Annotated in this window: 53 protein-coding genes and 2 pseudogenes; 35 read left to right on the top strand and 20 right to left on the bottom strand. The window is 62.7% G+C overall.

Annotation, left to right across the window (positions count from 1 at the left end):
- Positions 1-42: 42 nt before the first annotated feature.
- A complete protein-coding gene (locus BLV07_RS27520; RefSeq protein ID WP_091892197.1) occupies positions 43-978 on the top strand; it encodes a DUF5996 family protein in 936 nt (311 codons plus the stop codon).
- 1636 nt (positions 979-2614) lie between these two features.
- Here the strand turns inward: BLV07_RS27520 and BLV07_RS27505 are convergent.
- The 5 genes and pseudogenes from BLV07_RS27505 to BLV07_RS49000 form a co-directional block, all read right to left on the bottom strand.
- Positions 2615-3768: pseudogene (locus tag BLV07_RS27505) on the bottom strand (IS256 family transposase).
- A 220-nt stretch (positions 3769-3988) separates the two neighbouring features.
- Positions 3989-4768 (bottom strand): annotated as a pseudogene (locus BLV07_RS27500) (sulfite exporter TauE/SafE family protein).
- Between the two features lie 286 nt (positions 4769-5054).
- Positions 5055-5912 (bottom strand): GNAT family N-acetyltransferase, encoded by an 858-nt coding sequence (locus BLV07_RS27495; RefSeq protein ID WP_091892193.1) that lies wholly within the window; start codon positions 5910-5912, stop codon positions 5055-5057.
- A 653-nt stretch (positions 5913-6565) separates the two neighbouring features.
- Complete coding sequence (locus BLV07_RS49005; RefSeq protein WP_244551228.1) at positions 6566-6871, bottom strand: ATP-binding protein; 306 nt, start codon at positions 6869-6871, stop codon at positions 6566-6568.
- 224 nt (positions 6872-7095) lie between these two features.
- Entirely contained in the window at positions 7096-8046 is a 951-nt protein-coding gene (locus BLV07_RS49000) for a CHASE3 domain-containing protein (protein WP_244551227.1), read from the bottom strand.
- 152 nt (positions 8047-8198) lie between these two features.
- Here BLV07_RS49000 and BLV07_RS27480 point away from each other — a divergent pair, with 152 nt between their 5' ends.
- Positions 8199-8510, top strand: a complete 312-nt coding sequence (locus BLV07_RS27480) for a ParB/Srx family N-terminal domain-containing protein (protein WP_091892191.1) — start codon at positions 8199-8201, stop codon at positions 8508-8510.
- Positions 8511-8519: 9 nt separating this feature from the next.
- A complete protein-coding gene (locus tag BLV07_RS27475; RefSeq protein WP_091892189.1) occupies positions 8520-8828 on the top strand; it encodes a hypothetical protein in 309 nt (102 codons plus the stop codon).
- A gap of 658 nt (positions 8829-9486) precedes the next feature.
- Here the strand turns inward: BLV07_RS27475 and BLV07_RS27470 are convergent.
- Positions 9487-10026 carry a c-type cytochrome gene (locus tag BLV07_RS27470; protein ID WP_091892187.1) on the bottom strand — a complete coding sequence of 180 codons (540 nt, stop codon included), beginning with the start codon at positions 10024-10026 and terminating at the stop codon, positions 9487-9489.
- Positions 10013-11284, bottom strand: a complete 1272-nt coding sequence (gene soxC / locus BLV07_RS27465; RefSeq protein ID WP_091892185.1) for a sulfite dehydrogenase — start codon at positions 11282-11284, stop codon at positions 10013-10015. The genes BLV07_RS27470 and soxC overlap by 14 nt, the downstream gene beginning before the upstream one ends.
- 808 nt (positions 11285-12092) lie before the next feature.
- On the opposite strand from soxC, the gene BLV07_RS27460 reads away from it, so the two are divergent.
- Together BLV07_RS27460 and BLV07_RS27455 are read left to right on the top strand one after the other, a co-directional pair.
- Positions 12093-12938 (top strand): hypothetical protein, encoded by an 846-nt coding sequence (locus tag BLV07_RS27460; protein ID WP_091892183.1) that lies wholly within the window; start codon positions 12093-12095, stop codon positions 12936-12938.
- Positions 12939-13640: 702 nt separating this feature from the next.
- Entirely contained in the window at positions 13641-14195 is a 555-nt protein-coding gene (locus tag BLV07_RS27455) for a pentapeptide repeat-containing protein (protein ID WP_210187825.1), read from the top strand.
- Between the two features lie 287 nt (positions 14196-14482).
- On the opposite strand, the gene BLV07_RS27450 is transcribed toward BLV07_RS27455, so the two are convergent.
- Together BLV07_RS27450 and BLV07_RS27445 are read right to left on the bottom strand one after the other, a co-directional pair.
- Positions 14483-15937, bottom strand: coding sequence for a DUF8370 family protein (locus BLV07_RS27450; RefSeq protein WP_091892181.1), 1455 nt, complete (start codon positions 15935-15937; stop codon positions 14483-14485).
- Between the two features lie 100 nt (positions 15938-16037).
- A complete protein-coding gene (locus BLV07_RS27445; RefSeq protein ID WP_091892179.1) occupies positions 16038-17648 on the bottom strand; it encodes an AAA family ATPase in 1611 nt (536 codons plus the stop codon).
- 164 nt (positions 17649-17812) lie between these two features.
- Between BLV07_RS27445 and BLV07_RS27440 the strand changes: the two genes are divergently transcribed.
- The 3 genes from BLV07_RS27440 to htpG all read left to right on the top strand — a co-directional run bounded on the left by BLV07_RS27440 (position 17813) and on the right by htpG (position 21213).
- Positions 17813-18025, top strand: coding sequence for a hypothetical protein (locus tag BLV07_RS27440; RefSeq protein ID WP_091892219.1), 213 nt, complete (start codon positions 17813-17815; stop codon positions 18023-18025).
- A 752-nt stretch (positions 18026-18777) separates the two neighbouring features.
- Positions 18778-19209 carry a hypothetical protein gene (locus BLV07_RS27435; RefSeq protein ID WP_091892177.1) on the top strand — a complete coding sequence of 144 codons (432 nt, stop codon included), beginning with the start codon at positions 18778-18780 and terminating at the stop codon, positions 19207-19209.
- A gap of 126 nt (positions 19210-19335) precedes the next feature.
- Positions 19336-21213 carry a molecular chaperone HtpG gene (gene htpG, locus BLV07_RS27430; RefSeq protein ID WP_091892175.1) on the top strand — a complete coding sequence of 626 codons (1878 nt, stop codon included), beginning with the start codon at positions 19336-19338 and terminating at the stop codon, positions 21211-21213.
- 139 nt (positions 21214-21352) lie between these two features.
- Here the strand turns inward: htpG and BLV07_RS27425 are convergent, their stop codons facing one another.
- Entirely contained in the window at positions 21353-24487 is a 3135-nt protein-coding gene (locus tag BLV07_RS27425; RefSeq protein ID WP_091892173.1) for a multidrug efflux RND transporter permease subunit, read from the bottom strand.
- 422 nt (positions 24488-24909) lie between these two features.
- Here BLV07_RS27425 and BLV07_RS27420 point away from each other — a divergent pair, with 422 nt between their 5' ends.
- The 7 genes from BLV07_RS27420 to BLV07_RS27390 all read left to right on the top strand — a co-directional run bounded on the left by BLV07_RS27420 (position 24910) and on the right by BLV07_RS27390 (position 30345).
- Positions 24910-25188 (top strand): DUF3551 domain-containing protein, encoded by a 279-nt coding sequence (locus BLV07_RS27420; protein WP_091892171.1) that lies wholly within the window; start codon positions 24910-24912, stop codon positions 25186-25188.
- 34 nt (positions 25189-25222) lie between these two features.
- Entirely contained in the window at positions 25223-25492 is a 270-nt protein-coding gene (locus BLV07_RS27415; RefSeq protein ID WP_091892169.1) for a DUF3551 domain-containing protein, read from the top strand.
- Between the two features lie 235 nt (positions 25493-25727).
- On the top strand, positions 25728-27542 hold the full coding sequence (locus tag BLV07_RS27410) for a long-chain-acyl-CoA synthetase (protein ID WP_091892167.1): 1815 nt from the start codon (positions 25728-25730) through the stop codon (positions 27540-27542).
- A 146-nt stretch (positions 27543-27688) separates the two neighbouring features.
- Positions 27689-27934: an acyl carrier protein gene (locus BLV07_RS27405; protein ID WP_091892217.1), complete on the top strand. Its 246-nt coding sequence runs from the start codon at positions 27689-27691 to the stop codon at positions 27932-27934.
- A complete protein-coding gene (locus BLV07_RS27400) occupies positions 27921-29303 on the top strand; it encodes a class I adenylate-forming enzyme family protein (RefSeq protein ID WP_176945789.1) in 1383 nt (460 codons plus the stop codon). Before BLV07_RS27405 ends, BLV07_RS27400 begins: the two co-directional genes overlap by 14 nt.
- Complete coding sequence (locus tag BLV07_RS27395) at positions 29296-30018, top strand: SDR family NAD(P)-dependent oxidoreductase (protein ID WP_091892163.1); 723 nt, start codon at positions 29296-29298, stop codon at positions 30016-30018. The genes BLV07_RS27400 and BLV07_RS27395 overlap by 8 nt, the downstream gene beginning before the upstream one ends.
- A 126-nt stretch (positions 30019-30144) precedes the next feature.
- Positions 30145-30345 carry a hypothetical protein gene (locus BLV07_RS27390; RefSeq protein ID WP_091892161.1) on the top strand — a complete coding sequence of 67 codons (201 nt, stop codon included), beginning with the start codon at positions 30145-30147 and terminating at the stop codon, positions 30343-30345.
- Between the two features lie 4 nt (positions 30346-30349).
- Here BLV07_RS27390 and BLV07_RS27385 read toward each other — a convergent pair whose 3' ends face one another.
- Entirely contained in the window at positions 30350-30736 is a 387-nt protein-coding gene (locus BLV07_RS27385; protein ID WP_091892215.1) for a hypothetical protein, read from the bottom strand.
- A 227-nt stretch (positions 30737-30963) separates the two neighbouring features.
- On the opposite strand from BLV07_RS27385, the gene BLV07_RS27375 reads away from it, so the two are divergent.
- A complete protein-coding gene (locus tag BLV07_RS27375; RefSeq protein ID WP_091892159.1) occupies positions 30964-32109 on the top strand; it encodes a DUF3095 domain-containing protein in 1146 nt (381 codons plus the stop codon).
- 7 nt (positions 32110-32116) lie between these two features.
- On the opposite strand, the gene BLV07_RS27370 is transcribed toward BLV07_RS27375, so the two are convergent.
- From BLV07_RS27370 to BLV07_RS27360, 3 genes are all read right to left on the bottom strand, one after another.
- Complete coding sequence (locus BLV07_RS27370; RefSeq protein ID WP_091892157.1) at positions 32117-32551, bottom strand: DUF2147 domain-containing protein; 435 nt, start codon at positions 32549-32551, stop codon at positions 32117-32119.
- A gap of 109 nt (positions 32552-32660) precedes the next feature.
- Positions 32661-34046, bottom strand: coding sequence for an MATE family efflux transporter (locus BLV07_RS27365; protein WP_176945788.1), 1386 nt, complete (start codon positions 34044-34046; stop codon positions 32661-32663).
- A gap of 82 nt (positions 34047-34128) precedes the next feature.
- A complete protein-coding gene (locus tag BLV07_RS27360; protein WP_091892153.1) occupies positions 34129-34656 on the bottom strand; it encodes a GNAT family N-acetyltransferase in 528 nt (175 codons plus the stop codon).
- Between the two features lie 244 nt (positions 34657-34900).
- On the opposite strand from BLV07_RS27360, the gene BLV07_RS27355 reads away from it, so the two are divergent.
- The 11 genes from BLV07_RS27355 to BLV07_RS47770 all read left to right on the top strand — a co-directional run bounded on the left by BLV07_RS27355 (position 34901) and on the right by BLV07_RS47770 (position 42946).
- A complete protein-coding gene (locus BLV07_RS27355; protein ID WP_061846478.1) occupies positions 34901-35497 on the top strand; it encodes a superoxide dismutase in 597 nt (198 codons plus the stop codon).
- A 279-nt stretch (positions 35498-35776) separates the two neighbouring features.
- On the top strand, positions 35777-36388 hold the full coding sequence (locus BLV07_RS27350) for a permease (RefSeq protein WP_091892150.1): 612 nt from the start codon (positions 35777-35779) through the stop codon (positions 36386-36388).
- Positions 36385-36885: a hypothetical protein gene (locus BLV07_RS27345; protein ID WP_091892148.1), complete on the top strand. Its 501-nt coding sequence runs from the start codon at positions 36385-36387 to the stop codon at positions 36883-36885. Before BLV07_RS27350 ends, BLV07_RS27345 begins: the two co-directional genes overlap by 4 nt.
- 43 nt (positions 36886-36928) lie before the next feature.
- Complete coding sequence (locus tag BLV07_RS27340; RefSeq protein WP_091892145.1) at positions 36929-37153, top strand: hypothetical protein; 225 nt, start codon at positions 36929-36931, stop codon at positions 37151-37153.
- 2 nt (positions 37154-37155) lie between these two features.
- A complete protein-coding gene (locus BLV07_RS27335) occupies positions 37156-37911 on the top strand; it encodes a metal ABC transporter ATP-binding protein (RefSeq protein WP_176945787.1) in 756 nt (251 codons plus the stop codon).
- Between the two features lie 6 nt (positions 37912-37917).
- The gene (locus BLV07_RS27330) at positions 37918-38787 is read left to right on the top strand and encodes a metal ABC transporter permease (RefSeq protein WP_091892141.1); all 870 of its coding nucleotides are present in this window, start codon (positions 37918-37920) and stop codon (positions 38785-38787) included.
- A gap of 2 nt (positions 38788-38789) precedes the next feature.
- On the top strand, positions 38790-39653 hold the full coding sequence (locus tag BLV07_RS27325; protein WP_091892139.1) for a metal ABC transporter solute-binding protein, Zn/Mn family: 864 nt from the start codon (positions 38790-38792) through the stop codon (positions 39651-39653).
- 53 nt (positions 39654-39706) lie between these two features.
- Entirely contained in the window at positions 39707-40750 is a 1044-nt protein-coding gene (locus BLV07_RS27320) for a CobW family GTP-binding protein (RefSeq protein WP_091892137.1), read from the top strand.
- A complete protein-coding gene (locus BLV07_RS27315; RefSeq protein WP_176945786.1) occupies positions 40750-41769 on the top strand; it encodes a WD40 repeat domain-containing protein in 1020 nt (339 codons plus the stop codon). Before BLV07_RS27320 ends, BLV07_RS27315 begins: the two co-directional genes overlap by 1 nt.
- Positions 41770-41799: 30 nt before the next feature.
- Entirely contained in the window at positions 41800-42516 is a 717-nt protein-coding gene (locus BLV07_RS27310; protein WP_091892133.1) for an MgtC/SapB family protein, read from the top strand.
- Between the two features lie 100 nt (positions 42517-42616).
- Entirely contained in the window at positions 42617-42946 is a 330-nt protein-coding gene (locus BLV07_RS47770) for a hypothetical protein (RefSeq protein WP_176945792.1), read from the top strand.
- A 208-nt stretch (positions 42947-43154) separates the two neighbouring features.
- Here the strand turns inward: BLV07_RS47770 and BLV07_RS27295 are convergent, their stop codons facing one another.
- The 5 genes from BLV07_RS27295 to BLV07_RS27275 all read right to left on the bottom strand — a co-directional run bounded on the left by BLV07_RS27295 (position 43155) and on the right by BLV07_RS27275 (position 47987).
- The gene (locus BLV07_RS27295) at positions 43155-44597 is read right to left on the bottom strand and encodes a homospermidine synthase (protein ID WP_091892128.1); all 1443 of its coding nucleotides are present in this window, start codon (positions 44595-44597) and stop codon (positions 43155-43157) included.
- Between the two features lie 48 nt (positions 44598-44645).
- Positions 44646-45035: a RidA family protein gene (locus tag BLV07_RS27290; protein ID WP_091892126.1), complete on the bottom strand. Its 390-nt coding sequence runs from the start codon at positions 45033-45035 to the stop codon at positions 44646-44648.
- 149 nt (positions 45036-45184) lie between these two features.
- Positions 45185-45772, bottom strand: coding sequence for a GNAT family N-acetyltransferase (locus tag BLV07_RS27285; protein ID WP_091892124.1), 588 nt, complete (start codon positions 45770-45772; stop codon positions 45185-45187).
- A 130-nt stretch (positions 45773-45902) separates the two neighbouring features.
- The gene (locus BLV07_RS27280) at positions 45903-47045 is read right to left on the bottom strand and encodes a type III PLP-dependent enzyme (protein WP_091892122.1); all 1143 of its coding nucleotides are present in this window, start codon (positions 47043-47045) and stop codon (positions 45903-45905) included.
- A gap of 687 nt (positions 47046-47732) precedes the next feature.
- Positions 47733-47987, bottom strand: a complete 255-nt coding sequence (locus tag BLV07_RS27275; RefSeq protein ID WP_091892120.1) for a hypothetical protein — start codon at positions 47985-47987, stop codon at positions 47733-47735.
- Between the two features lie 137 nt (positions 47988-48124).
- On the opposite strand from BLV07_RS27275, the gene BLV07_RS27270 reads away from it, so the two are divergent.
- The 4 genes from BLV07_RS27270 to BLV07_RS27255 are packed head-to-tail and all read left to right on the top strand — an operon-like array spanning position 48125 to position 52618.
- Positions 48125-50206: a M3 family metallopeptidase gene (locus tag BLV07_RS27270; RefSeq protein ID WP_091892118.1), complete on the top strand. Its 2082-nt coding sequence runs from the start codon at positions 48125-48127 to the stop codon at positions 50204-50206.
- Positions 50206-50853 (top strand): DUF1007 family protein, encoded by a 648-nt coding sequence (locus BLV07_RS27265; protein WP_091892116.1) that lies wholly within the window; start codon positions 50206-50208, stop codon positions 50851-50853. The genes BLV07_RS27270 and BLV07_RS27265 overlap by 1 nt, the downstream gene beginning before the upstream one ends.
- A gap of 23 nt (positions 50854-50876) precedes the next feature.
- A complete protein-coding gene (locus tag BLV07_RS27260; RefSeq protein WP_091892114.1) occupies positions 50877-51509 on the top strand; it encodes a DUF1007 family protein in 633 nt (210 codons plus the stop codon).
- On the top strand, positions 51506-52618 hold the full coding sequence (locus BLV07_RS27255; RefSeq protein WP_176945785.1) for a nickel/cobalt transporter: 1113 nt from the start codon (positions 51506-51508) through the stop codon (positions 52616-52618). The genes BLV07_RS27260 and BLV07_RS27255 overlap by 4 nt, the downstream gene beginning before the upstream one ends.
- A 157-nt stretch (positions 52619-52775) precedes the next feature.
- Here BLV07_RS27255 and BLV07_RS27250 read toward each other — a convergent pair whose 3' ends face one another.
- On the bottom strand, positions 52776-53174 hold the full coding sequence (locus tag BLV07_RS27250) for an MAPEG family protein (RefSeq protein ID WP_091892110.1): 399 nt from the start codon (positions 53172-53174) through the stop codon (positions 52776-52778).
- 79 nt (positions 53175-53253) lie between these two features.
- Between BLV07_RS27250 and hemH the strand changes: the two genes are divergently transcribed.
- The 4 genes from hemH to BLV07_RS27230 all read left to right on the top strand — a co-directional run bounded on the left by hemH (position 53254) and on the right by BLV07_RS27230 (position 57027).
- On the top strand, positions 53254-54291 hold the full coding sequence (gene hemH, locus BLV07_RS27245; RefSeq protein ID WP_091892107.1) for a ferrochelatase: 1038 nt from the start codon (positions 53254-53256) through the stop codon (positions 54289-54291).
- 11 nt (positions 54292-54302) lie between these two features.
- Complete coding sequence (locus tag BLV07_RS27240) at positions 54303-55280, top strand: ABC transporter substrate-binding protein (RefSeq protein ID WP_091892105.1); 978 nt, start codon at positions 54303-54305, stop codon at positions 55278-55280.
- 225 nt (positions 55281-55505) lie between these two features.
- Complete coding sequence (locus BLV07_RS27235; protein ID WP_091892103.1) at positions 55506-56510, top strand: SPFH domain-containing protein; 1005 nt, start codon at positions 55506-55508, stop codon at positions 56508-56510.
- Positions 56511-56583: 73 nt separating this feature from the next.
- Positions 56584-57027, top strand: coding sequence for an NfeD family protein (locus BLV07_RS27230; RefSeq protein WP_091892100.1), 444 nt, complete (start codon positions 56584-56586; stop codon positions 57025-57027).
- Positions 57028-57051: the final 24 nt, after the last annotated feature.

The raw sequence follows: 57051 nt of genomic DNA, 5'->3' as shown, positions 1-57051 counted from the left end.
GTGCTGTGACCGCCCGGATGAAGCTTAGTTGGAGGAAGCACTGTGAACGCAAACTGGCCAGACATCCCGTTCGAGCAGTGGCGCGAGACATGTTCCGCGCTCCATATCTATTCGCAGATCGTGGGTAAGTACCGACTTGCACGAACGCCTTGGCTCAACCATTCCTGGCATGCGACCCTCTACGTCAACGCACGCGGGTTGACGACTTCGCTGGTACCGGACGGGGCTGGCATTGAGATCACCTTTGATCTCCGGAAACATGCCGTCATCGGAGAAGCAGCAGACGGGCGCACGACCGAGCTTCCGTTAGGACCGATGTCTGTAGCTGACTTCTATGCACATTTCCTCGAACTCGTTCGGCGTATTGGGGGCACGCCGGAGCTTCACGACCGACCCAGCGAGGTGCCAGCTCCCATCCCATTTCGCGATGATCGGCAAACGAGGCCCTACGATGCTGCAGCCGTGACAAGGTTCTTCGAGGCGCTCGTGCTCGCCAACAATGTGTTCACCCGATTTCGAACCGGCTTCACCGGAAAGGCTAGTCCCGTTCATCTCTTTTGGGGCAGCTTTGATCTAGCGGTCACGCGCTTCTCTGGACGCCCCGCGCCCCTACATCCGGGTGGCATTCCTTCTTTGCCGGACGAGGTGACCCGCGAGGCATACAGTCATGAAGTCTCGTCGGCAGGTTTTTGGCCGGGCGGCGGCGGCACGGATTTTGCGGCCTTTTACTCCTATGCCTATCCCGCTCCTGCAGGTCTTGCGGACGCGAAAGTGATGCCCGATGGAGCCTACTTCGACCGGAAGCTCGGGGAATTTCTCTTGCCTTACGATGTGGTGAGACAATCAGCTGACCCAGAGGTAGCGCTGATGGCCTTCCTGGAGAGCACATATCTGGCTGCAGCCAACCTCGGGCATTGGGATCGTAGGGCCCTCGATTGTCCCACCGGCGTACCCCGCCGACCGCGGCCATTGAGCTAAGGGGCCCAAGGTCCCACAGCTGATTTTCAACTTGAAGACAGCGAAATCGATGAACTCTGAATTGCCGGCAAACTTGATCGCTCGCGTCGACGAGGTGATTGAATAGCTTGGTCGCCTTACGATGCCGGTTACCAATTTGGTCTGGAAATCGTCGATCGTTGGCAGGACCGAGACTTTCGGCTGGGCACGAGCACCGCAGGGCTGCTGTGGTCGGAGTGCTTCGTCGCGCGCCGCGCGTCGCATAGTTGCGTCCGCAAACCGTCGCGCGACATGTATCGCGCGTCGTGCACCGAGAGACCGAAAAAGGCTGCGAAGCGAGCCGTCCTCAACATTCTCAAAAGCTACACAGGATATTACGACGCGTTTTCCGAGATGATCCAAAATGCGTTGAATGCCTTTGACGAGTCGAAGCGCTTGAACCCGCAGTTTCTACCGAGACTTTGGGTGAAGATTGATCTGCAGAAGAATAGCGATGCAATAGCAGCACTCTGCTGCTGTAACCTCGGCGGCGGCAGCAGCTTTAACAGAAGGAGCTTGAAATCGCGTGGGGCCAGCGTTTCGGCTTAGGGTCCCCTAGCGGCAAATGAGACCCGTTCGATTTGCGGGGATCGTGCAAGATCAGCCATAGCTCGACGATGCTGATCGCTCGTGCGGTCCAGATTGATTCCGGCGATACCAAGACAAATGGCGAGCGCCACTAGAGTGATCCAGGGGGCCCCAGCACCGTCGTTCCTCCCTGTGCGTCCCCTCCAATGTTCTAAAAGTTCCTAAATGGTTCCAGTTCTCCGAGGGAATAAAAGCCGGGAACTGCAAGATGGTCCAGAACCGGAGCTCATCTCCTAGGGTTAACTTTATGAAAGGCCGAAGGCAGGACCCCAATCATTGGCACGAGCACGCTGAGAAATGGCGGGCTTCCGGCCAAGAATATAGTTTCTACGCCATGAAACTTCTGACTGAATACATAGAACACGCATTGCAGTTTGAGCGCTTGGCTGCCCAAGAAGCTGATCCAAAGCTCAAGGCTCAGTTCGCCGAACAAGCGAAAGCCTATCGCGAGTTGGCTGCAGAGCGCGCTGCCCGGTACGGACTCCCGCCCCCTAGTCCGCCCCCAGAAGCCACGCCCGTTTGAAGACCGCCTCAGTTGGCAGTCTTTTTGACTCGTCCCTTACACGGCGCAGGTAGTAATAATGTTCAATTAGGAGCCTCTACAGCCAACTCGCGGGAATTTGCCACTCGCTCTGTTCCCGCGGTTCGTTCGATGGGCCTCGCAGCTAGACGTGGCAACGTATTCTGATGCCCTATCGAAGCCATTTTGGCCTTCGGAGTCATGATGTTCGGAGTGCGGAGAAGCCAGACCGTCTTCCCTACCGAGAGCACCTAAGACGCAGCGTTTGAGCAAGTTTTTTTATAGATTCTCTCCCTCCGGCGACAGAACTGCTTACCTCCCGGTCCGTTCTCAGTGCTTCGCCGTTTTTGGGTGAGAGTTCTGTGCGTCAAGTTCAGCAAAATTGATCATGGGGTCCGGCCGAGCCATCCCCTCGGAGCCGCCGTCGCTCGCTTGCCCAAAAGCGTAGCGCTGGCGAGCGACGGCGGCGGAGAGGGGTGGCGTGCATCCCCTTGGTGGGCCTGAGCATCGTCAGGCCGCCTGGCGTAACGCCTCCTTCTTGTGCTCCTTCAAGAGATCCATGTTGAGATAGTGATGATCCTCGAGCCACGCCTCATGGCGCTCGACGGTCAGCGCCCGCACCAGCCGTAAACAGCTCTCGGCATTGGGGAAGATTCGCACCGCATGGGTGCGCCGCCGGATTTCCTCGTTGAGAGTGCACCAGCGGCAGCCGGAAGTAGGTCAAGGTCTCCTCGATGTTGTCCTCGACCCAGCCGGTGAGCTTGGGGTATTTGCCGCCCCATTTGCCAAGCCAGGCCGCCAGATCGCGCCGCACCTCGCCAAGATCGCGCCGGTCGTACATCCAGCGCAACTCGAGCAGGCAATCGTCGTCGATCTTGCGGGGCACATAGTCGAGCGCGTTGCGCAGGAAGTGCACATAACAGCGCTGCCAGAACACACCGGCCAGCACTTCGGCGATCGCCTTCTTCAGTTCGGGATGATCGTCGGAGACGACGAACTCGACGCCATGCAGGCCGCGGGCCTTCAGGCCTTCCAAAAACTCCTTCCAGCTCGACCGGCTCTCCCGGTTGGCAAGCTCGACCGCGAGCACCTGACGCCGGCCCTCCCAGTCGACCCCGATCGCGATCAGCACCGCCTGGCTCGCGATGATGCCATCGTCCCTGACGCGCTCGTAGCGGGCGTCCAGGATCAGATAAGGGAACGGCTCCTTGAGCTTGCGTTCGCAGAACGCCTTCAGCGACGCATCCAGCCGCTTGTTGATCGCGCTGATCGCAGAGGCCGAGAAGGCATGGCCCACCAGTTCCTCGGTGACCTGCTTGACCTTCCGCGTCGAGACGCCTTGCACGTACATCTCGGCCAAGGCCGCAACCAGCGCCTTCTCCGAGCGCTGGTAGCGCTCGAACAGCTCGGTCGAGAACCGCCCCTGCCGATCCTGCGGCACCTTTAGCTCGATCTTGCCGACCCGGGTGATCAGCGAGCGGGGATAGTAGCCGGAGCGATAGCCAAGCCGTCCTTCGCTGCGCTCCCCTTTCTTTGCACCCAGCGTCTCCGTCATCTCGGCTTCGAGAATGTCCTGCACCGCACCCTGGATCAGCGGCTTCAGGAACTCCTTGTCCGACCTCTTTGACTGCAGCGACATCCGTCCTAATCTTTGTCACGGTCATGGCGGGTCCAAGCTCCTCTACGAGCGGTGATCTTCGCAATCACCGGACTTACCATGACCGCTTCAGCCTCTCAGCTTTTGCAGAACCTCCCGCACACTACCTGGGTGAGTAAGTCAGTAAGACTAGCAGGGTGCTTGATCGTGAGCCTGTCAGGCGTCTCGACTGAAGGACCTTTTCGAGCGGTGGAAGGATGGTAAGCGGCAGGCTGACGAAGGCGGTGTCACTCATGCCGCCAAACCTTAACCGCAGATATCAGCAGGATCGCGGCGAGGCCGGGCAGCAGGATCGCGCTGGGCACAACACCAAGCAGGCCACCAACGAAGGTGTCCACGATTGAACCGCCCGCCATTGCGAGCACGAACGGCCAGTTGTCGCGGATGACTGCGAAGCTCTGATCCCGGGTGTAGCGTGCGAAGCCGACAAGCATCGTCGGTAGGCTGATTGCCAGCGATAGACTTCCCGCCAGCTTAATCTCGGCGCCGAACAGCGGGATCAGGGTGGAATTAGAAACTCTCCGCCAGCCACGCCCAGCAGCGACGCCACGACGCCAATGACGAACCCTGCCGCTACACCCGCGACAATCAAGGACACGCCTATCAGGGGCGGTGCTGTCACGGCTGCGGCATTGTGCGCGAAGATCAGGACGCCAGCGATCAGGACCAGCAGTGCGGCGATGATCTTGTAGAGCGTCTCTGACTTGAGGCGCATTGCCCATGATGCGCCAGCATACGCGCCGACGAGGCTGCCGGTGAGCAAGTTCACAATGACCGGCCAATGCGTGCCGATCTCTGCAAACGGAACGGAGCGTGCGCGGAAGGGCAGCGCTGTTACTATGACGATAAGGCTTGTCGCCTTGTTCACGATCACGGCTTCGAAGCCGCGAAACTTGAATAGGCGGATAAGCAGGGGCAGAAGGAAACTCCGCGCCACCGAGGCCAATAAGGCCGCCCAGCGTGCCAATGGTCGTGCCAGCACCGAAAGCAGCCGATTTACTTCTCATAAGAATATGACGGAACGGGCGCGATGGCGCCAGATGACTTTGCCCGTGATCCGTCGTGGCGGGGAGCTTCACACCTGCTTACGGCAGGGCGTGGGGCTGCGGAACATCTTAGCCCAGAATTTGGGGCACCGGCAAAGATGCGGGCCATCGAAGGTCCGTTGGGGTCAAAAGCGTTGATCAAGAGCGGGTGAGCAATTTCCGGTCCACGTCAGGATCTCGCCGCTAACGTGCTGTTCGGCTAGGGCCACAGAAGCTCGGCCTGATGCGCGGGGCCGAGGCTCCTTGCTCAATAGAGCACCGAGGGCAGATAAAAGCCCTTAGGCTCGTTGTAGAGGCCGGTCGTCATTAGGGTCATCTGGTGCACGAGTCGGAGGCCATTTTGCAGACACCAGCGGAATAGTTCGCTATTTCGGGTCGGCACCAAAAAGCCGCCGCCGGGAAAGCCCGGAGCAGATCCGATCAGGGCCTTCAGACCTTCGTTGCTCTCGGCGACGGCATGGGCGAAGAACCCGACATCCGTCGCGTAGGCGGTGATCTGGCCGAGATGCACGACGACCCGCGCCGTTCCCGCATTAATCGCGTCATCGAGTTCGCCGCCACGATCATGACCGTGAACCCGGCGGCATAACAAGTTGCAGGCCACGAGATCGGTAGCGCCGGCCGGACGCACGTCGTACCCCGGCAAGCTGACGCCCAGCGGCGCCCCGTTCATTTTCGAGATCGTCTCGCGGGTGTCAAAGCCGAGCTTGGCGTACAAACACAAAGAACGATTGTGAAATGTGGATTGCAGCAGCCTCACCCCGGCCGCACGCCGATCGCTCGCGCGGTCGAGCGCAGCCTGCATCAATCGGCGCCCAATCGTCGCGTTCTGTGAGGTCGGATCAACTGTGATCGGCCCGAGTCCGGCAATCGGGCCGCGTTCATCGAGAAAGTTGCTGCCGACAACCTTTCCGTCCTTTTCGGCGACAAGCGAGTAGAACCCCGGGTTGGACAGCAGCATCATCAGGACCTGCGCGGCCACCTCCACCGACGGAAAATCCCACGGGAAGTTGTGCTCGTCGTCAATTGCCCTGAACGCCTCGAAGCAGATTTTTCCGCAAACGGTGGAATCCGACGGCGCGCCGGGTCGCAGCACGATGCTCATTCGTCCCTCCCCTGCGAATTGCTCTGACGCCTTATCCGAGCCAACAGTTCCGGGGATTTCAAACTGCAGCTTATTGCTCTCAGCGTAAATTATCCAGAGCTTCGCTGCTATGCGCCTCCGTCTTCTTCAGAGTACCCAAGAAGGAGTTCCTCCGAATTGTGATCTACTCGCCGATGTCTGGGTCGGGTCATCTTCTTATCTGCTACTTAATGTCCGCTTAGTGCCGAAAGCAGCCTAGCCGGTGAAAGCGATAAGCGTAGGTGCGCTGAGTTAGCCAGAGCCGTTGGCTCAAGGATCGATCGCCTAGTGCGGGCGGCCATGCAGCCGGCTTTACCGCGGGCGCTACTCGCCGCGCTAGCTTTGATCTTGCGCCGGGCCGGCGGCGCCTAATCTTTCAGAGGTACTTTGGGGTCTGCCCGCGACGCGGTACGCGGGACGGCGCCGCGTTTGCGCGTATTATACCGTGGTGATTTTCCGCTTTGCTCCCGCGCGCTAAAGCCGCCCCTGAATGCATCTGAATGCCCCGTTCACGAGCCGCTGCAAAGCACAAGATCGTCTCAATTGGTGGCCTCGACGCGTACAACGAACTGGCCCCAGCGTCCGAGCAGAGGGGCCGCCGGGGCCGCTCCCAGAAGCCCCCTAAAAGGATTGTGTCAGCTCCGAGGAATCGTAAATTCAAATGTAGCACCATGTGGCTCGTTCGGGGTGACGCACAACCGTCCTCCGTGCGCCTCAATAATGGACCGACAGATGGCAAGGCCCATTCCCATGCCGTCGGGCTTGGTCGTGTAAAACGGCTGAAACACGCGCTCGATACTCGCCGCGTCGACGCCCGGCCCCGAATCACGCACCAGAACCAGCACACTTCCGGCGGGATCCGTCTTGGTGCAGATCTGTACATCCCGCGCCCCACGATCGAGGACGGCAATGGCCTCGACTGCGTTCAGGATCAGGTTCATAAGCAATGCGCTCACCGTCGATCTGCGGCAAATCCTTCGCAAGTTGCGTACGTAGCGTGATGCCATGCCTCAGGGCTTCGGCGCGGACCAGGGCGATGACATCGAGGACCGCTTCGTTGAGGTCGAACCGACTCCTGTGGGGCGGCGCTTTCTTGGCCAGAGCACGGATCCCGTGGACGATGTCGCCAGCTCGTTGGCTGTCCGCGACGATGTGGTCGAGAGACTCACGGACCTTGTCTAGTTTGGGCGCCCAACCAGTTCAAGGCGGCGTCGGCGTTAGTGACCACCGCGGAGATCGGCTGATTGACCTCATGGGCGATCGAGGCCGTCAGCTGCCCCATCGTGGCGACCCGATTAGCGTGGGCGAGCTCGGCCTGGGTCTTCTGGCGTTCGATGATGCTCTCCTTGAAAACCTGAACCGCCGCCGCCATCGCGCCGATTTCGTCGTTCCGATCAACCTCAGGGACTTCGATGCTGATGTCGCCTTTGGCGAGCGCTGCCATGGCGCCGGTCATGCGGGTAATCGGCGTTGCGATGCCGCGCGTGAGTAGAACCCCCATCAACACCGCGATGAAGAGCGAGGCGGCGGCGCCGACAACGGTCATCGTGTAGGCCGTCGCGTACGCCTGCCTCTGTGCGGCGTCGCGCCTTGCCAACAAATCTCGCTCAACCCTGTCGATTTCGTCCACCTTGGCACGGAGGCCGTTCATGGCAGTTTTGCCGGCCCCCGAGCCCTCCAGCCCGCGCGCTTCCTCGCGCGTCTCGGGCCTCGCCATCAACGCAATCTCCCGCTCGGCGACCTCTAAGCGCCACTTCTTCGCCAACTCGTTTAATTCATCGAACCGATTCTGCTCGGCGCCATTATTCGAGGTGAGATCCTTTATTTTCCGGATGGCCGCGCTGAAGCTGTCGCCGCCCTTGTGATAGGGCTCCAAAAAATTCTGGTCGCCGCTGATCAAATAGCCGCGCACACCGGTTTCCTGATCCAGCATTGCCTCCTTTAAGTCCTGCAGGGTGTCCAGTACGTCGGTCGTGTGAATACGGCGATCTTTGGCCCATTCGATCGCGCGAAGCCGATCGTACACGATTCCACTGCTGACAATGATGACCGCGACTACGGCAGCAAACGCGGTCATGAGCTTGCGCGAGATCGGCAAATTCGCAAAGGTGTTCACGTCAACCTCGGATCGCCAGTTAAGTAGAGACTGGACCCGGTTGACGGGCGCCGCAACGTCCTTGTAACGCGGTAATGAGTCACAGCAATGTGGCTGCGCAGGGATGAGTCACACCTAGTCCGGGCCGTAAACGGTCCTACAGGCGGCAAATCATGGATGCACTGGCAAGCAAACCGGCAGTGGAAACATGGCCGGTTGATCGTTTACGGCCCTATGAGCGCAATTCGCGCCGGCATTCGGCCGGGCAAATCGAGCAGATCGCTGCGTCAATCCGGCACTGGGGCTGGACGATGCCGATCCTCGCGGCCGATGACGGTATGGTTCTAGCCGGTCACGGGCGCCTAGCCGCCGGCAAGCTGCCGGGATTTACCGAGGTTCCCGTTATCGTGGCGCGCGGATGGACCGATCAGCAAAAGCGCGCCTATGTCATCGCCGATAATCGGCTGACCGATGCCAGCGATTGAGATGACGAGATGTTGCGGCTCGAATTGGCCGACCTCGTGGAGGGCGGTTTCGAGATCGCGCTGACCGGATTAAAAGAGGACGAGCTATCGCGGCTGTCCGTCGGCGTCGGCGAGCTTGAGCACATGCCGGAATTGCCGGACGGTGATCGGTCGCCACTCCGCGACATGACGTTCTTTCTGTACGGCGATCAATTCGGGATCGTCGAGCGCGCGATAGCCAGGGCGACCAAGCCGCGCGATCCGAGCAATCCCAACCGATCGCCGCAAGGCAATGCGCTCGCCGCGGTCTGCGCCGAATATCTAGAGCGCGTATCATAAATCGAGTTTCATTGGTGCGGCTTACGCGATGTCCGCTATGCCCCGACACCGACCGAATATCGCAGCGCAACGAAATGACGCGATGGGCCCAAAATACTCCGTTGGAAAAGATCGACGATTTGAAAGAGATCGCCGAAGCCGAGTTGGAATTTGTCCAACGGTGGCGCACCGCCGGCCCAGGGAAGCGGCAAGAATGAAGTTGACCACAAGGTAGACGTCTTCGCGGGGAATCCGCACGACCGCCCCGGCGCGAACTCCAAGTAAACACCGCAGTTTTGATCGCGGGGGTAGCCGTGCCTCCTGCGAGGAGACACGGCCGCCGGCGTCCACAACATAAGTGGCACCGTGACGGCAGAATCGCGTTTCGGCAGCCGAGCTGCGCCAGAACCGAGCCGTTGACACGAGGCCGCTCCTTGAGCGCGGGCGCTACTCGCCGCGCTAGCAGTGATCTTGCGCGGGGCCGGCGGCGCCTAAGCTTTCAAGTACTTTGGGAACGGGGAGGCCACGCGGGTACGCGGGACCGCCCGCTTCGCGCATATTTCGCGCCAGCGTTCTTGGCCTTTGGTTCCTCGGATATTCAACCCTGAATGTCCGACGTGTTCTCTGTTTCAGCGGAAACTTCGGCCCCGCACAAGCGCACCAAGATCCGGCCGCGAAGCTACTTCGGATTGCGCGGGAACGGGATGAACCCATCCCGGTTCGGCATTCTCACCTTGGGGAGCGACTGCGCGTCGATTGCATCGTTCGATCCAATGATCCCGTTGAGGTTGAGGATGTAGGCTGAGACCGCGTAAACTTCGTCCGCGGTGAGCGATTTCGACTCTTGGAACGGCATGGCGCGGCGGATGTAGTCGAACAGCGTTGTTGCATAGGGCCAGAAACTTCCCACCGTCTTTATTGGTGTTTTGCCCGGCGCCAGTGTGCCCATGCCGCCGGCGAGCGCTCCAGCGAGCGCGACACTGGGGCTGATTCCCTTCTCGCCGTGACAGGCCTGACATTTCGCGACATAGATCGCTTCGCCCTCGATTGCGGTGCCACGACCAGGAGGCAGACCTGCGCCATCCGGTCCGATGCTGATGTCCCACGCTGCGATGTCGGCGGGCGCGATCGGTTGGCCGAACTGCTGGGCCTGGGCCACGGCCGCCGGGGCAATGGTCAGCGTAGTTATGCAGACTGCAATGGCTTTAAGCGTAGACATTGCTGGCCTCCCCCATCTCGTCGATGCGCCAGCTTGCGATGGCGTTGTAGTGGTAGACCCCACGCAAGCCGCGCTCGTCGACAAACTGCGCGCGCGTTGGCTGCACCATGCCCGTGTCATCGGTGGCGCGACTCTGCAGCACGGCGGGACCGCCATTCCATTGCCACGCGGCGTGGAAGCGCACGAGCGCCTTTGGCAGGATCGGCCCCTGCAAAGCTGCTGGCGCCCAGCTCCGTCCGCCGTCAGCCGACACGTCGACCTGCCGGATGCTGCCATTGCCCGACCAGGCCAGCCCGGAAATCTCGTAGAATCCCGGTTCCTTCAGCACGAGCCCCGGCGACGGACGCGTGATGACGGATTTTACTTCGATCGGGAACACGAACTGCCAGGCCTTTTCATCCTTGAGCAGGATCGTGTATTTCGATGTTTCGTCTTTAGTCATGGCCGGGCCCGCAGTCAGCTTGAGCCGGCGCAGCCACTTCACGTTCATGTTGCCCTCGAAACCAGGCAGCAGCAGCCGCACCGGATAGCCGTTCGAAGGCCGCACTCGCTCGCCGTTCTGATACAGACAGACGAGCGCATCATCCATCGCCTTGGTGAGCGGGATGCTGCGGCTCATGGCGGCGGCGTCAGCCCCCTCGGCGATCACCCAGCGCGCCTCAGGTTCGATGCCTGCTTCATCGAGCAACGTGGAGAGCCGCACGCCGGTCCATTCCGCGCAACCCACGAGGCCGTGAATAGCCGCCACATTGAGCGGTTGGGCCTGGGGCGCGTTGAGCGCCAGGCTGTTGCCGCCACACTCGATGAACGCGATGCGCGATTGCATTGGATAGCGCGACAGCGTTTCGACCGTAAATACAAGCGGGCGCTTCACAAGCCCATGGATCACTAACCGATGTTGATCGGGATCGATTTCTGGGATGCCGGAATGGCTACGCTCGAAATGCAGCCCGGATGGCGTGATCATTCCTTCGAGCATGTGCAGCGGCGTGCGTGATGCGCCGACACCGGCCGGGTTGGGGGGCGGCGGAAAGACTTTGACGACCTTGCTCTCGAACGGGGAGGGCTGGCCGTAGCCCGCAAATCCCGGACCCGGCACCTTCATCCATTGCTGGACCGTAAGCGGTTCTTCCGATCCATAGGACAGGCCGGCTCCAGTCGCACCGAGAATGAGCGCGCCTTCAAGAAAGAAACGGCGGCTTAGAATTCCATTGCCCGCCGCGGGATCGTCTGGTTCGGGATGGGTTCTTCTGGCCATGAGCGGCACTCCCTCGTTGCAGACTAAGCATTTCGCGTGCCCGTGCGCACGGCGGTTGCTCGGTGAGAGACCGGCACAAAGGAAGTCGGATTTATGAGAGTGCGATGCCCGCCGACGGCATTCCCCGCTGCCGTTCGCCTCGAACGGAGACGTCGGCACGCCCCGTCTCGAAAAGCAGCTCTAAAGAAGAATACAGAACTCCTCGCCGATCCAAAAGAGCTTGATATGGCCAGGATGTCGCACAAACAATCCACTCAAAGCCAGCGACTCGGATGTCCGACGTCAAAAACGGGCGTCGAGCCTCAGCGCGGCGATGTCTGCTTGGAGACGAAAAAAGCAGACCCTAACCAGACGGTCGTTACCCTAAGCCTTTCCAAATTAATTCGGAGCTGGGGACGGTCCGCCCCTCCGTCATGCCCTCGTTGTTAATCGCTGGAAAGGACCCATACAACACGCTTCGCAAACTCAGCGTGCCAGGCGGCGAGGCTTAATCACTATCTTACTCTCGGTGAAGAGTAGCAAGGTAGCAGCGTAGCACCGTACTTATCCTTACGCCTCGTCTCCGCTGTGGAAGTAATATTCATTTCCTCTTCTTCCGCTGGAGTGATGATGTAGCAAGGGAACGGAGCAGTGGCTACGCTGTCGAACTCAGTTAACTAATTGTTTTCATGCGTAGATACATCGTGGCCGGCGTAGCAGCGTAGCAATCGACCCCGTCTATTCGTTACTGGAAGCGCTAAAGGGGCTGAGTATCTTCCTTCTGTAGCCGCCACGAGCTGCTGCAAATTGCAGTTAAGGAAGATTAGAGATGACAATCCATCTGACAAATTATCGTCGCTTCCCGCGATGTGAGAAGGAGCGAATTCTGCAACAGCTCGATCGCGATTCCGGTCAGTCTGAGGCCCTGATCCGCGGAGTGGCTAAAGACAATTTCGGTAACATGGAGCGGGCGGAGTCCGCTGTGATGTTCATGGCGGACGTTCTGCAAGAGCATTGGGAGCGCTGCGGGGAGGTCCCCTGGCCACGCGAGACACTAGCTTCGTTGCTGACAGCTATCCAAGAAGAAGTCTGGGAGGAAAAACAGGCAGCTGGCGAACGCCTCGCTGTGGCGCGGCGGCAGGCGGATTTGGCTCGGAAGATGGCGGTGGCCGAAGAAGCAGCTCAGAAGCGTGCAACTGAGGAGACCCGAAAGAGGGACGCGGAGGCGACGAAGAGGGTTGCGTCAGAGTTTGGTATTACGACGAGGCAAGCGCGCAATCTGAGGGTCGAGGGAACAGTCAATCCAAGGAAGGCCGAGCAGTTAGCGATCATTCTCGGTACTGAACCTGCTGCTCATCTACGTCGTAGGCGACGTCGTGGTATCAATTTGGTCAAGCTCTTTGCGGACGTCAAAATTGAGGATGCTCGTTTTTGTCGCTTTCTCTCGGACGAGGACATTGGTCGGGACACGAATGCCTTGATCGACTTTTTCAAGAACAACCAAGGGCGCATCGGAATTTGGGAACCAGAATCCCTTGAGGATGTCGTGCATCAGGCTCGCCTGCTAAGATTCCCGCACTGCTCTCTAGATCTGGCTGAAGAGGCTTGGAAGTCGTTCCAGATTTGGCGAATTGAGACGATCTGTCGAACCGCTCTCTATGACATTCAGTTCTAGAGTTATTTTCGTAAGCGTACGGTCAACAACGGTCAACACCACCTGCGCTCAAGACCTCTTGTTGGGCTATCCGCCCGAAAGCAGACGTATTATGCTCACTTGCAGTTTTGGCGTTCATAAGCAAAACCGGTTCTTTGAAGCCGGATTGCGTTTGATCGCGAACTTCGGCGTTATCAGCCTGCCCTTGGCCAGCGTCGCGCCCTAGTATTCGCAGCAGCGCCGAGGAGAACCGGCGGGGCGACCTGACTGTTAGTGAGCACTTCGATTTTTCCGCGTTCCATAACCGAATTCTGCCGCATTGGTCCGCGAGCGCGGCGACCTCAAAGGGTTGATTGCTATGGGCAGGATAGTGGAGCTTCCGTCGATCAAACCCCGCTCGACGAGTCGCCGTCAAGGTCTTCGCAAGCTATCACCTGATCTCATCAGCAAGGCAAGGGATGAGACCGCCACGCAGGTCACCCGCCTTGGCTGACATTCTTCGGCACGGCCGCGTTTTGTCTTCTTTCCTTGCTCAGTCCCGACAGCGCCCTCCTGGGCGCCACTTTTCAATGCATTGATCTTCTATGTCTTGCTGCCGGTGACGATGATGCTCTTTGCATGGAAGGCCGCCGTGTTCCGCGCCTGGGGATCGGGTCTGATCCTCGTTGCGGTTGCCATGTCATGCTACCGTTTAGTAGGTTCTCTTGGCGGACGAAGGGGTTGGTGGGCATAGGCGCGGCGATAATCGCCGGCGGGATCCTGCTTAGCTTCGGGCCTTCGCATTATCGTCAATTTGATTTGTATCATGCAAACCTGTCAGGTCGGTGGCTCTTGGGAGAAGACCTCTGCAAGGCAAACCTAAGGGATGCCAACCTGCGCGAAACGAATCTGCGCGGCGCCGACCTTAGCGATGCGGAAAGCGATGCGGAACTGAGTGGCGCCAACCTGAGCCGCGCCAACTTGAGCCGCGCGAAGCTTCGCGGCGCCAAGCTAATCGATGCCGACCTGAGCAAGGCCGACCTGAGCGGCGCCGACCTGAGCGGCGTCGATCTGCAATGGGCTGTTCTGAGCGAGGCGAAGCTCACCAACGCCAAGCTGATCGGTACCTGCTTGAGAAATGCCGACCTGAGAAATGCCAGTCTAAGCGGCGCCGACCTGAGCCGCGCCTTTCTGAGCAATGCCGACCTGAGCGGCACCGATTTACGTCAGACGCAATTAGATGAGGCGTGTGGCATCGCCAAGGGGCTCACACTGAAGCCGTGCGCGACGGCTTGTTAACCTGCGCGTCCACGGCTTCGTTGAAGGGCAGAATGTCACAATCCAGCGGACGTCTCTTATTGGCGGCCCTTCGGCGACCTCCAGCGACCTCCGCTATTGAGCGGCTATCGGCGGACAAGCGGACATCAGCCGTGCCAAAGGGCACAACCAACAGTATTATGGGTGCACGGCCGAGAACACACTTCCAAACGCGAAGGCCTAGGGTCCACTGGCACGAAACGCGATGCGGGCAGTCCGGAGGCGCGGACCACCCCCAGCTATAGATTAATTTGAAAAGGTGTGGACCTTCAGTCAATCAACGTGTTGAAGCGGGTCCGCAGCAGTGTCCATTCCGAAAACAAGCGATCGTTCTGCCTAGCTGCAACGAGATTTGAGATGTCGTCGTCGTCCAACGCAAGGATATAGCCCCTACCGTCCTTCGCTGTGTCGGTACAGCGCTTCAAAAAGAGTGCTTTGTCCTCAAAGGTTCGACAGACCAGCAGACCAATTTTCCCCCGACTAGGTGAAAATCTACCGGAGAGTTGATCTAACTCCGGATTCCCCAATTCCTTTCCGTAATTCTTGCACTCAACAAACACGTGCGCGGCTGAGTAGTGCGCTGCCAACCACTTGAAGAAGCCGTTGACGGCCATGTTTGTATAGGTCACGTCGATCCGCTTCCTGCCAGCGTGAATTTCGTGTTGCACACGCGGATTCGTAAGGTTGGGATAGAACAGGGCGGTAAGAATGCCTTCGATCGCTTTTTCGTATCGACCCGCATCCGTTCTCCCGGTAGGAACTTCCCTAACGTTGCTGAGCAAGACGTTCCAATCGACAGGAGGTGCGCCCTCCAGACCGGAAATATCATCAAGTGTCAGCGGAAGGTGCTTTTCGTCTCGCTTCAATGCCTTGTAGGTTGCTAGTGCTGTGGGGTGTTTGCGCGTCTGCGCAATGATAGCCGCTTTACCATTTCCGTATTTGCCTACGAGCGCTTTCTTTGTGACGCGCTTCCTAGTGCGCTGTCGCTTTCCTTTTCCTGACTTTATGATCTCAACAAGCTCGGAGTTCACAGCGAGTTCGTAATCTCGCATGTGTGTCAACAGAAAGTGCTGAAAGTATTCCCCTGCGTCGTACTGAAGGTGGGTTCTCACTAGCACTTTCGGCACAAGGATCAATTTGCCGCTTCCCGCCAAAGGGAGCTCGGTGAAGTTGGAATACCACTTTTGGTCCCGCGCATTCCATAATGGACCGGAATCGACGCCCGTCATCATCGGGATTTCATATTGCTCACACATTTGCTGCGTGTAACGGATCAAGGGCTCTCTTATGATATTGGTCGTCATGTCCGAGACGATATCGACCGACACGCCTTCAACCATCAAGACGGTGTCTTCCAAATCTTCGATCAAGCCGGTCTTCACGGCCTCGCTTCGGCTCAGCGATTGCCACACGTCGTGCGCAGAGCCGCTGCCAAGTGCTCGACCTCGTGCCTTGCCCTTGGAAAGCCCCAACCGTGTTTCGTTCGGCTCACGAAGTTGCTTCAACAGACGTTCGGCATCGGTGTGACGCCCCGCCCTGATGGCTTCTAGGACACCATGAAAAAAGTTCTGTACTAGATGGACGCACTCGTCACCGAAGTCCGATGGCAACATCGTCAGAGCCTTTGGACTTAGAAAAACTGGAGTGTCTTTGACGATATCGACATCGACGAAATCCAGGGTCGCTTGCGTCCGACCGAGGTTGTAATGCCGAGAAACTCTCAAGGTGCCTCGCGATGGAGTGGCTGAGCGCCTCGCTCGCAACTCCGGGATAATCAAATGGGCCTTGGGTAGATGAGTGGATAGAGCCCTGGGGAGGAGGGGCTTAGTCTCTTTCAATGTCTTCAGCCAAAGTGCCGAATAGCCCGCGTACAAAGGCTAGAGCGCCATCGTCGTCGATAAGAAGTTGCCGAACGGCACCCTCATATTGAGACCTAGATTGAAAGCCGAGAGTTTCCACGGTTCCACCGAGCGCAGGTGTTTCACGCACCGGATACCGGGCAATCAAGAAGTCTAGATCGCCCCTTTGGACGGCTACTTCTAGTTGAGCTTTCTCGGCGGCGACAATAGCAGGAACGTCAATTGACATCGTGATCGGCTGAGCGGCAGCGATCTCTTGTCGCCGAGGTAGCCGCGCCATCAGGTCCGCGCGAATTTTTGTCTCTGCAACGCGTTCACTGAGTCTTTGGGCGTGAGCTTGTATGGCGTTGATGGCGCGGTTCTTGGCCTCAGCTAGGCACGCCTCCGCGTTCGCGCCGGTGACTTGCGATTGGCGCTCGCATACGCGGCGTTGAAGTTCAGGATGATAGTAGATCGATTCGATGGAGACGGCTGGAACCGCGTAAACCCCGCGGTCTTTGAGCTTTTGAACGTCGCTTTGTTGCCTGTTATCTCTGTCCACGATGCCGAATGCTTTGACCCAGTGAAGTTCGGCCGCGTCCCGAATGCCCGCAACCGCGTGTTCGACATCACGGCAGCTTTGCTTCGAAACCACAGAAGCACTTGGGAATAACAGGCTATACATTGGCTTGTCTAAGCTATGCTCCTCGCCCTCGACGAAGAGCAATTTTCGGCGGGAGCCCAAAATGTCCTTCTTGAGTGAGTCTTCGATTTCCGCACCAGTAACAACTAGGTCTGCGTCCCAAGCAGAAGCGGTTGCTCCGTTATAGCGGCAGGAGCGAAGGAGGAGCGTGCGGGACCTTGGATTGTCGATTGGTAAGAGAACGTCGTGGGTTGACACCATATAAGCGCAGTCGGACCGCTTAGCGAAGAGTAGCGTCAGCAGTGGCGAAATGATCGATCTATGCAGATGCCTCTCAGGCTCATCGATAAAGAACAAGGAATTCGGCGGTGCGGTCAGCACTTCGGCCGCGATTAGCAGCGCGTTGCGTTCTCCATCGGATAGCTCTGCGATACTATACGGAGCGCAGCCGTCGCGGCTTGCAAACACTTGTTCAAATCTCTCGACAGATATCTGTATAGGCAGTGCTGACAATCGAAGCAGATCGTTGATGGTTTTCAATGGAGCGTCGGCTCTTGCAAGCTGCTTTGCTAGATCGATGTGTCCCTCGTCCACCGCTGCCGCGATCTGGCGCGCTCTGACATTTTGCGCATCCAAAAGATCGAAGATCGCTAGATTAGGACGCGCGTTGGCATAGGAGTCTCTCCAACGGGAAACCGGTTCGGCATCATAGGCTGAAACATTATTTTGAGAGTCTCGCTTCTGTGCGGCTGTGATTTGTACTGCGTTGGTTTCGAACCATGTCTGGCGATGCGCAGAAATTCGACGGGCATTTTGGCGATGCACCGCGAAGAAGCGCTGAATCATGCTCGACTTGCCGGTGCCGTTTGCCCCTAAGACGAATACGATTTCTCCGGCCTTGATCTCAAAATCTAGGTGGCCGCTTAAGAGCGGCACGGAAAAGGTAAAGCTCACCGACTAATCCTGCACGGAGGGGAAAGGGATAAATTGACGCGAGTCCCCGGGCCGGAGCAACTAACACTTGCGGTCGCGCCAGTTACTCGACAGCTTTTCCAGCACCTTCTTGACATGTTCGTGTTATGTTCTATAACGGCGCGGGATGGGGAGAGCGCGGCGAGATGGCCGAAGCGGTCGTTCCAAATGCTTCACCTGAGTCGGGATTGGAGGCCGCCGTTGATGAGGCAATCGCTGCCTGCGGAGGCGATATGCGCGCCACCATCCGTGCTCTGATCGTGGCGAACGAGTTCTTGGAAAAGGAGTTGGAGACGCAGGTCTCTCGCGGGTTCATGCGCGGAGTGCGGCACGGCCGCTTTAACACCTATTCCGGTTAGACGACCGGTTTGAACGCGCCGCAATTAACCAAGCTTCCAATTTGGCCGTTCTTCAAAACGACACCGGCTCTTTATCGATTCGCAGTTTGGTGATGCACGCTCCCGTGCGGAGTACCGCAACGATTGCAAGCTGATCAAAGCAATTGCCGTTTTTCAAAATAGCGCTCCGTAGGTCGGCTTTGCATCAGGAACGGCCCTTCGAGTAGCTCCGAGTTCGGGATCGTGTAGAAACCGGAGCGAGCAGATGCGTGATTGTGAGTCGGAGTTTCGGAAGGCGCTTGCTGGCCTATTTGTTCGGCTAGTCGCCAAGGGTGGCAAGACAACAAGGACGCCAACCAGCGCTATGAAAGCGCTAGAGGATGCAAGGGCTGGGCAGCGGCGCTCAATCGACGGCATCCGGGTCCAGCCAATCGTTTGGCGCTATCGCGCGCCAGTCCGCTAACCCATTGGCTTTGCTCAAAGTGGGAACGAAAGTGGGAGCGAATACAAGATGGTGGCTGATTTCCCCGGAAAAAAGTAAGGCGCGACTGGCATCACCACAGTCGCGCCCTACGTCGCCGGCTTATGGGGCAGGGGGGAATAGCCGGCTGCTGAGACGACTCCCGTCCGCAAAAGTCGTTCCAGGCCTTGCGAAATATTTTGCGGGCCTCCGGCATTTTTCGCACACGGTTAAGTGATCGTAACGGCCAAGAACCCCCGATCCTCCGCCCGCGTTGTTCCCGCGATCGCCATGGGGCGAGGGATCCATAGCCATGTCACAGATTCAAAAGGTATTTTTGGGCGCCGTCGCGATTGCCGCCACGCTGGGTGCCGTGCAACTGGCCTCCGGCCATGATTTGGCCGACCGCTGGCAGGCGGTCGCCGACATCTCCAGCCAAAGCTCAAACTTCGCCCCGAGCCACAACGTCAATCGTGCCGGCAAGGCCGACCGGCTCGGCGAGATCAAGCCGGCACCGGTCGCCACCCGCACCGTGTCGATGCGGCTCAACGATCTTGCCGACACGTCGGTGCTGTTGCGGGTCCCCGCGGTGATCGAGACCGGCAATGCCAAGCCGCCGGTGCTGCTCCAGAACCAGAAGAACCCGAAGCAGGGCCGCAGCAAGCCGACGATCGCCTGCGAGCCGATGGTCAGCTCCCTGACCGAGATCGCCAAGCTGCTCCAGCCCGGCCGCTGTGTGACCTGATCCGCGCCATTGGTCCGACCAAGGCGGCTCTGTCGCGACTTGCGGCAGAGCCTTCACATCCTCTTGATCCGCCGTTTCATCGCGCTATATCCGGGTTCCTCCCCTTTGATTTGACCGGGTAAGCGCATGACGACGTCAGATACGGCTGTGCACACGCAGCCTTTCCAGGCCGAAGTTTCCGAACTGCTGCACCTCATGGTGCACTCCGTTTATTCGGAAACCGACATCTTCCTCCGCGAGCTCATCTCCAATGCCTCCGATGCCTGCGACAAGCTGCGCTACGAGGCGATCGCCAGTCCGGACCTGCTCGGCGAGGGCGACGCGCTCAGGATCCGCATCATCCCGAACAAGTCGGCCGGAACGCTCACGGTCGCCGACAACGGCATCGGCATGGAGCGGCAGGAGCTGATCGATCATCTCGGCACCATCGCCCGCTCCGGCACCAAGGCGTTCGTGTCCAAGCTGAAGGAAGCCAAGGACGGCCTCGGGCTGATCGGCCAGTTCGGCGTCGGCTTCTATTCCGCCTTCATGGTCGCCGAGAAGATCGACGTGGTCAGCCGCCGCGCCGGTGAGAGTGACGTCTGGACCTGGACGTCCTCCGGCGGCTCCGGATTCGAGATCGCCCGCGCCAGCGACGAGGACGCCGCACGCGTGACGCGCGGCACCGAGATCGTCCTGCACCTAAAGGATGACGCCAAGAAATATCTCGAGACCTACGAGATCGAGCGCATCGTCGGTGCCTATTCCGACAACATCCTGTTTCCCATCGAGCTCGTGCCTGGTGAGGGCGAGCCGCGCCAGATCAATTCGGCAAGCGCGCTGTGGCAGCGCTCGAAATCCGAGCTGACGCCAGACGACTACAAGAAGGCTTATCGGCAGATCGCCTCCGCCGTCGACGATCCCGCGATGACGCTGCACTACCGCGCCGAGGGCCGCTATTCCTACGCCGTGCTGCTGTTCGCACCCTCGACGAAACCGTTCGACCTGTTCGAGCCGAACCGTAAGGGCCGCGTCAAGCTCTATGTCCGCCGGGTCTTCATCACCGATGATGCCGATCTGCTGCCGGGCTACCTCCGCTTCATCCGTGGCGTCGTCGACAGCGAGGATCTCCCGCTCAACATCTCCCGCGAGATGCTCCAGAACAATCCGCAGCTCGCGCAGATCCGTAAAGCCGTGGCGACCCGCGTCGTGTCCGAGCTCGAAAGCCTCGCCGAGAAGGACGCGGAGAATTTTGCCAAGATCTGGGACGCCTTCGGCGCGGTGCTGAAGGAAGGCATCTACGAGGATTTCGAGCGTCGCGAAAAGCTGCTGGCGCTGTCGCGCTTCACCACGACCTCGGGTGAAAAACGGTCGCTGAGGCAGGTTATCGCCGATTTCAAGCCGAACCAGACCGAGATCTATTATCTCGTCGGCGACAGCATCGAGCGGCTGAAGTCCAATCCGCGGCTCGAGGCGGCGACCGCGCGCGGCATCGAGGTGCTGCTGCTGTCCGATCCCGTCGACGCTTTCTGGACCTCGATGCCCTCGGAATTCGACGGCAAGCCGCTGAAATCGCTAAGCCAGGGCGATCTCAACCTCGACCTGATCCCGCGCGTCGACGACAAGGACGAGGCGAAGAAGGATGAGCCGGAGGCGGATGAAGCCGCCACCATCGCGGTGATCAAGGCCGCGCTCGGCGAGCGCGTCGGCGACGTCAAGGTCTCGACGCGCCTCACCAGCTCGGCCTCCTGCCTGGTTGCCGACAGCCAGGGGCCGAGCCGCGAGCTGGAGCGCATTCTGTCGCAGCAGAACCGGGGCATGAAGACCAAGCCGATTCTCGAGATCAATCTGCGCCATCCGCTGGTGAGCGCGATCACCAAGGCGCAGGCCGGCTCCAGGGACGTCGACGATCTCAGCCTGCTGCTGCTCGAACAGGCGCAGATCCTGGACGGCGAATTGCCGGAAGATCCGGCGGCGTTTGCGGCGAGGCTGAACCGGCTGGTGTTGCAGGGACTGGGCGGATAGGCGACGTCGTCATTGCGAGGAGCCCGCGACAAAATTGCGAAGCAATTTTGCGCTGGCGACGAAGCAATCCAGACTGTCCACGCGGAGGCAGTCCTGGATTGCTTCGCTGCGCTCGCAATGACGGAGGTCGTGGTTCGGCTCACTCCGCCGCATCCTTCTGCTTGTCACTAGCTGCCTCCGCCTCCGGCTTCCCCTCCATCCAGCGCGAAAGCAGATTGGAGAATCGGTCGAGGTAGAGATAGACGATGGGGGTCGTGAACAGCGTCAGGGCCTGGCTCACCAGAAGGCCGCCGACCATGGCATAGCCGAGCGGCTGGCGGATCTCGGCGCCGGTGCCGTGGCCGAGCATCAGCGGCACGCCGCCGAGCAGGGCTGCCATCGTCGTCATCATGATCGGGCGGAAGCGCAGCAGCGCGGCCTGGCGGATCGACTGCTCAGGCGTCAAATGCTGCTCGCGCTCGGCGACGATGGCAAAGTCCACCATCATGATGCCGTTCTTCTTGACGATGCCGATCAGCAGAATGACCCCGATCAGGGCGATGAGGCTGAAGTCGAAGCCGAACATCATCAGGATCGCGATCGCGCCGACGCCGGCCGACGGCAGCGTGGACAGGATGGTCAGCGGGTGGATGTAGCTTTCGTAGAGCACGCCCAGCACGAGATACACGACGACGAGCGCAGCGAGGATCAGCATCGGCACGGTGCCGAGCGATTGCTGGAACGCCTGCGCGGTGCCCTGGAAGCTCGTCGATAGCGTCGGCGGCGCGCCCATCGTGCTGACCGCGCGCAGCACGGCATCGGTCGCCTGTCCCAGGGCCACGCCTTCGGCGAGGTTGAAGCTGATCGTGACCGCCGGAAACTGGCCCTGATGCGCGATCGCGAGCGGCCGCACTGGCACGTTGGTCCAGTTGCAGATCACCGAGAGCGGCACCTGCTCGCCGGTGAGCGGCGATTTGATGTAGAGCTTCTCGAGCGTCTCGAGCTGCCCCTGCAGCGCCGGTGTGATCTCGAGCACGACGTGATAGCTGTTGGTCTGGGTGAAATACTGCGCGACCTGGCGCTGGCCGAAGGCGTCGTAGAGCGTGTCGTCGATCAATTGCGGCTGGATGCCGTAGCGTGCGGCGGTGTCGCGATTGATCCTAAGCTGCAGCGTCGTGCCCTCCGTCTGCTGGTCGGTGGCGACGTCGCGCAGTTGCGGCAGGCCTCTCATGCCGGCCAGGATCTTTGGCGCCCATTCGTTCAGCTCGGCGAGATTGGCGTCCTGGAGCGTGAACTCGAACTGGGTGCGGGTGGCGCGCCCTCCGAGTCGCACGTCCTGCGAGGCCTGCATATAGAGGCGTGCGCCCTCGACTTCGGCGAGTTTTGGCCGCAGCCTCGCGATAATTTGCTGTGCGCTGGCATCGCGCTCACCGATCGGCTTCAGAGTGATATACATGCGCCCCGAATTCAGCGCCGTGCCGCCGCCGCCGATGAACATGGCAATGGAGTCGACGGCAGGGTCGGCCTGCACGATGGCGTTGAGCTCCTCCTGCCGGCGCTTCATCTCGGCGAAGGAGATGTCCTGGGGCATCTCGGACACCGCGGTGAGGAAGCCGTTATCCTGCTGCGGGAAGAAGCCCTTCGGGATCACGATGAACAGCAGTGCCGAGAGCGCGACGGTGCCGAAGAAGATGAGAAGCGTGACGAAGCTGTGCCGCAGCGCGAGGTCCAGCCCGCGCTCGTAGGCGCCGAGCAGGCGCTCGAACATCCGCTCGCTCCACTGGTAGAAGCGGCCGCGCCGCGCCTCACGGTCGGCGCGCAGGAAGCGCGAGGCCATCATCGGCGTCAGGGTCAGCGACACCACGAGCGAGACGAAGATCGCCATCGATAGCGTCACCGCGAATTCGCGGAACAGCCGGCCGATGATGCCACCCATCAGCAGCAGCGGGATCAGCACGGCGACCAGCGAGACGCTGATGGAAACGATGGTGAAGCCGATCTCGGCGGCGCCCTTGTACGCCGCGGCGAGTGGGCTCTCGCCCCGCTCGACATAGCGCGTGATGTTCTCCAGCATCACGATCGCATCGTCGACCACGAAGCCGACCGCAATGGTCAGCGCCATCAGCGAGAGATTGTCCAGCGAATAGCCGAACACCCACATCAGCGAGCAGGCGCCGAGCAGAGCCAGCGGAACCGTGATGCTCGGGATGATCGTGGCCCAGAAGCTGCGCAGGAAAATGAAGATCACCATCACCACGAGCGCGATGGTGATCATGAGCGTGATCTGCACGTCGTCGACCGCGGCGCGAATGGTGATGGTGCGGTCGCTGATGATCTTGATCTTGATCGCGGGCGGGATCGCTGCGATCAGCCGCGGCAGTTTCTCCTTGATGCGGTCGACGGTCTCGATCACGTTGGCGCCGGGTTGCTTGAAGATGACCAGGAACACCCCGCGCTTGCCGTCGGCCCAGGCCGCGGTCTTCATGTCCTCCGGCCCGGACACGGCCTCGCCGATGTCGCGGATCCGTAAAGGCGCGCCGTTGCGGTAGGCGACGATCACGTCTTTCCAGTGCGAGGCCTCGAGTAGCTGGTCGTTGGCGTAGATGGTATAGGAGCGGCGCGTGCCGTCGATGTTGCCCTTCGGGCTGTCCGCGGTGGCAGTCGCGATCTGGCTGCGAACGTCCTCCAGCGACAATCCCTTGGCGACGAGCTTGGCCGGATCGATCTGGATGCGCACCGAGGGTTTTTGCTGCCCGCCGACGAACACCTGCGCCACGCCGGGGATCTGGCTGATCTGCTGGGCGAGCTGGGCGTCGGTGCGGTCGCTGACCGTGGTCAGCGGCAGCGTGTCGGAGGTCGCCGACAGGATCATGATCGGCGAGTCCGCCGGGTTGACCTTGCGATAGGTCGGCGGCGAAGGCAGATTCTTCGGCAATTGTCCGCTCGCCGCGTTGATCGCGGCCTGCACGTCATTGGCGGCGGCGTCGATCAGGCGGTTGAGATCGAACTGGATGGTGATCGACGCCGAGCCCAGCGAACTCGTCGAGGTCATCTGCGTGATGCCGGGAATCTGCGCGAGCTGGCGTTCGAGCGGCTGTGCCACCGAGGCGGCCATGGTTTCGGGACTGCCGCCCGGAAGCGACGCGGAAACCTGGATGGTCGGAAAGTCGACCTGGGGCAGCGGTGCAACCGGCAGCAGAGGATAGGCCACGAGGCCTACGAACAGGATGCCCGCCATCAGCAGCGAGGTGCCGATCGGATAGCGGATGAAGGGAGACGAAAAGCTCTCTTGCATGCCCTGAGCCTGCAGACCGGCCGGCGCATCTTCCCCCGCGCATGGCGGAGCCGCGCTCGAGAGCCCGAGCGCGAATGTGCGTTTCCTTCAGCCCGTATGTTTGTTGATGCCCTGGATCGTCGTTGGTCCGGGGCCAGCGTTGTAATCGAAAGACTAGTCCGATCGCTGCAGCCTGCGAACGGATTCCTGCTCCGGATGCTTGCGACCTTTGTCGAAGGAATGCTGTCGTGAGATATGCGTCCTGTGCAGGCCCGAAACGGAGTTCTTTTCCGCTTTTGCGTCGTTGCAGCGCCGTGTCTCATCCGTTTCGGCGCGTGTCACAAGCGGGAGAGGTATGAACAGGAACAATCGCTTCTTCCGCGTTGTTGTGCCATATCGAAATGGAATAACGCGTGCCGTTGCCACGATTCGAGGACTGCCCGATGCGCCTGCCGATCCTGACCCTCACCGCCATTGCCACGCTGTTCGTGGCGTCAGATGCGAGCGCCCAGACCTACGATCCGCGCTACCCGGTATGCATGCATGTCTATACGCCCGGGGGCTTCGCCGGTGGCGGCGGCGATTATTACGACTGCTCCTTCACTTCGCTGCCGCAATGCCGCGCCACGGCTTCGGGCCGCTCGGCCAGCTGCGACGTCAATCCCTACTACGCTTTCGATCAACCGCCGCCGCCGCGCCGGCGCCACAAGAAGGTATACTAGCGCTTCCGCGATGCGACTTCCGAGGACAGTTTTCATGCGCCACTCACTCGGCCTGATCGTGACTTTCGGTGCCTTGCTGCTGGCCGCGCCGTCACATGCTCAGACGTTCGATCCCCGTTACCCCGTGTGCATGCACGTCTATTCCGGCGCGAACGGCGGCGGCGGAGAGTGGTACGACTGCTCCTTCCTCTCGGCGCCGCAGTGCCGCGCCACGGCGTCGGGCCGCGCCGCGACCTGCGACCTTAATCCGTACTATCCCGTCAACGTCCCGGCCTCGCGCCCGCGTTACAGGCGAAATGGTTAGCGCCGGGCGGATTGCCGCTCGGTCTCGCCTGAGGCTTGCCGCTACTCCTTCCTGATCCCCGACAACTCCACCTTGCGCCAGCGATCGTCTCGGCCGTCAGCATGCCGCCGATCCCATCGGCTTGGTAAAGGATCGCTAGCGTTAATCCCGCACTAACCAGGTTTTAGCCTGTCTCTTAACATCTGGGCAGGGCGCGCGGGCTAAGCTGCCGGATCAGCAGACACGTCCCGAAAGAATGAACGGCATGACCACCGGTGTCCTCGAGCAACCGAAAGCCGCGCGCGCCCCCTCGGCTTCCAAAATCTGGCTGAAGGCGATCGAGCTCACCGCGCGGATCGAGACGCTGCCGGGACGTCTGTTTGCGGACGTCGTCGACGATTGGGCGCAGCGCCAGCCCGATCGCGCAGCACTCGTGACCGACGATGCCACTCTCGATTACGAAGGTCTGTCGAAGAGGATCAACCGCTATGCGCGCTGGGCTCGGTCGGCTGGCGTTGCCAAGGGCGACACCGTTGCTCTGATCATACCGAATGGCATCGACTATGTCGCGGCCTGGCTCGGCATCAGCCGTATCGGCGGCGTGGCCGCGCTGATCAACACCAAGCTCATTGGGCAATCGCTCGCACATTGCGTCGACGTCGCAAAGCCGTCGCATGTCATCGTTGCGCATGAGCTGATGGAGATGTGGGACAGCGCAGCGCCGTATCTGGAGACGGACGCAAAGGTCTGGACCCATGGCGATGCCCGTGGCGAACGTGCGATCGACGTGGCGTTGGCCGCGCTCGACGATGGAGCGCTCTCGCCGGACGAACACGGCAACATCACCATCGATGACCGCGCGCTGCTGATCTATACCTCGGGCACCACGGGCTTGCCCAAGGCCGCCAGCATCAGTCACCGCCGCATCCTCAATTGGGGCTTTTGGTTCGCCGGCCTCACCGGCGCGACGCCACAGGACCGGCTCTACGATTGCCTGCCACTGTTCCATTCGGTCGGCGGCATCGTCGCGCCCTGCAGCATGCTGGCTGCCGGCGGCTCGGTAGTGATTGCGGAGAAGTTTTCGGCCTCGCATTTCTGGTCCGACATCGTCCGGCATGACTGCACGCTGTTCCAGTATATCGGCGAGCTCTGCCGTTATCTGCTCAAGGCACCGCCGTCGGAGTATGAGAACCGGCATCGTCTGCGGCTCGTCTGCGGCAACGGCCTGCGTGGCGACATCTGGGAAGACTTTCAGGCGCGCTTTTCGATTCCCCGCATCCTCGAGTTCTATGCTGCAACCGAGGGTAATTTCTCGCTGTTCAACGTCGAGGGCCAGCCCGGCGCGATCGGCCGCACCCCGCCGCTGCTCGCGCATCGCTTTCCTGCGAGCCTCATCAAGCTCGATCCCGATACCGGCGCGCCGCTGCGCAACGAAGAGGGCTTTTGCATCGCCTGCGTCCGTGGCGAGGCCGGGGAAGCGATCGGCCGCATCGGCACCGCGGACCAGGGCGGCGGCCGTTTCGAGGGCTATACCGACGCGGGCGAGACCGAGGAGAAGATCCTGCGCGACGTCTTTGCCAAGGGCGATGCCTGGTTCCGCACCGGCGACCTGATGCGGCTTGACGACAAGGGCTTCTTCCATTTCGTCGACCGCATCGGCGACACCTTCCGCTGGAAGGGCGAGAACGTCGCGACGTCGGAGGTGAACGATGCCGTGCGGGATTTCATCGGCGTGATCGATGCCACCACTTACGGCGTCAGCATTCCCGGTACCGACGGCCGCGCCGGCATGAGCGCGCTTGTCGTCAATGAAGGCTTTGACATCGCCGCACTGCCTGCGCATCTGGCACAGCGCCTGCCGGCCTATGCCCGTCCCGTTTTCATTCGCATCTCTTGCGAGATCGATGCGACCGAGACCTTCAAGCAGAAGAAGGGCGACCTCGCGCGCGAAGGCTTCGATCCAGAGGCGATAACGGATCCGCTGTTCATGGTTGACCCGAAATCCGGCGCCTATGTCGCGCTTGACGCTGAGGCCTATGCGCAGATCGTGGACGGCGCGATCAGGTTGTAACGCTGCGAAAAATCCGCAGATAGGTCCAATTTTATCTGAATTGTCCAAGAAGCCATTTACTTCTGTCGGGTAAGCAAACGGCCATGGGAGGCGGTCAGCAAGAGCCGCCGCAACGCGAACGATCGATAACAACAAGCGAGCCAGCCATGTCGGTAAGGTCTAAGGTCATTGGGGCGATCCAGCAGATCGCCAAGGAACAGCACGTCACGCTTCCCGCACTCTCGGACGATCTGTCCCTGCACGAGACGGGCTTCGACTCGCTCGCCTTCGCGATCCTGGTCGCGCGCCTTGAGGACGAGACCGGCGTTGATCCCTTCACCATTTCCGAGGACGCAGCGTTCCCCGCCACCGTGGGCGATTTCGTGCGGGCCTACGAAAATGTCCCCGCGTGAGATCTTTGCGCTTCGCGACCATCTCGGCGCGGAGCTGAAGGGCCGCACGCTGTCGGATGCGCAGACGAGCGTGTCGCTGACGGACATCCTGTCGCAGACGGTCCTCGGCGGCCGCCTGCGCGAATTGTCTGGCCGCTGCGTGCTGCTCAGGCTGTCCGACCAGCTCCGATCCGGCCTTGCCATGATCGAACTCGACGGCATCGCGCGTCGCATGCTGCTGTGCCCGCCCGATCTCAACCCGGCGCATCTCGATGCGCTGATCGCGGATGCCGGGATCGATGCCGTCGTGACTGACGAGCCGGATCGCTGGGCCAACACCGGCGTCGCGCTCATTGTCACCGCACACTTGCCGCTCGAAGCGGCCGCGCCAGCGAAGACCGAACGTGCCACGGAATGGCTGATGCTGACCTCGGGCACCTCAGGCGTGCCCAAGATCGCCGGGCATACGCCGGAAGCACTCACCGGCGCAATCGTCGCCGAAGGCCCCGCGCGCGGACCTGCGCCGGTATGGGCGACGTTCTATGACATCCGCCGCTATGGCGGGCTGCAAATCTTCCTCCGCGCCATCCTCTCCGGCGGCTCGATGGTGCTGTCGGACTCGCATGAGGCGTTGGCCGATCACGTCGCTCGGCTGAATGCGCGCGGCGTCTCGCATATCTCCGGCACGCCCTCGCACTGGCGCAAGCTCCTGATGAGCGGCTCGGCGGCGCAGTTCGCGCCGGGTTACGTCCGTCTCTCCGGCGAGATCGCCGATCAGGCGGTGCTGGACGGCCTGAAGGCGGCATTCCCCAATGCCTCCGTCGGTCATGCCTATGCCTCGACCGAGGCCGGCGTCGGCTTCGCTGTCAATGACGGGCTTGAGGGTTTTCCGGCTGACTATCTCGGCAACCGCAATGGTGTCGAGATGAAGGTGGTCGACGGCTCGCTGCGCATCCGCTCGACGCGCACCGCGCACGCTTACATTGGCCGCAACGCTGCCGCGCTCACCGATGCGGACGGCTTTGTCGATAGCGGCGACATCGTCGAGCTGCGTGGCGATCGCTATTATTTCGTCGGCCGCCGCGGCGGCATCATCAATATCGGCGGGCTGAAGGTTCACCCCGAGGAGATCGAGGCGGTGATCAACCGCCATCCCGACGTGCGGATGTCGCGGGCCAAATCCCGCCGCAGCCCGATCACCGGCGGCATCGTCGTCGCCGACGTGATCCTCGCCGACGGTACCGATCCGGCACGCACGAAAGAGATCCGCGACCAGATCCTGGATCAGTGCCGCGCGCAGCTCGCCTCGCACAAGGTGCCGGCGGTGATCCGCTTCGTCGAGGAGCTCGACGTCACTCCGGCCGGCAAACTGGCGCGCACCGATGCATAACGTTCTCGTCACCGGCGGCAGCCGCGGCATTGGCCTTGCGATCGCAAGGCGCCTCGCCGGCGCCGGCTTCAACGTGATTGCGGCCGCACGGCGCGAGAGCCAGGAGCTCAAGGCCGCGATCGCCGCGTCTGAGGGGCGCCTGCATTTCCGCGCCTGCGATCTCGCCGTGATCGACGCGATCCCGGCGTTCGCAAAGCTCGTCCGCGACGAATTCGGCCCGATCTACGGCCTCGTCAACAATGCCGGCCTCGGCACCGAGGGCCTGCTCGCCACCATGCACAATTCCGAGATCGAGGCGCTGGTGCAGCTCAACGTGCTGTCGCCGATCATCCTCACCAAATATGTCGCGCGGCAGATGATGGCCGATGGCGTCGGCCGCATCATCAACATCTCATCCATCATCGCCACCACTGGCTATAATGGCCTCTCCGTCTACGGCGCCACCAAGGCGGCCGCCACCGGATTCACCCGCTCGCTGGCGCGCGAGGTCGGCAAGCTCGGCATCACCGTGAATGCGATCGCGCCGGGATTCATCGACACCGAGCTGACGCACAATCTCTCCGACGAGGGACGCAAGCGCATCGCCGGCCGCAGCGCGCTGCGCCGCCTGCCGGAGACCGATGACGTCGCGCGCATGGTGGAATATCTGCTCGGCGAGGGCGGCCGCAACGTCACCGGCACCGTCTTCACGATCGACGCGGGGAATACGGCGTAGCGGAACTCTGCCGCCGCAATAGCGTTGATCCGGCTCAATTTGAATTCACCGGATTTGGTCGTAAGATGCCCCCGCAATTGGTTGGGTTACGTCAATCGATCTGCCCTAATCGACAGGGAGCAGTCCATGACCGCTTCGAATCTGGGCCGGGCGTCAGCAGAGCAGTCTTGCTCGAGGCCGGACGATGTCCATTGCCAGCCGATGTCGCATCAGAACTCCGGTGACCACGGCCACGAAATGTATCCGCAGCAATTCGTGCGGCTGGTCGGCTGTCACGATGTCCCCGCATCAGCGGTGCGCAAGCGTCAGGACGAGAAGCTGCACTAGCCGCTCACCTCTGATGCTTCGGCAAGTCAATTCGTTCATGTGAGAACTCCGGCGGCCCCTCGGTGAGACGGCGGATGCGGCGCTCGCGTTCGTCTGCCGGCAATGCGGGATCGAGCAGTGCGTCGATCTCGTGCACGGCGACGTATTCAATCTGCGTGGCGTCCGATGTGATCGCGTGCGCTGATGCCGGTTCGGCAGGCGCGATCTTCAGCGCCAGTTCGACGAGCTTGCAGATTGCATCCGAGCGGGTCAGCTGATGGGCTTCAGCCCAGGCATCGACGGCGGCGGTCAGCCGTTCCGGCATCTTCACCGCGCTGATTGCGTCGAGGCCCGTGCGCCGGCGTAGGGGTGAGGTCGAGTCCTTGTTGCCGAAGTCGGACACTTCGATGATCCCGGGCATTCATTTTCGATAAATCAAGAGTAAACGCCTTTTGCGGTGCGCCGTTTGATGTCGATCAATGACAAACTGCGGCACTGCATCGCGGTGCGAGCTTGTTGTCCGGCTCCATTTCGGCCAATGATCGGGACATCGCGGAGAGGCCGGCCGGCGAACCCGGATCGATCCTGCCACGTATCTACTTTTCGCAACGCGCCATCTCAACCATCCGGCATCACCCGATGACATCAGGCGAATCCTTCTACAGCGGCATTCCGGTCTTCCGCGGTTTCACCAGCCTGATGGATCCGGTGCTGTATTCGCCTCTGCCGGACGACTGGAGCATCGGCGTTGCGGATATCGTCGATTCGACCAAGGCCATCGCGGCGCAGCGCTACAAGGCGGTGAACATGGCCGGCGCCGCCGTGATCGCGGCGGTGACCAACGCGTTGGAGGGGCGCGAATTCCCCTTCGTGTTCGGCGGTGACGGCGCCAGCTTTGCAGTTGCGCCTCACGACCTCGAACTGGCCCGCGACGCGCTGGCGGCAACCGCGACCTGGGTGCGGGAGGATCTCGATCTGAAGATGCGTGTCGCCCTGGTGCCGGTCAGCGCCATCCGTGCACATGGCCTCGACGTACGCGTCGCACGCTTCGGTCCGTCGGCGAACCTGTCCTATGCGATGTTCTCCGGCGGCGGCCTCGCCTGGGCCGACGCCGCGATGAAGCGCGGCGAGTTCGCGGTGACCGAGGCGCCCGACGGCACGCAGCCCGATCTCTCCGGCCTGTCCTGCCGCTTCGAGGTGATGCCGGCGTCACGCGGATTGATCCTGTCGGTGCTGGTGATGCCGGCGCGTGGCGCTGACCCGCTGGCTTTCCGCAAGGTGATCGAGGACATCATCCATCTCGTCGAGCGCAGTCCGGATGGCGGCCGCCCGGTGCCGGCGCAGGGGCCGCCGCTGAAATGGCCGCCGCAGGGGCTGGATTATGAAGCCCGCACCAGGCGCGGCGGCCCGCTGCTTGCGCGCCGGGCCGGCGTCCTGGCCTACACGTTGTTCGCCTATCTGATCATGCGCTTCGACATCAAAGTCGGCGGCTTCGTGCCAAACGTCTACAAGCGTCAGGTGGTCGAGAACTCGGACTTCAGGAAATATGACGACGGCTTGCGCATGATTCTCGACTGTACGGGCGAGCTCGAGCGCGCGCTGAGCGATCGTCTCGCTGCAGCCGCGCGCGAGGGCATCGTGCGCTACGGCCTCTATCAGCAGGACGCGGCGATGATGACCTGCTTCACGCCCTCGGCGCTGCGCAGCGACCACGTCCATTTCATCGACGGCGCGCGGGGCGGCTATGCCTCGGCTGCGACGGCGTTGAAGGCGATGACGACGTGAGCGGCGGCTACCGCCCCGCGCGCGTCCAGGTCTCGCCGCCGCAGAGGGCGCCGACGCAGCCTTCGACGCGCAGCGAATCCGCGCCCGTCACGCTGATACTGCTCGCATAGGTGCTGCCGTCGTCGGCATTGTAGATCTGGCCCGACCATTTGTTCGGAGCTGACGGCTGCATGCCGCTGAACAATGGCAGGCCGATCATCGGACGCCTGGCGAGCGCGGGATTGGGATTCTTGTTGTCGGTCGCGGGCTGGCCGGTCGCGGTATCCGTGGGTTCGCGCAGCCAGACGATGTGGCCGCAGATGCCGCCGCCGCATTTGCTGATCTTCACGCGCGCATCACCTGCCTGGGTGAGCCAGGTCCCGTCGGCGCTCTGAGCATGGGCGCTCGTCGCGCCAAACAGCGCAGCCAGAACGACGAAGGGAATCGCGAATCTGCTGAACATGGAGAGAGCCCCCGAAAATGACGGCGCCTCCATAGCAGTCCGGCAGAATAGTGCAACGCTGGATGGAATCACATTCCTGCGCTTACTGTCTGTGCTTATTCGCCTGCGCTCATTTGCCCCAGTGCACGAAGGCGACCGAGACGGCGGTCGAGAGCCCGAACACGACCATGGCGCCGCCGACCAGAGCGAACAAGGTCCAGGCCGGCGCCTGCATCGTCACGAGGCCGACGCCGCCGATCGCGACGATCAGGAGCCGCGCCGTGGATGCGAGCACGGGCCCACCGACACGCGCCGCGCCTTGTGAGGAGAAGTACAACGACACGCCCATGCCGAAGAACACGAAGGCCGGACCTGCCCAGTGGAAATAGCTGTGGGCGGCGGCGGTGACGCCGGGATCCCGCGTGAACAGCGCGACCCACAGCGACGGATCGAGCGCGATCGCGAGGCCGATCAGGCCGACCGTGAGTCCGGAGGCGGCGGCCGCGGTCCAGGCCACGCGCCGCGCGCGCTTCAGATGTCCCGCGCCGATTGCCATGCCGACCATCGGCACCGATGCGATGCCGAAGGCGAAGGTGATCGGGATCAGCAGGAATTCCAGCCGCGAGCCGATGCCGTAGCCGGCCAGCATCTCGGTGCCGAAGCTCGCCAGGATTTTCGTGAAGATCAGAATGGTGAGCACGGTCTGGAGCGGCGACAGGCAGGCCACCGCGCCCACTTTGAGGATGTCCAGGAACATCACGCGCTCGAAATGGAAGGCGCGGAAGTCGAGCTGCAACCGGCTGCGGCCGGACAAGAGATACCAGAGCAGGAAAACCGCGGCGCAGCTGAACGCGATCAGCTGGCCGCTCGCGACGCCGGGCATGCCGAATTGTTTCACGCCGAACAGGCCGAGTCCCAGCGTGCCGCCGAGTGCGACCTGGAGCAGGCTCGCCCCGATCAACGTCATCGAAGGCAGCCGCATGTCGCCGGTGCCGCGGATCACCGAGGCCAGCGTGTTGACGAGCCAGATCGCGACCGCGCCGGAGAACAGCACCTGCGAATAGCCGCTGGCCTCCTCGAGCACGCGCTCGCGGCCGCCGAGCAGCGCGAAGAACGAGCGGCCGAACACGAGCATCATCACCGTGAAGAACAGCCCGCCGCAGAGGCCGATGATGGCGGCATGCAGCGCCAGCGTCGCGGCGCGGTCGCGATTCCCCGCCCCGAGCGCGCGGCTGATCGCGGAGGAGACGCCGCCGCCCATCGCGCCCGCGCTCATCATCTGCGTCAGCATCGCGAACGGAAAGACCAGCGCGATCGCGGCGAGCGGGATGGTGCCGAGCCGGCCGATATAGGAAGTCTCGGCGATCGCAACCAGCGTGCTGCCGACCATCGCGATCATGTTTGGGATCGCGAGCCGCAGCAATGTCGGCAGGATCGGCGCCGTCAGCAGGCTGGCGATGGGGGAGGCGACCGGCGCAAGCGGCGGGACGGCGTCTGCAGGGGCGTCGATCGTCATGTTCACCGGGCGGAATATTAAATGATGATCGACATATTATAAGGCGTGAAGCGGCCGGCGCAGCCCTCCGCTCACGCAGGGCTCACCACGGCAGGCCGCATAGGTCGATGGTGCCCAGCGTCGGCGCGCGGACGATGTCGAAGACGTAGGGTGCCATGTAGTCGAAGCGGATTCGTCCCTCCGGCTGCTGGCAATAGACCTCGCCCTTGAAGGGCTGCCATCGGCGCGCCTCGTAGAACGCGAAATTGTGCGGCTCGCAGAACAACAGCGCGAAGCGCACCGCATCGTTGGCGCGCATGGTGTGCACCGCCGCGTCGATCGCCATGGTTGCATAGCCGCGACCGCGCCGGTCCTCGCGGGTACAGACGCCTCCGATGCCGCCGACATGGACCTTCTGCCCGTTCCAGGTGACGGTGCGGAAGTAGACACCGACATGGCAGACGAGGCCGTCGTCGGGCGCATCGAGCAGCACGCGAAGATGAGCGTTATCCCATTTGACGTGAGCCCAGGGCTTGTCCGCGACCATGTGCGGGCCCCAGACCGCCTGGTGCAGCGGCTCCGCGATCGGCCACGAGGCGTCGCCGTTCAGAATGTCGATCTCGATGCTCATGGCTGTCTTTCGCAACGTCGGTCCGTGGTGCATTCGTTCTTTCGATAAGCACCTCAAAGGCAATGATATTTTGCATCACGCCACCAAGGCCGCGCGAATGTCCGCGTGCTGTGACGATTTTATGCAATCGTGCCAAGCGTTGGCATCACGCATTTTCGCAAATTGGCGGTATTTAACGACGCAGGAACCTTCTATAAGGGGTGACCGTTAGAACTCGTTCCCCACCAGTTGCGGACAAGAAGCCATGACCTTTACGCTGCCCCCACTCCCTTACGCCTATGACGCCCTCGGCCAGTATATGTCGAAGGAGACGCTGGAATATCATCACGACAAGCATCATCAGGCCTACGTCACCAACGGCAACAACGCGCTCAAGGGGACCGAATGGGAAGGCAAATCCCTTGAAGAGATCGTCAAGGGCTCGTTCGGCAAGAACCCCGCGGTGTTCAACAATGCCGGCCAGCACTACAACCACATCCACTTCTGGAGCTGGATGAAGCCCAATGGCGGCGGCACCAAGCTGCCCGGCAAGCTCGAGAAGAAGATCAACGAGGACCTCGGCGGCTTCGATAAATTCAAGACCGACTTCCAGGCGGCCGGCGTCGGCCAGTTCGGCTCCGGCTGGTGCTGGCTCCAGGTCAAGAACGGCAAGCTCGAGATCTCCAAGACCCCGAACGGCGAGAATCCGCTGGTGCACGGCGCCACCCCGATCCTCGGCTGCGACGTCTGGGAGCACTCCTACTACATCGACTATCGCAACCGTCGTCCGGACTATCTCAAGGCGTTCGTCGAGAACCTCGTGAACTGGGAATACGTCGAGTCTCTGTTCGAGAAGGCGTAGGCATTTGGAGTCATTCCGGGGCGCGCCAAGCGCGAGCTATGATGCGCAATTGCGCATCTGAGAATCCATTTGTCCACTCGGGCTGAGGCCCGATGGATTCCGGGTTCGGCGCTGACGCGCCGCCCGGAATGACAGAGAGGGCGGTCGCGTGCGCGGCCGCCTTTTTGCTGTGCGGAATTGCCCTGCGCGGTGCGCGTATCGGCCTGTGATCGTTCCGTTTGCATCGCATGGGCAGCCCCCTTAAGCAGGACGGGCATCCCCTCGATCCGACCGAGCCCGTTGTCAGAACCTTCCCCGAAAGACCCGGCGTCTGCCGAGGACGCGGACTCCGAGCCGCGGCCGGGGCGTGCGCGCAAGCCGATCGGCTGGTCGACCATCATCATCGCGGCTCTGGTAGCGGTGAGCGCGGGTCTGGTCTGGCGGCGTGACGGCACCGATGGTGTTCTCGACATTCTCACCCACGACCTCTCGCTGTTCGGCGGCATCCTGCCGCGCGTGCTGGCCGGTTGCCTGCTCGGTGCGTTCATCTCGGAAATCCTGCCGCACGAAAAAGTCTCGCGCTCGCTCGGGCCGAAATCCGGCCTGATGGGGCTTCTGATCGGCACCGCCTTCGGCGCGATCCTGCCCGGCGGCCCCTTCACCGCCTATCCGGTGGCGAGCGCGCTGCTCGCGGTCGGTGCCGATTTCGGCGCCACCATCGCCATGGTCGTGAGCTGGACCCTGATCGGCTACGGCCGGGCGGTGGCCTGGGAAATCCCGATCATGGGCACCGATTTCACGCTGTGGCGGATCGTGATCTCGCTGCCGCTGCCGGTGCTCGCCGGCGCGCTCGGCCGCTTCGTCTATGTCCGGCTCTATCCGAAACATATCTCGAAGGACGACGAGACGTGAGCGCGGCACTCCTGATCGACATCCTGTTGTGGGGCTCGGTGTTTGGCGTCAGCCTGATCGCCTTCCGCCGCGGCCCAGCCGTGTTCAAGGCTTCGCTGCGCGAAGGCTCGATGGACTTCATCAACATCGTGCCGCGGATTGCACTTGGGGTGATCGGCTCCGGCTACATCGCCGCCATCATCCCGCAGGAGGTGATCACCGGCTGGCTCGGGCCGGACAGCGGCTGGCTTGGGGTCGCGTCTGCCGTGGTCGCCGGCGCCGCCACGCCGGGCGGGCCCGTCATCGGCTTCTCCATCGGCACGGTGGCGCTGAAGTCCGGCGGCGGGGTGCCCCAGGTGGTTGCCTATGTCGTCGCCTGGGCCCTGTTCGCCTTCCAGCGGGTGATCCTGTGGGAGATCCCATTCATGCCGGCCCGGTTCGTCTGGTTCCGTTGCGCGGTGTCGGTGCCGTTCCCGTTCGTAGCGGCCGCCATCGCCATGCTGATCGGCCGGCCCTGAGCCCGGCGTGGACAGGCGCAATGTTATAATATAACGTCTTGGCATGGTTCCCGCCGCCTCCCACGCCCATCATCACGACCATTCCCACGACCACGCCCATTCGCACGGGCACGATCACACCCATGCCCATGTCCATGATGCGGCTTCGCCGCATCCGGCCCAGGCGGCGCCGTGGTCGATCCTGCGCATGACCATGGCGGGGCGCCTCGCGGCCGCGCTCAGCGTCTGCGCCGCGCTCTGGGGCATGGTCTTCCTGGCGATGAGGTGACCATGGCACAGCTAGCCTTCCACAACGTCACGCTCGGCTATGACCGGCATCCGGCCGTGCACCATCTCAATGGCGAGGTCGCACCCGGTGCGCTGGTCGCCGTGATCGGCCCGAACGGCGCCGGCAAGTCGACGTTGCTCCGTGGCATCGTCGGCATCCTCAAGCCGCTCGACGGCAGCATCCATCTCGGCGGACGCGACAGCAGGGACATCGCGTACCTGCCGCAAAGCGCGGAGATTGACCGCAGCTTTCCGATCTCGGTGTTCGATTTCGTCGGCACCGGGCTGTGGCGCGGGACGGGCCTGTTCGGCGGCATCGGCAAGGCCGCGCGGCAAAAAATCCTGCGCGCGATCGCCGCCGTTGGCCTTAACGGTTTCGAGAACCGCCCGATCGGCACGCTCTCCGGCGGCCAGATGCAGCGCGTGCTGTTCGCGCGGGTGCTGCTCCAGGACGCGAGCTTGATCGTGCTCGACGAGCCCTTCAACGCCATCGACAGCAAGACCACGGCCGATCTGCTCGCGCTGGTGAAGGAGTGGCACACCGAGGGCCGCACCGTGCTGGCCGCGTTGCATGACATGGAGATGGTGCGTACCCATTTCAGCGAGACGCTGGTGCTGGCGCGCGGCCCTGTGGCGTGGGGACCGACGGCCGAGGTGCTGACGCCGGAAAACCTGATGGTCGCGATGCGGATGTGCGAGGCTTTCGACGACAGCGCGGCGGCTTGCGCGGCCGACGACGGGCGTTCGCAGGCGGCGTGATCGCAAATGGCCTATGATGCGCTGATCGGTCCGTTCACCGAATTCGAGTTCATGCGGCGGGCACTCGCCGCCGTGATCGCGCTGTCGCTGGCGGGCGCGCCGATCGGCGTGTTCCTGATGCTGCGGCGGATGAGCCTCGTCGGCGACGCCATGGCGCATGCGATCCTGCCGGGCGCGGCTGTCGGCTTCCTGCTCTCCGGGCTCAACCTGTTCGCGATGACTGCCGGCGGCCTGATCGCCGGTTTTGCGGTCGCGATCCTCGCCGGTGTGGTCGCACGCTCGACCGGGCTGAAGGAGGACGCTTCGCTGGCCACCTTCTATCTGGCCTCGCTGGCGCTCGGCGTCACCATCGTTTCGATCAAGGGCACCAATATCGACCTGTTGCATGTGCTGTTCGGCAACATCCTCGCGATGGACGACCAGACGCTGCTGGTGGTGGCCTTCAACGCCACGGTGACGCTGCTCGTGCTCGCCGTGATCTACCGCCCGCTGGTCATCGAGAGCGTCGATCCCTTGTTCCTGCGCACCGTCAGCCGCGCCGGGGGGCCTGCGCATCTCGCCTTCCTCGCGCTCGTCGTGATCAACCTCGTCAACGGCTTTCAGGCACTCGGCACGCTGCTTGCGGTCGGCCTCATGATCCTGCCGGCCGGCATTGCGCGGTTCTGGTCGCGCGATCTCACCGCCATGATCTGCATCGCGGTCGTCGCTGCCGCCGCCTCGGGCTATGCCGGCCTCGTGCTCTCGTTCCAGACCCGTGTGCCGTCGGGCCCCGCGATCATTCTCGTAGCGACGGTGCTCTACGTGGTCTCCGTCCTGTTCGGCCGCGTCGGCGGTATCGTCCGGCAATTGTTTCCCGGCCGGCATCTGGAAGCGTGACGATGCGGCTCATCCTGCTTTGTGCGCTGTTGCTGATCGCCCCGCCACTGCACGCCACAGAGCGGCTCAACGTGGTCGCGAGCTTCTCGATCCTCGCCGATTTCGTCCGCAATGTCGGGGGTGAGCGGATCAATCTGACCACGCTGGTCGGTGCCGACAGTGATGTCCACGTCTACACGCCCGCACCGAGCGATGCGAAGCGGATCGCGGATGCAAATCTCGTCGTCGTCAACGGGCTAGGTCTCGAAGGGTGGCTGCCGCGCCTCGTGCAGTCCTCGGGCAGCAAGGCGACGGTCGTGACTGCAAGCGCCGGTATCACGCCCCTGAAATTAGGTTCGGCCGCCGATCCCCATGCCTGGCAGTCCATCCCCAACGCCAAGGTCTATGTCACCGACATCGCTGATGCGCTCGCCGCGGCCGCCCCGGATGACGCAGATGTCTTCCGCGCCCAGGCCAAAGCCTATTTGGAAAAGCTCGAAACCCTCGACCGTGAGGTCCGCGAGGCCGTAGCCAAAATCCCCGTGGCGCGGCGCAAGGTGATCTCCACCCACGAAGCCTTCGGCTATTTTTCCGCCGAATATGGTATCCAGTTCATCGCCCCCTTGGGTGTCTCCACGGAGACCGAACCCAGCGCGCGCGACATCGCCGCGATCATCGGCCAGATCAAGGTCCAAAAAATCCCGGCGGTGTTCCTGGAAAATATCAGCGACGACCGGCTGATCCGGCGGATCGCGGCTGAGACCGGGGCAAAGGTCGGCGGGACCTTGATTTCCGACGGTTTGACCGGCGAAAAGGGGCCTGCACCCACTTACATTGACATGGTCAGGCACAATATAAAGGCCCTGACCAGCGCGCTTGACCACTAGGGCAGGGGCCACCCCGCCTCGCGTCGCGCGAAAGCCCGAAATCCGGAGTTGTTATGTCTGAAGCGACTGCCCCAAAAATTCCCGTGACCGTACTGACCGGCTATCTCGGCGCCGGCAAGACCACGCTTTTGAACCGCATCCTGTCGGAAAACCACGGCAAGAAATACGCCGTCATCGTCAACGAATTCGGCGAGATCGGCATCGACAACGACCTCATCATCGGCGCCGATGAGGAAGTGTTCGAGATGAACAACGGCTGCATCTGCTGCACCGTGCGCGGCGACCTCGTGCGCATCATGGACGGCTTGATGAAGCGCAAGGGCAAGTTCGACGCCATCATCGTCGAGACCACCGGCCTTGCCGATCCGGCGCCGGTCGCCCAGACCTTCTTCGTCGACGAGGACGTGCAGAAGAACGCCCGCCTCGATGCGGTGGTCACGGTTGCCGATGCCAAATGGTTGTCCGACCGGCTCAAGGACGCGCCCGAGGCCAAGAACCAGATCGCCTTTGCCGACGTGATCGTGCTGAACAAGACCGATCTGGTCAACAAGGGCGAACTCGCCGAGGTCGAGGCCCGCATCCGCGGCATCAACCCCTATGCCAAGCTGCATCGCACCGAGCGCTGCTCGGTGGCGCTGGCCGACGTGCTCGATCGCGGCGCGTTCGACCTCGACCGCATCCTCGACATCGAGCCCGATTTCCTGGAGGCCGACGATCATGACCACGACCATGATCACCATGGCCACGACCATCACCATCACCATGATCACGGCCATGGCCTCAAGCACTATCACGACGAGGACATGCAATCGCTAGCGCTGAAGACCGACAAGCCGCTCGATCCCAACGTGTTCATGCCCTGGCTCCAGAACCTGGTGCAGATCGAGGGCGGCAAGATCCTGCGCTCCAAGGGCATCCTCGCCTTTCACGACGATGACGACCGCTACGTCTTCCAGGGCGTCCACATGATGCTGGAGGGCGACCACCAGCGGAAGTGGAAGGAGGGCGAGCCGCGCGAGAGCCGCCTCATCTTCATCGGCCGCGAATTGCCGGAAGAGGCCATCCGTAAAGGCTTCGAGAGCTGCATCGTCTCGTGATGAAAGAGTTTACGCCGGCTCCCGACTCCGCCTCGATCGTTTCCGTCACCGATCGCGTCAAGCCGGTCGCGCTCGGCATGGCCGTGACGTCAGCGCATTTCCTCGCCGATCGGGCCGCCTTCGTCGGCGGCGAGGAGAATGTCGCGCTGGTCGATGCCAAGGGCGAGATCAGCAAGGTCGCCGTGCATAGCGGCGGCATCCTCTCGACCGCCTCCGACGGCAAGCGCCTCGTCATGGGCGGCGACGACGGTAAGGTCGTGTCGCTCGACGCCAAGGGCGAGGTGACACTGCTCGCCACTGATCCGAAGCGGCGCTGGATCGACGCGGTGGCGCTGCATCCAGATGGCGCCTTCGCCTGGTCGGCCGGCAAGACGGCGACCGTCAAAAGCGGCAAGAACGAGGAGAAGTCGATCGAGGTGCCCTCGACCGTCGGTGGGCTTGCCTTCGCGCCAAAAGGCCTGCGGCTCGCGATCGCGCATTACAACGGCGCGACGCTGTGGTTTCCCAACATGGCTGCCACAGCCGAATTCCTGCCCTGGGCCGGCTCGCATCTCGGCGTCACCTTCAGCCCGGACAACAAGTTCCTGGTCACTGCGATGCATGAGGCGGCGCTGCACGGCTGGCGGCTCGCCGATAACAGGCACATGCGCATGACCGGCTATCCCGGCCGCGTCCGCTCGATGTCCTGGAGCGCGGGCGGCAAGGCGCTGGCGACCTCGGGCGCCGACACCGTGATCCTGTGGCCGTTCGCCGGCAAGGACGGTCCGATGGGCAAGGAGCCCGCGATGCTCGCGCCGTTGCAAGCGCGCGTGGCGGTGGTGGCCTGCCACCCCAAGAACGACATCCTCGCCGCCGGCTACAGCGACGGCACCGTGCTGATGGTGCGGCTGGAGGACGGCGCGGAAATCCTGGTCCGCCGCAACGGCACCCCACCGGTCGCTGGACTCGCCTGGAACGCCAAGGGCACGCTGCTGGCGTTTGCGGATGAAAATGGGGACGGCGGCCTGTTGGAGCTTTAATCTGTCATGGTTCCCGCCGTATAGGGGGCCATGCGGTTTCTGACGACATTCCAGATTGCCGACTTTGCGGACACGCTGATCAGCCTGTTTACGGCCTTTGTGCTGGGGACGCTGATCGGCGCCGAGCGACAGTATCGCCAGCGCACGGCGGGCCTGCGCACCAACGTGCTGGTCGCGGTCGGCGCCGCCGCCTTCGTCGATCTCGCCATGCATCTGGATGGTGCCGACGGCGCGGTGCGAGTGATCTCCTATGTCGTATCCGGCATCGGCTTCCTCGGCGCCGGTGTCATCATGAAGCAGGGCATGGACGTGCGCGGGCTCAATACGGCCGCGACGCTGTGGGCCTCCGCCGCGGTCGGCTCCTGTGCCGGCGCCGACATGGTCGCGCAAGCCGCGGTGCTGACCGTGTTCGTCATCGCCGGCAACACGCTGCTGCGCCCGCTGGTCAATGCCATCAACCGCATTCCGCTGAATGAGCGTGCACTGGAGGCGACCTACTACTTCAAGCTGGCGGTCGCGGCCGACGCTCTACCTGACATGCGCGACCGCCTCGTCGAGAGGTTGGAAGCCGCGAAATATTCGGTCGCTGATATCGATGTGGCCGAGATCGGCGACGACATCCTCGAGATCGTCGCAAAGCTGGTTGCGACCGCGGTCGATCCGAACGAGCTGAACGCAGTGGCGACGGACCTCCAGCACCTTCCGGGCGTGCGCCACGCCACCTGGGAAGTTAGCACCACGGATTGAGCGGGCGTTTTAGCGCGCAGGCGTGCGGTTCCCGCCCGGCGAGGCGCGGAACCCGCGCGCGGCCATTTCGTTGATCCCACGGACAAATGCGGTGATCGACATGACAGGCAATGACAAGCGCAGACTGAAGCTCGACCTGATGATCGCCTGCTCGCTGTTCGCAGCGGGCGTCGTGGTGTCGGGCCTGTCGCTGGCGCAGATTCGCGCCGAGAGCCGGCTGCAGATGGCGCAGGCAACGCCACCGCTCCAGGGCACCCCGTCCGACGATCAGGGCAAGACGCCCGCGGAGTCCAAGCCGGGCGGTGATCGCCCGACCACGCCGGCCCCCGAGCCCGCACGGCCCGATCCTCAGACGCAGGGCGCGGCGACCAAGCCCACGCTGCCGCCCGCTCCAGCCGAGAAGGTCGCGCCGCCGATTGAGAAGAAGTAGATTGCGGCCGCCCTCCTAGCCACGCACTCGGTGTCATCACCCGCGAAAGCGGGCAATCCAGTATTCCAGAGCCCGTAGTGATCGAGCCGAGAAGCCGCGGCGTACTGGATGCCCCGCCTGCGCGGGGCATGACAGCAGTGTGCGGAGCTGGATTTCGGGCTCGCGCCAAGTAGCGCGCCCCTGGAATGACGACCGGAAACAGCCGCCCTCACCGCACCAGAATATTCCGGAACTGCCAGGGATCGCTCATATCGATATCTTCCGGGAACAGTCCCGGGCGATCCGTCAGCGGCGTCCAGTCGGTGTAGAAACCCTTCACCGGGCCGAGATAAGGCAGCTGGATTTCCAAGAGACGATCGAAATCCATCTCGTCGGCTTCGACGATGCCTTCGTTCGGGTTCTCCAGCGCCCACACCATGCCGCCGAGCACGGCGGAGGTCACTTGCAGGCCGGTGGCGTTCTGGTAGGGCGCGAGCTTGCGGGTCTCTTCGATGGAGAGCTGCGAGCCGTACCAGTAGGCATTGTTGTCGTGGCCGAACAGCAGCACGCCGAGCTCGTCGATGCCATCGACGATTTCGTTCTCATCGAGGATGTGGTGCTTTTCCTGCATCTTCGCCGCGCGGCCGAACATTTCATGCAGCGACAGCACGGCATCGTCGGCCGGATGATAGGCATAGTGGCAGGTCGGCCGGTAGATCGCCGTGCCCGATGCGTCACGCACCGTGAAGTAATCGGCAATCGAGATCGACTCGTTGTGGGTAACGAGGAAGCCATATTGCGCGCCGCGGGTCGGGCACCAGGTGCGGACGCGCGTGTTGGCGCCGGGCTGCATCAGATAGATGGCGGCGCCGCAGCCGGCTTCGTGGGTCCGCGCATTCTCGGGCATCCATTTTTCGTGGGTGCCCCAACCGAGTTCGGACGGCTGCACGCCTTCCGACAGGAAGCCTTCCACCGACCAGGTGTTGACGAAGACGTCGGGCTCCTTCGGGTTCCTGGAGCGCTGGGTGTCGCGTTCGGCGATGTGGATGCCTTTGACGCCGGCCTGCCGCATCAGGTCCGCCCATTCGGCTTTGGTCTTCGGCTTGGGGGCATTGAGCTTCAGATCCGCGGCGACATTGAGCAGCGCCTGCTTGACGAAAAAGGAGACCATGCCGGGATTGGCGCCACAGCAGGACACGGCCGTCGTCGAGCCCTTAGGCCGCGCCTTCTTGGCGGCCAGCGTCACTTCGCGAAGGGCGTAGTTGGAGCGCGCTTCCGGGCCCTTCGAAGCGTCGAAATAGAAGCCGAGCCAGGGCTCGTTGACCGTGTCGATGTAGAGCGCGCCAAGTTCGTTGCAGAGCTCCATGATGTCGGTGGAGCCGGTGTCGACCGAGAGATTGACGCAAAAGCCCTGGCCGCCGCCTTCGGTGAGCAGCGGGGTCAGCAACTCCCGATAATTTTCCTTGGTCACGCCCTTCTGGATGAAGCGGACATTGTGCTTCTCGCAATGCGCCTTGCGGCCCTCATCCTTGGGATCGATCACGGTGACGCGCGACTTGTCGTAATCGAGATGCCGCTCGATCAGCGGCAACGTGCCTTTGCCGATGGAGCCGAAGCCGACCATGACGATGGGACCGGTGATCTTCGCGTAGATCTGCGAGGCGGGGCTCATGGGATGGTTTCTCCGGAACGTGCTGGCAAACAAATGGTGAGGGGTGGATCAGGCGCTGCGGCGCTTGGCGGTGACTTCGATCTCGACCTTCATCTCGGGCTTGTAGAGTGCCGAGACGACGAGAAGCGTTGCGGCCGGGCGGATGTCGCCGAGGACTTCGCCGCAGACAGCGAAATGCGCGTCTGCATCTTTGACGTCGGTGAGGTAATAGGTCGCGCGGACGATATCGGTCATCTCGAAACCGCCCTCCTTCAGGGCGGCTTCGATGGTCTTGAAGCAGTTGCGTGACTGGCTCGTGACATCGGCCGGCATCGTCATGGTCGTGTAGTCATAGCCCGTCGTTCCCGCGACGAAGGCGAACTCGCCATCGATCACGGCGCGGCTGTAGCCGGCGGTCTTCTCGAACGGGGAGCCGGTGGAAATCAGGCGACGGGACATGCTCTCGGACCTCGACTGAAGGGCGATGTTTTGCGGGGTTAAAGGGCGTTTCTCGGGCCCGCGCAACCCCAAAGGAACAGGCATCAAGTCAGGCGCAGCCGGGTATGGCCGCTGGATGCGGCTTCGGTCGTTGCCATCATGGCAATCCCTTAGGCCGCGTGCGCGTGGAGGGCGCGAACCGCCCTCCGTTTGGGCAGGGCCGCTCCGGTCGGAACGATCATCCCTTCGGCGCCGTCGAGCGCGCCTTCCGCGAACTCGATCGCCAGCAGCCGGTCGCGCTCGAATGGGCCGGGCAGCGACAGCGCGCCGGTCTTGTCGGCCGAGAAGCCGAAGCGGGCGTAGTAGGGGGCATCGCCGAGCAGGATCACGGCAGCATGCCCGCGCGCCCGGGCGGCGGCCAGCGCTTGATGCATCAGCGCGGCGCCGATCCCGAGCTCGCGGCAGGCAGGGTCGACCGCCAGCGGTCCGAGGACCAGAGCGGGCCTGCCTCCGGCGCTGACGTGCCACAGCCGCACGGTTCCCACGAGCTGTCCCTCGCGCACCGCCGACAGGGCAAGGCCTGCGGCAGGCGCGCGTCCGTCGCGCAGGCGCTGGCAGGTGCGGCCATGGCGGTTCTCGCCAAAGCAGGCATCGAGCAGCGCTTCACGCATCGCGACGTCGCCAGCACGCTCGCTGCGGATCGCGAACGGAGCGGCTTTCGAGGTGAGAGCGATTTGTGGCTTCCGAGGAGCAGTCATGGCGCGTCAGTCCCCGCTTGAACCGACGTGAGCGAGCGCGCCGGTCCAAGACGTCGTCAGAAATCGAAATGTGAGGGAGGAGCCGGCAGGGCCGGCTCCCGGGTTCGTCAGGCCTCGAAAGAGAGGCGGATCAGATGTGGTAGGTCTTCAGCGGCGGGATGCCGTTGAACGCCACCGACGAGTAGGTCGACGTGTAGGCCCCGGTGCCTTCGATCAGCACCTTGTCGCCGATCTCGAGCGTCACGGGAAGCGGATATGGGGTCTTCTCGTACAGCACGTCGGCGCTGTCGCAGGTCGGCCCCGCGAGCACGCACGGCGTCATGTCCGCGCCGTCGTGACGGGTGCGGATGGCGTACCGGATCGACTCGTCCATGGTCTCGGCGAGGCCGCCGAACTTGCCGATGTCCAGGTACACCCAGCGCACCTCGTCCTCGTCGCTCTTCTTCGAGATGAGCACGACCTCGGATTCGATGATGCCGGCGTTGCCCACCATGCCGCGGCCCGGCTCGATGATAGTCTCCGGAATCTGGTTGCCGAAGTGCTTGCGCAGCGCGCGGAAGATCGACCGGCCGTAGGTCACGACCGGGGGCACGTCCTTGAGATACTTGGTCGGGAAGCCGCCGCCCATGTTGACCATGGACAGGTTGATGCCGCGCTCGGCGCAGTCGCGGAATACCTGCGAGGCCATCGCCAGCGCACGGTCCCACGCCTTCACCTTGCGCTGCTGCGAGCCGACATGGAAGGAGATGCCGTACGGCTCCAAGCGAAGGCGCTTGGCGAGGTCGAGCACCTCGACCGCCATCTCCGGGTCGCAGCCGAACTTGCGCGACAGCGGCCATTCGGCGCCGGCGCAGTCATAGAGGATGCGGCAGAACACCTTCGCACCGGGGGCGGCGCGGGCAACCTTTTCGACCTCGGCGGCGCAGTCCACGGCGAACAGCCGGATGCCGAGCGCGAAGGCGCGCGCGATGTCGCGCTCCTTCTTGATCGTGTTGCCGAAGGAGATGCGATCGGGCGTCGCACCGGCGCCCAGCGCCATCTCGATCTCGGCGACCGTCGCGGTGTCGAAGCAGGAGCCCATGGAGGCGAGCAGGGCCAGCACTTCCGGCGCCGGGTTCGCCTTGACGGCGTAGAACACGCGGCTGTCGGGCAGCGCCTTGGCGAAGCTCTGGTAATTGTCGCGCACGACCTCGAGGTCGACGACGAGGCACGGCTCGGTGTCGAGGCCATCCTTGCGGCGATTGCGCAGGAATTCCTGGATACGTTCGGTCATAGCACTCTCCAAAGCGGCCCCAGCGACGGAGCTCGTTCAAAGTGGTTCTCGGACGAGGGTGCTACGCCGCTGCCGCACGATGGAGACGCGACAGGGCAAGACCCCTGGACCGAATTGTGCTGCCGTGGATTGGTTGGGAGTTTTCCCGCCCGCACACCTGGCAATGAAGGACAAGCCTTTTCAGTAGCCCGCGCCGGCGTTGGACTGCCGGTAGAGACCAAAAAAGCCCGATCCGTCGTTGCTTTAAGTCGCGTCCCCCGTTGAGAGCGGGGTGCGCCGGTTCGCCTCCGGCTGCCAGTCACGGTTGCAAAAAGTGAAGTCACCTTCGACATGGCATCTCTTGAGAGAGATGCTGGACGCTCCGGGTTTGCTTCGTCTTCGGACCTTCAGGTCTTGCGACCTTCGGTTCTTTGACTTCCGCACTTCCGAAGAGCCCCTCGGCTTCTTCACCCCTTGGCGGCTGTCCGGCCTCTTGTCCGGATACCTACCGACTGACACACGACCACAGGCACGTGCGAAATTGGGCAAATCCGCACATAAGCGTTTTGACTCTGCTTCGCAAGAATTTTTTTAGGCTGAGAACAGAATTGCCTAACACCTGCTTGCGCAGTGTTGCGCGAGCGACGCGGAAGATGAACGCGCGTTAAGTTTTCTGCGCAACGCGCGTGTCTCGCGCGCGACGAAACGTCAGCGGCGCTTCGTGAACGGCTCGACGCGCTGAGCTCCGCGGATGAACGCGGTCATCACCAGCACGCCGAGTGTGAACAGCACGGCCTGAAGGATGTGCGCGCCCTGGTCGCCGAGCCCGAACAGGATCGCGAGCGCCCAGCCGCCGGCAAACGCCGCGCCGAACACCTCCGCGCCAATCAGGATGGCGGCGCTGATGACGGTGATGACGCTCGGCCAGGCGATCTGGCGGGAAGAGGAGGCAGGCGCGTTCATGAGCTCAGGGATCCCGTGTCTTCGAGGGCCGCAATCTCCCCGAAAAGGCGGCCGGGAGCAAGGGCAAACGGCCCAAAAAAGCCCCATCGCGTGCTATAGCTGGCCGCAACAAATCGGCTCAAAAATCGGGACCTGTGATGTCAGAACTGCGCCAAACTACGGACGCCGAGACCAACCCGCTGCTGAGGGCCTGGGTGACGCCGTTCGCGACCCCGCCTTTCGACGAGATCAAGCCGGAGCACTTCCTCCCGGCCTACGAGCAGGCCTTCGCCGATCACTCCGCCGAGATCGCGGCGATCACCAACGATCCGGCCGCGCCCGACTTCGCCAACACCATCACGGCGCTGGAGCGCTCGGGCAAGCTCTTGAGCAAGGTCGCGGCGGTCTTCTACGACCTCGTCTCGGCGCATTCCAACCCGGCCATCCTGGAGATCGACAAGGAGGTCTCCTTGCGGATGGCACGGCACTGGAATCCGATCATGATGAACGCCGTGCTGTTTGGCCGCATTGCCCAGCTGCACGAGAACCGCGCCAATCTCGGTCTCACGCCCGAGCAGCTGCGCCTGTTGGAGCGCACCTACACCCGCTTCCACCGTTCCGGCGCCGGCCTCTCCGACGAGGCCAAGACGCGGATGGCGGAGATCAATGAGAGGCTCGCCCAGCTCGGCACCAGCTTCAGCCATCATCTGCTCGGGGACGAGCAGGATTGGGTCCTGGAGCTCGGGGAGGCCGACCGCCAGGGCCTGCCGGAGAGCTTTGTCGCCGGTGCCAAGGCAGCGGCAGAAGAGCGCGGCATGGAAGGCAAGGCCATCGTCACGCTGTCGCGCTCCTCGGTCGAACAGTTCCTGAAGAGCTCGGCGCGGCGCGACCTGCGCGAGAAGGTCTACAAGGCCTTCACCGCGCGGGGCGACAACGGCAACGCCAATGACAACAACGCAATCATCGTCGAGATTCTGAAGCTGCGCGAAGAGAGCGCCAAGCTCCTGGGCTACCCGACCTTCGCCGCCTACCGGCTCGAAGATTCCATGGCCAAGACGCCGGAAGCGGTGCGGGGCCTTCTGGAACGGGTCTGGAAGCCGGCGAGGGCGCGCGCGCTCGCCGACCGCGACGACATGCAGGCGCTGATCGCGGCCGAGGGCGGCAATTTCAAGCTCGCCCCCTGGGACTGGCGCTTCTACGCCGAGAAGCTACGCCTTCAGCGCGCCAATTTCGACGACGCCGCGATCAAACCGTATCTTTCGCTCGACCACATGATCGCCGCCGCCTTCGACTGCGCCACGCGCCTGTTCGGCATCACCTTCGAGGAGCGTAAGGATGTTCCGGTCTGGCACCCGGACGTCCGGGTCTGGGAGGTGAAGGGCAGGGACGGCAAGCACAAGGCGCTGTTCTATGGAGACTACTTCGCCCGGCCCTCGAAGCGCTCCGGCGCCTGGATGACCTCGCTGCGCGACCAGCAAAAGCTCGACGGCGACGTCGCGCCGCTGGTTCTCAACATCTGCAATTTTGCCAAGGGAGCCGGCGGCGAGCCTTCGCTGCTGTCGCCCGACGACGCCCGCACCCTGTTCCACGAGTTCGGCCACGGCCTGCACGGCATGCTCTCCAACGTCACCTATCCCTCGCTGTCGGGCACCTCCGTGTTCACCGACTTCGTCGAGCTGCCGTCCCAGCTCTACGAGCACTGGCAGGAGCGGCCCGAGGTGCTGCAGAAGTTCGCTCGCCACCACCAGACCGGCGAGCCGTTGCCGGAGGACCTCCTGCAACGCTTCCTCGCCGCGCGAAAATTCAACCAGGGTTTTGCCACGGTCGAGTTCGTCTCCTCGGCGCTGGTCGATCTCGAATTCCACACCCAGCCGGCTTCCGCCGCGCACGACGTGCGCGCCTTCGAGAGACAAGAGCTGGAGAAGATCGGCATGCCCGAGGAAATCTCGCTACGTCACCGTCCCACGCAATTCGGCCACATCTTCACCGGCGATCATTATGCCGCCGGCTACTACAGCTACATGTGGTCGGAGGTGATGGACGCCGACGCCTTCGGCGCGTTCGAGGAGGCCGGCGACATCTTCGATCCCGCGGTCGCCAAGCGCCTGCACGACGACATCTACGCCTCGGGCGGCTCGGTCGATCCGGAGGCCGCCTATGAGGCCTTCCGCGGCCGCCCGCCGGAGCCCGACGCGCTGCTGCGCCGCCGCGGCCTGCTCGACGACGCCAAGGCGGCCTGATGAGCATGCGCCGCCTGTTCGGCTTCCTGCTCGTCGCCGCGATGACGCTCGTGGCGGGCGCGGCGAGCGCGCATCCGCATGTCTGGATCACCGCGACCAGCGAGTTGCTCTACGCCGAAGACGGCAGCGTCACTGGCCTCCGCCACGCCTGGACTTTTGACGACGCATTCTCGGCCAATGCTATGCAGGGGCTTGGGGGGAAGTCTAAGGCCGCCTATACCCGCGAGGAGCTGGCGCCGTTGGCGCAGACCCAGGTCGAGTCGCTGAAGGATAACGCCTACTTCACCTTCTTGAGGGTGGGCGAGAGGCTCCCGTTTGCAGAGCCGGTCGATTACTTCTTCGATTACAAGGACGACCACCTCACTCTGCATTTCACGCTGCCGCTGAAAACGCCTGTGAAGGCGAAGACGGTTCGTCTGACTATTTTTGATCGTTCCTTTTTCATCGATTTTCGATTGGCAAAGGAGCATCCGGTCAAACTCGTCGGTGCGCCCGCCGGTTGCGAGGTATGGCTGCGGCGGTCAGCGGGCGACGACCGGGACCGCAAGCTGGTGCAGGATGCGAGCGAGGATACCTTCAAGGAGGGCGGTGCGAACGTCGCTGTCGGCCTATTGTTCATCGTCCCGATCGAGGTGGAGTGCCCATGATCCTGCCGGTTTGGATACCTCCGATGCGCCGCTTGTTCGGATGGCTGCTCGCCGCCGCGATGACGCTCGTGGCGGGCGCGGCGAGCGCGCATCCGCATGTCTGGATCACCGCGACCAGCGAACTGCTCTACGCACCGGATGGCAGCGTCACCGGAGTCCGTCACGCCTGGACCTTTGACGACATGTTCTCGGCCTATGCGGTGCAGGGGCTCGAGAGTAAGACCAAGGGCGCCTATACGCGCGAGGAGCTCGGGCCGCTGGCACAGACCAATGTCGAGTCGCTCAAGGAATACGCCTACTTCACCTTTGCGCGAGCCGACGGCAAGAAGGAGCGATTCCAGGAGCCGGTCGACTATTTCCTCGACTACAAGGATACGGTGCTGACCCTGCACTTCACGCTGCCGCTGAAGAGTCCGGTCAAGCCCAGGCAGCTGGTGCTCGAAGTGTTCGACCGCTCCTTCTTCATCGATTTCCAGATGGCCAACGACAATCCGGTCAAGCTGGTCGGTGCCCCCGCGGGCTGCCAGATGAAGCTCGAGCGCCCGAGCGACGGCACCGCGAGCGCGCAGAAGCTCAACGAGCAGACCTTCCTGAATGGCGAGAATTCGAATTTCGGCATGATGTTCGCCAACAAGATCACGGTGGATTGCCCTTGAAACCGCAACTCGCCCGGTTCGCGCGCGGGCTTCTCACCTGCGTTGCCGCTCTGCTGGTCGTGTCCGTGGCCGACGCCGCGCTCCACGATCTTCTCGCGCAAAACGCGTTCGGCGCGCCGCGGCCGGCGCAGGCCGCCGAACCGGAGGCCAGCGGCCTCATCGGCTGGCTGCTGGCAAAGCAATCGGAATTCTATCGCCAGATGTCGGCGACCATCCGCGCCGCGAAGTCCGACGGCTCGGCGGTGTGGACGCTGCTGTTCATCTCGTTTGCCTATGGCATCTTCCACGCCGCTGGCCCCGGCCATGGCAAGGCGGTGATCGCCTCTTATCTCGTCGCCAACCGCGAAACCGCGCGGCGCGGCATCGCGCTGTCGTTCGCTTCGGCGCTGATGCAGTCGCTGGTGGCGATCCTGATCGTCGGCGTGTCGGCCTGGCTGCTGAATGCGACCGCGAAGACCATGTGCAAGGCGGAAGGGGTGATCGAGATCGCGAGCTACGCCCTGATCACACTGTTCGGCCTGAGGCTGGTCTGGGTCAAGGGCGGTGCGTTCATCCGCGCGCTCCAGGCCGTGCACTCGGTGCCGGCGATCGCGGGCGTGCCGCATGATCACCATGGCCACGGCCATCATCATGATGCCCACGACCATCATGGCCACGCTCATCACCACGATCACAGTCACACTCACTCCCATCACCACGGGCACGACCACGTCCATGACGAGCATTGCGGCCACTCCCATGGTCCCACCCCGAGCGAGCTCGCCGGCCCCGGCGGCTGGCGGCGCGGGTTCGCCGCGATCCTGACCGTCGGCATCCGCCCCTGTTCGGGCGCGATCCTGGTCTTGGTGTTCGCGCTGGCGCAGGGCCTGTTCTGGGCCGGCATCGCCGCGACCTTCCTGATGGGATTGGGCACCGCGATCACGGTCGCGGCCATCGCAATCGTCGCCGTCTCCGCCAAGGACATCGCCGCGCGCCTCAGCGCCGGCCGCGACGGCGGCGGCGCGCTGTTCATGCGCGGCATCGAATTCGGCGCCGCCGGCCTGGTATTGCTATTCGGCGTCGGCCTGCTGTTCGGCTACATCGCCGCCGAACGGACGACGTGCTTTTGAGCTTTTTCTCCCTCTCCCCTTGCGGGAGAGGGTGGCTCGCCGCGTAGCGGCGAGACGGGTGAGGGGTCTGTCTCCTCACGAACAGTCTTGCGAACGGATAGAACCCCTCATCCGGCGCTTCGCGCCACCTTCTCCCGCAAGGGGAGAAGGAAGAAAGTCACACCGGCAGAAACCGCTTCAATGCCGGCATGAAGAAGATCCCGAGATTGATCGCAAAGCCGATGCTCCAGAGGATCGAGCGCAGCGTCGGGCGGTTGCCGAGATAGGTCAGCACATAGGCGATCCGCACGATCAGGAACAGCGCCGCGAGTTCGTCGATCAGCCGCTGCGGCGAATCCCTGTATTCGGCGAGCAGCACCGCAAAGGCGAAGAAGGGGAACGTCTCGATGCCGTTCTGATGCGCGCCGAGAGCACGCTGCGCGATGGCATCCGCATAGAAGGCGGGGTCGCGCGGCCGGGAATTGTCGAACGTGCGAAACCTGATCCATTTGATCGAGGCGATCGTCGAGAGATAAAGCAGCAGCGCTCCCAGGACGCACCATTCCGCGAGTGTCATCTTCCCTCCCGTGGGTAGCGACCCTAGCGAAACCGGCCTCATCTTGACAAGTTCAGACCAACGCGCGAGGCACAGAGCCATGACCAGCGTCGTCCCCGTCGAAAGCGCGAAACCGGCCGCCCAATCCGCCCTGCCGCGCGTCGGCGTGCTCCTGATCAATCTCGGCACGCCCGACACGGCCGATGCGCCCGGCGTGCGGGTCTATCTGAAGGAGTTCCTCTCGGATACCCGCGTCATCGAGGACCAGGGCCTGGTCTGGAAGCTGGTGCTGAACGGGATCATCCTGCGCAGCCGTCCCCGCACCAAGGCGCTGGACTACCGCAAGATCTGGAACAATGAGCGCAACGAGTCGCCGCTGAAGACCATCACGCGCTCGCAAGCTGACAAGCTCGCGGTCGCGCTGTCGGATCGCAGTCATGTCGTCGTGGACTGGGCGATGCGCTACGGCAATCCCTCGATCGAAGCGGGCATCGACGCGCTGATCGCGAAGGGCTGCGAGCGCGTCCTCGCCGTCCCGCTCTATCCGCAATATTCCGCCTCGACCTCGGCGACGGTCTGCGACGAGGTCTTCCGCGTGCTCGCCCGCCTACGTAACCAGCCGACGTTGCGGGTGACGCCGCCTTATTACGAGGACGCGACCTATATCGAGGCGCTCGCGACTTCGATCGAGGCGCATCTGGCGAGCCTGCCGTTCAAGCCGGAGCTGATCGTCGCTTCCTTCCACGGCATGCCGAAATCCTATGTCGACAAGGGCGATCCCTATCAGCAGCACTGCATCGCCACCACGGAGGCGCTGCGCCGCCGGCTCGGCATGGACGAGACAAAGCTGCTGCTGACCTTCCAGTCTCGTTTCGGCAATGACGAGTGGCTTCAGCCGTATACGGACAAAACCATGGAGCGTCTGGCGAAAGACGGCGTGCGCCGCATCGCGGTGGTGACGCCGGGCTTTGCCGCCGACTGCCTGGAGACGCTGGAGGAGATCGCGCAGGAGAACGCCGAGATCTTCAAGCACAATGGCGGTGAGCAGTTTTCCGCGATCCCCTGCCTCAACGATAGCCAGCCTGGCCTGGACGTGATCCGCGCTCTCGTGCTGCGCGAGCTTCAGGGCTGGATTTGATGATGTGCCCCATGAATCGCCGCGAATGTCTGGCGCTTCTTGGGATGATTGCGGCGCTGCCGGCCTCAGTGCGGGCGCAGCAGCCGGATGCGATGCGCCGGCTCGGCGTGCTCTCGGTCACGGCCGCTGAGGATGCGATCGGGCAGGCCCGCAGCACCATCCTGGTCGAGGCGCTCGCCGGTCATGGCTGGAAGGAGCGCGACAACTTGCGGATCGACTGGCGCAGCGGCGGCGGTGACCGGGCGCGGATCGCGCGCCTTGCGGACGAGCTGGTCGCGCTCAAGCCCGACATCCTGCTCGCGGTCGGCACGCCCTCGGAGGAGGAGCTGCGCCAGCGCACCGCGACGATCCCCATCGTGTTCGCCGTCGTCACCGATCCCGTCAGTCAGGGTTTTGTCAAAAACCTCGCGCATCCCGGCGGCAACGTCACCGGCTTCACCGACTACGACGGCCCGCTCGCCGGCAAATGGCTGGAGATGCTGACGCAGGTCACGCCGCCCGTCCGCCGCGTCTTTGTCGTCTACAACCCCGCCACCGCGCCGTTCGCGCCCCTGATGCTGCACACCATCGAAGAGGCGGCGCGGACGCTCCATGTGACCATCGAGCCCACGCCGGTGAACGACGCCGGCTCGATCGCCGCACTGGCCTCGCGGAAGGACGGCGGCGTCTTGGTCCTGCCGGACTTCTTCACCATGGCCAACCGCGCAGATCTGCTTGCGGCGATCGCGGAGGCGCGCGTGCCCGCGGTGTTCTGGAGCCGCACCTTCGTCGAGGAGGGCGGGCTGATGTCCTACAGCACCGACAGCGCCGAGCAGCTGCGCCGCGCCGCTTCCTACATTGATCGTATCCTCAAGGGAGCGCCGGCGGCCGATCTGCCGGTCCAGAATCCCACCAAATTCGAGCTGACGATCAATCTGAAGACGGCCAAAGCGCTTGGCGTCACGTTTCCGGCAGGCCTGCTCGCAATCGCGGACGACGTCATCGAATGAAGCCAGCGGCAGACGGCGTGACCGGATGTGTTAATATTTGTCGGTAGGTCTGCGCCACTCGCTTTCAAGAGCCTTCCGCAAATACATATCGTGAGCATTCCCTCTCCGCGTATCTTGTGCAGAATCGCGCTGATGCCGACGTTACTTGCGACCGCTGAACCGCTAGGGTCTTGATCCCGACCAATGACAGCGCGGGAAAGGGCTTTTTCCTGCCTCGGAGGACATATGAGCGGTTTCGACATTTTCGCGATTGTTCTGGTTTTGCTCGTCATCGTCACGCTGGTGGCCGGCGTCAAGACGGTGCCGCAGGGCTATGACTGGACGATCGAACGTTTCGGCAAATACACCCAGACCTTGAGCCCCGGGCTCAATCTGATCGTGCCCTATTTCGACCGCGTCGGGCGCAAGATCAACATGATGGAGCAGGTGATCGACATTCCCGAGCAGGAGGTGATCACCAAGGACAACGCCACCGTGACGGTGGACGGCGTCGCCTTCTTCCAGGTGTTCGACGCCGCCAAGGCGAGTTACGAGGTCGCCAACCTCACCCAGGCGATCACGGTTCTGACCATGACCAACATCCGCTCGGTGATGGGCTCGATGGACCTCGACCAGGTGCTGTCGCATCGCGACGAGATCAACGAGCGCCTGCTCCGCGTCGTCGACGCCGCGGTCTCGCCCTGGGGCGTCAAGGTCAACCGTATCGAGATCAAGGACATCGTGCCGCCGGCTGACCTCGTCGAAGCCATGGGCCGGCAGATGAAGGCCGAGCGCGTCAAGCGCGCCGATATCCTCGCCGCCGAAGGCCAGCGCCAGTCGGAAATCCTGCGCGCCGAGGGTGCCAAGCAGGGCCAGATCCTGCAAGCCGAGGGCCGCCGCGAGGCCGCCTTCCGCGATGCCGAGGCGCGTGAGCGTCTGGCCGAGGCGGAGGCCAAGGCGACGCAGGCCGTGTCGGAAGCCATCTCCAAGGGCGACGTTGCCGCGTTGAACTATTTCATCGCCGACAAATATATCAAGGCGTTCGGCCAGTTCGCGGACGCGCCGAACCAGAAGATCATCATGCTGCCGATGGAAGCCACCAGCATGCTCGGCTCGCTCGCCGGCATCGGCGAGATCGCCAAGGCGACGTTCGGCGAGAGTGCAGCGTCCGCCGTCGCCGCGGCTCGCCGTCCCGGCTCAGTGCCGCCGACCGGCGGCACGCCGCCGGCGGTGCCGCCGCGGCAGGGGTAAAGCGCATGCCCCGGAAAAGTGGACACCGGTTTTCCGACAAGGGCATGCGCCAATATTATAGAGAGATCGTGTCATGACCGACATGTTCGCATCGCTCGGCAGCTGGAACTGGCTGATCTTCGGCTTCATCCTGATGGCGCTGGAGGTGCTGGCGCCCGGCGTGTTCCTGTTCTGGCTCGGACTCGCCGCGTTGCTGGTCGGCCTGATCTCATTCGCTGTTGCCGTGTCCTGGCAGATCCAGCTCGTGATGTTCGCGGTCTTCGCTGCCGCCGCCGTGCCGGTGTGGCGCCGCCTCGCTCGGCCGAAGCCGGACGCAAGCACGAGCCCGTTCCTGAACAAGCGCACCGAGGCGCTGTTAGGGCGCGAGTTCACGCTGGAGAAGCCGATCATCGACGGCAGCGGCACCGTGCGTATCGGTGACACGGTGTGGCGTGTTGCCGGGCCGGATACACCGGCGGGGACAAGGGTGAAGGTGGTGCAGGTGGACGGCGCGAATTTGACGGTGGCAGCGGCATAGCGTTCTTACCCTACCCTGGAGGGG

This window comes from Bradyrhizobium sp. Rc2d (assembly GCF_900099855.1).
GTDB lineage: Bacteria > Pseudomonadota > Alphaproteobacteria > Rhizobiales > Xanthobacteraceae > Bradyrhizobium.
Note: the sequence above shows the minus strand (reverse complement) of the source record. Positions and strands in the feature narration are given on the sequence as shown.

What these genes read in the sequence shown, in the direction of transcription:
- BLV07_RS27420 (WP_091892171.1), top strand. Translation starts at nt 24,910, where the DNA reads ATGCGCCTGCCGATCCTGACCCTCACCGCCATTGCCACGCTGTTCGTG.
- BLV07_RS27310 (WP_091892133.1), top strand. Translation starts at nt 41,800, where the DNA reads ATGCGGTTTCTGACGACATTCCAGATTGCCGACTTTGCGGACACGCTG.
- BLV07_RS27425 (WP_091892173.1), bottom strand. Translation starts at nt 24,487, where the DNA reads ATGCAAGAGAGCTTTTCGTCTCCCTTCATCCGCTATCCGATCGGCACC.
- BLV07_RS27340 (WP_091892145.1), top strand. Translation starts at nt 36,929, where the DNA reads ATGGTTCCCGCCGCCTCCCACGCCCATCATCACGACCATTCCCACGAC.
- BLV07_RS27235 (WP_091892103.1), top strand. Translation starts at nt 55,506, where the DNA reads ATGAGCGGTTTCGACATTTTCGCGATTGTTCTGGTTTTGCTCGTCATC.
- BLV07_RS27240 (WP_091892105.1), top strand. Translation starts at nt 54,303, where the DNA reads ATGAATCGCCGCGAATGTCTGGCGCTTCTTGGGATGATTGCGGCGCTG.
- BLV07_RS49005 (WP_244551228.1), bottom strand. Translation starts at nt 6,871, where the DNA reads ATGAACCTGATCCTGAACGCAGTCGAGGCCATTGCCGTCCTCGATCGT.
- BLV07_RS27395 (WP_091892163.1), top strand. Translation starts at nt 29,296, where the DNA reads ATGCATAACGTTCTCGTCACCGGCGGCAGCCGCGGCATTGGCCTTGCG.
- BLV07_RS27290 (WP_091892126.1), bottom strand. Translation starts at nt 45,035, where the DNA reads ATGTCCCGTCGCCTGATTTCCACCGGCTCCCCGTTCGAGAAGACCGCC.
- BLV07_RS27335 (WP_176945787.1), top strand. Translation starts at nt 37,156, where the DNA reads ATGGCACAGCTAGCCTTCCACAACGTCACGCTCGGCTATGACCGGCAT.
- BLV07_RS27275 (WP_091892120.1), bottom strand. Translation starts at nt 47,987, where the DNA reads ATGAACGCGCCTGCCTCCTCTTCCCGCCAGATCGCCTGGCCGAGCGTC.
- BLV07_RS27260 (WP_091892114.1), top strand. Translation starts at nt 50,877, where the DNA reads ATGCGCCGCTTGTTCGGATGGCTGCTCGCCGCCGCGATGACGCTCGTG.
- BLV07_RS27495 (WP_091892193.1), bottom strand. Translation starts at nt 5,912, where the DNA reads ATGAGCATCGTGCTGCGACCCGGCGCGCCGTCGGATTCCACCGTTTGC.
- BLV07_RS27480 (WP_091892191.1), top strand. Translation starts at nt 8,199, where the DNA reads ATGGATGCACTGGCAAGCAAACCGGCAGTGGAAACATGGCCGGTTGAT.
- BLV07_RS27365 (WP_176945788.1), bottom strand. Translation starts at nt 34,046, where the DNA reads ATGACGATCGACGCCCCTGCAGACGCCGTCCCGCCGCTTGCGCCGGTC.
- soxC (WP_091892185.1), bottom strand. Translation starts at nt 11,284, where the DNA reads ATGGCCAGAAGAACCCATCCCGAACCAGACGATCCCGCGGCGGGCAAT.
- BLV07_RS27435 (WP_091892177.1), top strand. Translation starts at nt 18,778, where the DNA reads ATGTCACAGATTCAAAAGGTATTTTTGGGCGCCGTCGCGATTGCCGCC.
- BLV07_RS27325 (WP_091892139.1), top strand. Translation starts at nt 38,790, where the DNA reads ATGCGGCTCATCCTGCTTTGTGCGCTGTTGCTGATCGCCCCGCCACTG.
- BLV07_RS27470 (WP_091892187.1), bottom strand. Translation starts at nt 10,026, where the DNA reads ATGTCTACGCTTAAAGCCATTGCAGTCTGCATAACTACGCTGACCATT.
- BLV07_RS27400 (WP_176945789.1), top strand. Translation starts at nt 27,921, where the DNA reads ATGTCCCCGCGTGAGATCTTTGCGCTTCGCGACCATCTCGGCGCGGAG.
- BLV07_RS27320 (WP_091892137.1), top strand. Translation starts at nt 39,707, where the DNA reads ATGTCTGAAGCGACTGCCCCAAAAATTCCCGTGACCGTACTGACCGGC.
- BLV07_RS27285 (WP_091892124.1), bottom strand. Translation starts at nt 45,772, where the DNA reads ATGACTGCTCCTCGGAAGCCACAAATCGCTCTCACCTCGAAAGCCGCT.
- BLV07_RS27230 (WP_091892100.1), top strand. Translation starts at nt 56,584, where the DNA reads ATGACCGACATGTTCGCATCGCTCGGCAGCTGGAACTGGCTGATCTTC.
- BLV07_RS27440 (WP_091892219.1), top strand. Translation starts at nt 17,813, where the DNA reads ATGGCCGAAGCGGTCGTTCCAAATGCTTCACCTGAGTCGGGATTGGAG.
- BLV07_RS47770 (WP_176945792.1), top strand. Translation starts at nt 42,617, where the DNA reads ATGACAGGCAATGACAAGCGCAGACTGAAGCTCGACCTGATGATCGCC.
- hemH (WP_091892107.1), top strand. Translation starts at nt 53,254, where the DNA reads ATGACCAGCGTCGTCCCCGTCGAAAGCGCGAAACCGGCCGCCCAATCC.
- BLV07_RS27280 (WP_091892122.1), bottom strand. Translation starts at nt 47,045, where the DNA reads ATGACCGAACGTATCCAGGAATTCCTGCGCAATCGCCGCAAGGATGGC.
- BLV07_RS27475 (WP_091892189.1), top strand. Translation starts at nt 8,520, where the DNA reads ATGTTGCGGCTCGAATTGGCCGACCTCGTGGAGGGCGGTTTCGAGATC.
- BLV07_RS27410 (WP_091892167.1), top strand. Translation starts at nt 25,728, where the DNA reads ATGAACGGCATGACCACCGGTGTCCTCGAGCAACCGAAAGCCGCGCGC.
- BLV07_RS27360 (WP_091892153.1), bottom strand. Translation starts at nt 34,656, where the DNA reads ATGAGCATCGAGATCGACATTCTGAACGGCGACGCCTCGTGGCCGATC.
- BLV07_RS27295 (WP_091892128.1), bottom strand. Translation starts at nt 44,597, where the DNA reads ATGAGCCCCGCCTCGCAGATCTACGCGAAGATCACCGGTCCCATCGTC.
- BLV07_RS27315 (WP_176945786.1), top strand. Translation starts at nt 40,750, where the DNA reads ATGAAAGAGTTTACGCCGGCTCCCGACTCCGCCTCGATCGTTTCCGTC.
- BLV07_RS27460 (WP_091892183.1), top strand. Translation starts at nt 12,093, where the DNA reads ATGACAATCCATCTGACAAATTATCGTCGCTTCCCGCGATGTGAGAAG.
- BLV07_RS27265 (WP_091892116.1), top strand. Translation starts at nt 50,206, where the DNA reads ATGAGCATGCGCCGCCTGTTCGGCTTCCTGCTCGTCGCCGCGATGACG.
- BLV07_RS27330 (WP_091892141.1), top strand. Translation starts at nt 37,918, where the DNA reads ATGGCCTATGATGCGCTGATCGGTCCGTTCACCGAATTCGAGTTCATG.
- BLV07_RS27415 (WP_091892169.1), top strand. Translation starts at nt 25,223, where the DNA reads ATGCGCCACTCACTCGGCCTGATCGTGACTTTCGGTGCCTTGCTGCTG.
- BLV07_RS27375 (WP_091892159.1), top strand. Translation starts at nt 30,964, where the DNA reads ATGACATCAGGCGAATCCTTCTACAGCGGCATTCCGGTCTTCCGCGGT.
- BLV07_RS27370 (WP_091892157.1), bottom strand. Translation starts at nt 32,551, where the DNA reads ATGTTCAGCAGATTCGCGATTCCCTTCGTCGTTCTGGCTGCGCTGTTT.
- BLV07_RS27405 (WP_091892217.1), top strand. Translation starts at nt 27,689, where the DNA reads ATGTCGGTAAGGTCTAAGGTCATTGGGGCGATCCAGCAGATCGCCAAG.
- BLV07_RS27390 (WP_091892161.1), top strand. Translation starts at nt 30,145, where the DNA reads ATGACCGCTTCGAATCTGGGCCGGGCGTCAGCAGAGCAGTCTTGCTCG.
- htpG (WP_091892175.1), top strand. Translation starts at nt 19,336, where the DNA reads ATGACGACGTCAGATACGGCTGTGCACACGCAGCCTTTCCAGGCCGAA.
- BLV07_RS27250 (WP_091892110.1), bottom strand. Translation starts at nt 53,174, where the DNA reads ATGACACTCGCGGAATGGTGCGTCCTGGGAGCGCTGCTGCTTTATCTC.
- BLV07_RS27270 (WP_091892118.1), top strand. Translation starts at nt 48,125, where the DNA reads ATGTCAGAACTGCGCCAAACTACGGACGCCGAGACCAACCCGCTGCTG.
- BLV07_RS27355 (WP_061846478.1), top strand. Translation starts at nt 34,901, where the DNA reads ATGACCTTTACGCTGCCCCCACTCCCTTACGCCTATGACGCCCTCGGC.